The 53,841-nt window shown below is 70.7% G+C and carries 59 protein-coding genes (1 of these 59 only partly in view); 22 read left to right on the top strand and 37 right to left on the bottom strand.

Features of this window, described 5'->3' with window-relative positions:
- A protein-coding gene (locus VLK66_RS05150) for a caspase family protein (protein WP_325308308.1) crosses the window boundary here: on the bottom strand, positions 1-459 show its 5' portion. Its footprint begins 393 nt before the window's first position; the window shows 459 of its 852 coding nt (coding positions 1-459); the start codon lies at positions 457-459; its stop codon lies beyond the left edge, outside the window.
- 187 nt (positions 460-646) lie between these two features.
- On the opposite strand from VLK66_RS05150, the gene VLK66_RS05145 reads away from it, so the two are divergent.
- Together VLK66_RS05145 and VLK66_RS05140 are read left to right on the top strand one after the other, a co-directional pair.
- The gene (locus VLK66_RS05145) at positions 647-1,426 is read left to right on the top strand and encodes an RNA polymerase sigma factor (protein WP_325308307.1); all 780 of its coding nucleotides are present in this window, start codon (positions 647-649) and stop codon (positions 1,424-1,426) included.
- Between the two features lie 72 nt (positions 1,427-1,498).
- The gene (locus VLK66_RS05140) at positions 1,499-2,401 is read left to right on the top strand and encodes a hypothetical protein (protein ID WP_325308306.1); all 903 of its coding nucleotides are present in this window, start codon (positions 1,499-1,501) and stop codon (positions 2,399-2,401) included.
- A gap of 4 nt (positions 2,402-2,405) precedes the next feature.
- On the opposite strand, the gene VLK66_RS05135 is transcribed toward VLK66_RS05140, so the two are convergent.
- The 4 genes from VLK66_RS05135 to rpsO form a co-directional block, all read right to left on the bottom strand.
- Entirely contained in the window at positions 2,406-3,203 is a 798-nt protein-coding gene (locus tag VLK66_RS05135) for a hypothetical protein (RefSeq protein ID WP_325308305.1), read from the bottom strand.
- A gap of 168 nt (positions 3,204-3,371) precedes the next feature.
- Positions 3,372-6,521, bottom strand: coding sequence for a CHAT domain-containing protein (locus VLK66_RS05130; RefSeq protein WP_325308304.1), 3,150 nt, complete (start codon positions 6,519-6,521; stop codon positions 3,372-3,374).
- A gap of 254 nt (positions 6,522-6,775) precedes the next feature.
- The gene (locus VLK66_RS05125; RefSeq protein WP_325308303.1) at positions 6,776-8,884 is read right to left on the bottom strand and encodes a polyribonucleotide nucleotidyltransferase; all 2,109 of its coding nucleotides are present in this window, start codon (positions 8,882-8,884) and stop codon (positions 6,776-6,778) included.
- A gap of 299 nt (positions 8,885-9,183) precedes the next feature.
- Entirely contained in the window at positions 9,184-9,453 is a 270-nt protein-coding gene (gene rpsO / locus VLK66_RS05120; protein ID WP_325308302.1) for a 30S ribosomal protein S15, read from the bottom strand.
- 260 nt (positions 9,454-9,713) lie between these two features.
- Between rpsO and VLK66_RS05115 the strand changes: the two genes are divergently transcribed.
- Both VLK66_RS05115 and VLK66_RS05110 read left to right on the top strand, forming a co-directional pair.
- A complete protein-coding gene (locus VLK66_RS05115; protein ID WP_325308301.1) occupies positions 9,714-10,352 on the top strand; it encodes a hypothetical protein in 639 nt (212 codons plus the stop codon).
- Between the two features lie 134 nt (positions 10,353-10,486).
- The gene (locus VLK66_RS05110) at positions 10,487-10,957 is read left to right on the top strand and encodes an RES family NAD+ phosphorylase (RefSeq protein ID WP_325308300.1); all 471 of its coding nucleotides are present in this window, start codon (positions 10,487-10,489) and stop codon (positions 10,955-10,957) included.
- Between the two features lies 1 nt (position 10,958).
- Here the strand turns inward: VLK66_RS05110 and VLK66_RS05105 are convergent, their stop codons facing one another.
- Both VLK66_RS05105 and VLK66_RS05100 read right to left on the bottom strand, forming a co-directional pair.
- Positions 10,959-11,192, bottom strand: a complete 234-nt coding sequence (locus VLK66_RS05105) for a ribbon-helix-helix protein, CopG family (RefSeq protein WP_325308299.1) — start codon at positions 11,190-11,192, stop codon at positions 10,959-10,961.
- Positions 11,189-11,617, bottom strand: a complete 429-nt coding sequence (locus tag VLK66_RS05100) for a putative toxin-antitoxin system toxin component, PIN family (protein WP_325308298.1) — start codon at positions 11,615-11,617, stop codon at positions 11,189-11,191. Before VLK66_RS05100 ends, VLK66_RS05105 begins: the two co-directional genes overlap by 4 nt.
- 163 nt (positions 11,618-11,780) lie before the next feature.
- Between VLK66_RS05100 and VLK66_RS05095 the strand changes: the two genes are divergently transcribed.
- The 5 genes from VLK66_RS05095 to VLK66_RS05075 all read left to right on the top strand — a co-directional run bounded on the left by VLK66_RS05095 (position 11,781) and on the right by VLK66_RS05075 (position 17,375).
- Positions 11,781-12,473, top strand: coding sequence for a DUF969 domain-containing protein (locus VLK66_RS05095; protein ID WP_325308297.1), 693 nt, complete (start codon positions 11,781-11,783; stop codon positions 12,471-12,473).
- Positions 12,470-13,426 carry a DUF979 domain-containing protein gene (locus VLK66_RS05090; RefSeq protein ID WP_325308296.1) on the top strand — a complete coding sequence of 319 codons (957 nt, stop codon included), beginning with the start codon at positions 12,470-12,472 and terminating at the stop codon, positions 13,424-13,426. The genes VLK66_RS05095 and VLK66_RS05090 overlap by 4 nt, the downstream gene beginning before the upstream one ends.
- A gap of 136 nt (positions 13,427-13,562) precedes the next feature.
- On the top strand, positions 13,563-14,579 hold the full coding sequence (locus tag VLK66_RS05085) for a DUF2891 domain-containing protein (protein WP_325308295.1): 1,017 nt from the start codon (positions 13,563-13,565) through the stop codon (positions 14,577-14,579).
- A gap of 402 nt (positions 14,580-14,981) precedes the next feature.
- Positions 14,982-15,542, top strand: a complete 561-nt coding sequence (locus tag VLK66_RS05080) for an outer membrane beta-barrel protein (RefSeq protein ID WP_325308294.1) — start codon at positions 14,982-14,984, stop codon at positions 15,540-15,542.
- Positions 15,543-15,662: 120 nt separating this feature from the next.
- Positions 15,663-17,375 (top strand): AMP-binding protein, encoded by a 1,713-nt coding sequence (locus VLK66_RS05075; protein WP_325308293.1) that lies wholly within the window; start codon positions 15,663-15,665, stop codon positions 17,373-17,375.
- A 39-nt stretch (positions 17,376-17,414) separates the two neighbouring features.
- Here the strand turns inward: VLK66_RS05075 and VLK66_RS05070 are convergent, their stop codons facing one another.
- The 25 genes from VLK66_RS05070 to murA form a co-directional block, all read right to left on the bottom strand.
- Positions 17,415-17,669: a helix-turn-helix transcriptional regulator gene (locus VLK66_RS05070; RefSeq protein ID WP_325308292.1), complete on the bottom strand. Its 255-nt coding sequence runs from the start codon at positions 17,667-17,669 to the stop codon at positions 17,415-17,417.
- Positions 17,666-18,640: a bifunctional riboflavin kinase/FAD synthetase gene (locus VLK66_RS05065; protein ID WP_325308291.1), complete on the bottom strand. Its 975-nt coding sequence runs from the start codon at positions 18,638-18,640 to the stop codon at positions 17,666-17,668. Before VLK66_RS05065 ends, VLK66_RS05070 begins: the two co-directional genes overlap by 4 nt.
- On the bottom strand, positions 18,640-19,548 hold the full coding sequence (gene truB, locus VLK66_RS05060) for a tRNA pseudouridine(55) synthase TruB (protein WP_325308290.1): 909 nt from the start codon (positions 19,546-19,548) through the stop codon (positions 18,640-18,642). The genes VLK66_RS05065 and truB overlap by 1 nt, the downstream gene beginning before the upstream one ends.
- Positions 19,549-19,551: 3 nt before the next feature.
- On the bottom strand, positions 19,552-20,406 hold the full coding sequence (locus tag VLK66_RS05055; protein ID WP_325308289.1) for a hypothetical protein: 855 nt from the start codon (positions 20,404-20,406) through the stop codon (positions 19,552-19,554).
- A gap of 72 nt (positions 20,407-20,478) precedes the next feature.
- Entirely contained in the window at positions 20,479-20,952 is a 474-nt protein-coding gene (gene rbfA / locus VLK66_RS05050) for a 30S ribosome-binding factor RbfA (protein WP_325308288.1), read from the bottom strand.
- Between the two features lie 189 nt (positions 20,953-21,141).
- Positions 21,142-21,423 (bottom strand): DUF503 domain-containing protein, encoded by a 282-nt coding sequence (locus VLK66_RS05045; protein WP_325308287.1) that lies wholly within the window; start codon positions 21,421-21,423, stop codon positions 21,142-21,144.
- Between the two features lie 99 nt (positions 21,424-21,522).
- A complete protein-coding gene (infB, locus tag VLK66_RS05040) occupies positions 21,523-24,513 on the bottom strand; it encodes a translation initiation factor IF-2 (protein ID WP_325308286.1) in 2,991 nt (996 codons plus the stop codon).
- Between the two features lie 25 nt (positions 24,514-24,538).
- Entirely contained in the window at positions 24,539-24,889 is a 351-nt protein-coding gene (locus tag VLK66_RS05035) for a L7Ae/L30e/S12e/Gadd45 family ribosomal protein (protein ID WP_325308285.1), read from the bottom strand.
- Between the two features lie 29 nt (positions 24,890-24,918).
- Positions 24,919-26,316, bottom strand: coding sequence for a transcription termination factor NusA (gene nusA, locus VLK66_RS05030; RefSeq protein ID WP_325308284.1), 1,398 nt, complete (start codon positions 26,314-26,316; stop codon positions 24,919-24,921).
- Positions 26,317-26,320: 4 nt separating this feature from the next.
- Positions 26,321-26,857 carry a ribosome maturation factor RimP gene (rimP, locus tag VLK66_RS05025; protein WP_325308283.1) on the bottom strand — a complete coding sequence of 179 codons (537 nt, stop codon included), beginning with the start codon at positions 26,855-26,857 and terminating at the stop codon, positions 26,321-26,323.
- A gap of 229 nt (positions 26,858-27,086) precedes the next feature.
- Positions 27,087-27,221, bottom strand: a complete 135-nt coding sequence (locus tag VLK66_RS05020) for a hypothetical protein (RefSeq protein ID WP_325308282.1) — start codon at positions 27,219-27,221, stop codon at positions 27,087-27,089.
- Between the two features lie 311 nt (positions 27,222-27,532).
- Positions 27,533-27,841: a hypothetical protein gene (locus tag VLK66_RS05015; protein WP_325308281.1), complete on the bottom strand. Its 309-nt coding sequence runs from the start codon at positions 27,839-27,841 to the stop codon at positions 27,533-27,535.
- 23 nt (positions 27,842-27,864) lie between these two features.
- Positions 27,865-28,257, bottom strand: coding sequence for a hypothetical protein (locus VLK66_RS05010; protein ID WP_325308280.1), 393 nt, complete (start codon positions 28,255-28,257; stop codon positions 27,865-27,867).
- A 32-nt stretch (positions 28,258-28,289) separates the two neighbouring features.
- Positions 28,290-28,619 (bottom strand): hypothetical protein, encoded by a 330-nt coding sequence (locus tag VLK66_RS05005; RefSeq protein ID WP_325308279.1) that lies wholly within the window; start codon positions 28,617-28,619, stop codon positions 28,290-28,292.
- Positions 28,620-28,661: 42 nt separating this feature from the next.
- Positions 28,662-29,087 (bottom strand): hypothetical protein, encoded by a 426-nt coding sequence (locus VLK66_RS05000; RefSeq protein ID WP_325308278.1) that lies wholly within the window; start codon positions 29,085-29,087, stop codon positions 28,662-28,664.
- A complete protein-coding gene (locus VLK66_RS04995) occupies positions 29,080-29,400 on the bottom strand; it encodes a hypothetical protein (RefSeq protein WP_325308277.1) in 321 nt (106 codons plus the stop codon). Before VLK66_RS04995 ends, VLK66_RS05000 begins: the two co-directional genes overlap by 8 nt.
- 119 nt (positions 29,401-29,519) lie before the next feature.
- Positions 29,520-30,401: an FRG domain-containing protein gene (locus VLK66_RS04990; protein WP_325308276.1), complete on the bottom strand. Its 882-nt coding sequence runs from the start codon at positions 30,399-30,401 to the stop codon at positions 29,520-29,522.
- A gap of 113 nt (positions 30,402-30,514) precedes the next feature.
- Entirely contained in the window at positions 30,515-30,715 is a 201-nt protein-coding gene (locus tag VLK66_RS04985) for a hypothetical protein (RefSeq protein ID WP_325308275.1), read from the bottom strand.
- 13 nt (positions 30,716-30,728) lie between these two features.
- A complete protein-coding gene (locus VLK66_RS04980) occupies positions 30,729-31,010 on the bottom strand; it encodes a BrnT family toxin (RefSeq protein WP_349260481.1) in 282 nt (93 codons plus the stop codon).
- A gap of 51 nt (positions 31,011-31,061) precedes the next feature.
- A complete protein-coding gene (locus VLK66_RS04975) occupies positions 31,062-32,372 on the bottom strand; it encodes a sialidase family protein (protein ID WP_325308273.1) in 1,311 nt (436 codons plus the stop codon).
- Positions 32,373-32,386: 14 nt separating this feature from the next.
- The gene (locus VLK66_RS04970) at positions 32,387-34,672 is read right to left on the bottom strand and encodes a TonB-dependent receptor (RefSeq protein WP_325308272.1); all 2,286 of its coding nucleotides are present in this window, start codon (positions 34,670-34,672) and stop codon (positions 32,387-32,389) included.
- A 134-nt stretch (positions 34,673-34,806) separates the two neighbouring features.
- Positions 34,807-35,220, bottom strand: a complete 414-nt coding sequence (locus VLK66_RS04965) for a hypothetical protein (protein WP_325308271.1) — start codon at positions 35,218-35,220, stop codon at positions 34,807-34,809.
- Between the two features lie 275 nt (positions 35,221-35,495).
- Entirely contained in the window at positions 35,496-36,287 is a 792-nt protein-coding gene (locus tag VLK66_RS04960; protein ID WP_325308270.1) for a polyphenol oxidase family protein, read from the bottom strand.
- A complete protein-coding gene (locus tag VLK66_RS04955; RefSeq protein WP_325308269.1) occupies positions 36,284-36,646 on the bottom strand; it encodes a hypothetical protein in 363 nt (120 codons plus the stop codon). The genes VLK66_RS04960 and VLK66_RS04955 overlap by 4 nt, the downstream gene beginning before the upstream one ends.
- A gap of 275 nt (positions 36,647-36,921) precedes the next feature.
- Positions 36,922-38,211, bottom strand: coding sequence for a UDP-N-acetylglucosamine 1-carboxyvinyltransferase (gene murA, locus VLK66_RS04950; protein ID WP_325308268.1), 1,290 nt, complete (start codon positions 38,209-38,211; stop codon positions 36,922-36,924).
- Positions 38,212-38,616: 405 nt separating this feature from the next.
- Here murA and VLK66_RS04945 point away from each other — a divergent pair, with 405 nt between their 5' ends.
- From VLK66_RS04945 to VLK66_RS04900, 10 genes are all read left to right on the top strand, one after another.
- Positions 38,617-39,489 carry a nitrilase-related carbon-nitrogen hydrolase gene (locus VLK66_RS04945; RefSeq protein WP_325308267.1) on the top strand — a complete coding sequence of 291 codons (873 nt, stop codon included), beginning with the start codon at positions 38,617-38,619 and terminating at the stop codon, positions 39,487-39,489.
- Positions 39,486-40,124, top strand: a complete 639-nt coding sequence (locus VLK66_RS04940; protein ID WP_325308266.1) for a hypothetical protein — start codon at positions 39,486-39,488, stop codon at positions 40,122-40,124. Before VLK66_RS04945 ends, VLK66_RS04940 begins: the two co-directional genes overlap by 4 nt.
- Positions 40,125-40,268: 144 nt before the next feature.
- Positions 40,269-40,928, top strand: a complete 660-nt coding sequence (locus tag VLK66_RS04935; protein ID WP_325308265.1) for a DUF948 domain-containing protein — start codon at positions 40,269-40,271, stop codon at positions 40,926-40,928.
- 31 nt (positions 40,929-40,959) lie between these two features.
- Positions 40,960-41,379: a hypothetical protein gene (locus tag VLK66_RS04930; protein ID WP_325308264.1), complete on the top strand. Its 420-nt coding sequence runs from the start codon at positions 40,960-40,962 to the stop codon at positions 41,377-41,379.
- Positions 41,376-42,311, top strand: a complete 936-nt coding sequence (locus VLK66_RS04925) for a zinc dependent phospholipase C family protein (RefSeq protein WP_325308263.1) — start codon at positions 41,376-41,378, stop codon at positions 42,309-42,311. Before VLK66_RS04930 ends, VLK66_RS04925 begins: the two co-directional genes overlap by 4 nt.
- 222 nt (positions 42,312-42,533) lie before the next feature.
- Positions 42,534-42,710 (top strand): hypothetical protein, encoded by a 177-nt coding sequence (locus VLK66_RS04920; protein ID WP_325308262.1) that lies wholly within the window; start codon positions 42,534-42,536, stop codon positions 42,708-42,710.
- Between the two features lie 281 nt (positions 42,711-42,991).
- Entirely contained in the window at positions 42,992-43,252 is a 261-nt protein-coding gene (locus VLK66_RS04915) for a hypothetical protein (protein WP_325308261.1), read from the top strand.
- Entirely contained in the window at positions 43,249-43,803 is a 555-nt protein-coding gene (locus tag VLK66_RS04910) for a type II toxin-antitoxin system RelE/ParE family toxin (protein ID WP_325308373.1), read from the top strand. Before VLK66_RS04915 ends, VLK66_RS04910 begins: the two co-directional genes overlap by 4 nt.
- A gap of 286 nt (positions 43,804-44,089) precedes the next feature.
- Entirely contained in the window at positions 44,090-44,350 is a 261-nt protein-coding gene (locus VLK66_RS04905; protein ID WP_325308260.1) for a hypothetical protein, read from the top strand.
- Between the two features lie 11 nt (positions 44,351-44,361).
- Complete coding sequence (locus tag VLK66_RS04900; RefSeq protein WP_325308259.1) at positions 44,362-44,913, top strand: type II toxin-antitoxin system RelE/ParE family toxin; 552 nt, start codon at positions 44,362-44,364, stop codon at positions 44,911-44,913.
- Positions 44,914-44,960: 47 nt separating this feature from the next.
- Here VLK66_RS04900 and VLK66_RS04895 read toward each other — a convergent pair whose 3' ends face one another.
- From VLK66_RS04895 to VLK66_RS04875, 5 genes are all read right to left on the bottom strand, one after another.
- Positions 44,961-45,608, bottom strand: a complete 648-nt coding sequence (locus VLK66_RS04895) for an esterase/lipase family protein (RefSeq protein ID WP_325308258.1) — start codon at positions 45,606-45,608, stop codon at positions 44,961-44,963.
- Entirely contained in the window at positions 45,605-47,926 is a 2,322-nt protein-coding gene (locus VLK66_RS04890) for an ATP-dependent helicase (RefSeq protein WP_325308257.1), read from the bottom strand. Before VLK66_RS04890 ends, VLK66_RS04895 begins: the two co-directional genes overlap by 4 nt.
- Positions 47,927-48,395: 469 nt before the next feature.
- Complete coding sequence (locus VLK66_RS04885; protein WP_325308256.1) at positions 48,396-49,745, bottom strand: HAMP domain-containing sensor histidine kinase; 1,350 nt, start codon at positions 49,743-49,745, stop codon at positions 48,396-48,398.
- 73 nt (positions 49,746-49,818) lie between these two features.
- Positions 49,819-51,102, bottom strand: coding sequence for a serine--tRNA ligase (gene serS, locus VLK66_RS04880; RefSeq protein ID WP_325308255.1), 1,284 nt, complete (start codon positions 51,100-51,102; stop codon positions 49,819-49,821).
- Positions 51,102-51,650, bottom strand: coding sequence for a hypothetical protein (locus tag VLK66_RS04875; protein WP_325308254.1), 549 nt, complete (start codon positions 51,648-51,650; stop codon positions 51,102-51,104). Before VLK66_RS04875 ends, serS begins: the two co-directional genes overlap by 1 nt.
- Before the next feature lie 185 nt (positions 51,651-51,835).
- On the opposite strand from VLK66_RS04875, the gene VLK66_RS04870 reads away from it, so the two are divergent.
- Genes VLK66_RS04870 through VLK66_RS04860 form a run of 3 tightly spaced genes read left to right on the top strand, consistent with a single transcriptional unit; the run spans position 51,836 to position 53,765 of the window.
- Positions 51,836-52,189, top strand: a complete 354-nt coding sequence (locus VLK66_RS04870) for a roadblock/LC7 domain-containing protein (RefSeq protein ID WP_325308253.1) — start codon at positions 51,836-51,838, stop codon at positions 52,187-52,189.
- Positions 52,190-52,224: 35 nt separating this feature from the next.
- On the top strand, positions 52,225-52,641 hold the full coding sequence (locus VLK66_RS04865; protein ID WP_325308252.1) for a response regulator transcription factor: 417 nt from the start codon (positions 52,225-52,227) through the stop codon (positions 52,639-52,641).
- A gap of 26 nt (positions 52,642-52,667) precedes the next feature.
- Positions 52,668-53,765 (top strand): mannose-1-phosphate guanylyltransferase, encoded by a 1,098-nt coding sequence (locus VLK66_RS04860; protein ID WP_325308251.1) that lies wholly within the window; start codon positions 52,668-52,670, stop codon positions 53,763-53,765.
- Positions 53,766-53,841: the final 76 nt, after the last annotated feature.

Raw genomic sequence — 53,841 nt, 5'->3', positions numbered from 1 at the left:
CGCGGCCGCCCCGTCCTTCCGTTCGCCCGTCCGGATCACCGTTCCGCTGTGGCAGCTGTCGGAGAGGACGACGATGCGCGCACCACGCGGAAACTCGCCCCAGAGGCGGAACAGGTCGTCGTCCACCAGCTCCCCGTCGAACAGGCACCACGTCTCGTCGTAGCCGTCGCCCTCGTCGCCGTCCTGGTCGGCCACGCGGCTCCCGTGGCCGGAGAAGGTGAGCAGGAAGAGCCCGTCGCTCCCGACCAGACCCGCCGCGTCGCGGATCTTCTCTTTCGCCTGCGGTTCCGTCGCCGCCTCGCCGGTGAGGGTCCACCGTGTGTCGAACCGCTGCTCGCGGGCGAGCGCCTCCATCGCGTGCGCGTCGTTCTCGCACGCGCGCAGCGGGCGGAGTTCGCGGAAGAGCTTCGGGTCGGGGTGGTTCACGCCGATGTGCAGGGAGATGCCTCGAGCGGCCATGGTCCGGATTCCGGTTCGGGAGTTGGCGAATACCGTGCGGCACCGGTTGGACGGCCGTGGGCGCGGAAATTCGCAAACCCGTTGGCTTGATGCCACTTCGACGTGGTGATACGTTACGCGAACTGTCCCGGACAGATCCCCGCGCGCAGAAGTTCACCGCGCTCCCCGCTCCGGCGTGCCCACGACGATGCCCGAACGGCAGGACGACTACTCAGAGCTCCTCGTGAGCCACCTCGCCTGGATCGACCGGGTCACGGCCGCCATCGCCCGGCGGCAGGGGCTGAGCTCCGACGAGGCCGACGAGTTCGCGTCGTGGGTGAAGCTCAAGCTCATCGAGGACGACTACGCCACGCTGCGGAAGTTCCGGGGCGAAAGCCTGATCACCACCTATCTCACGGTCGTCATCAACCGGCTGTATCAGGACTACCGCGTGTCGCAGCTGGGGCGCTGGCGCCCGTCTGCGGCCGCGCGCCGCAAAGGCCCGGTGGCAATCAGCCTGGAACGGCTGGTGCGCCGCGACCGGCTCACACCGTTGCAGGCGGCCGAAACGCTGCGAGCGCGCGGCGAGCCGGACCTCTCCGACCGCGATGCCCTGAAGTTGCTGGGCGAGCTTCCGTCGGCGGAACGGGGCCGTCCCAGGGCCGTGGGCGATGCCCCGCTCGCGACGGCGACTTCGTCCGAGCGGGCCGACGGCACGCTGCTGGAGGCGGAAGCACAACACGAGCGCGACGCGGTCTGGGCGCTGCTCGCCACCGCGATGGAAGGGCTTCCCGAGGAGGACCGGGAGATCGTGAAGATGCGGTACTGGGCAGGCTCCACGGTTGCGGACATCGCGCGAGCGCTGCGCATCGAGCAGAAGCCGCTGTACCGCCGTCTCGACCGGATCCACGCGCACCTGAGACGTTCGCTCGAAGCCTCAGGAATCTCGAAGGACCGGCTTCCCGGGCTCATCGATGACGACGAATGAAAACCGTCCCGGGTGCGACAATCGTCGGACGTGCCCGTCCAACCTCGTAAAGCCCCACGACCGGAGGGATGGATGGAACCCCTGACGAACGATGAGAGGATCGCGGCCCTCCTCGATGGAAAACTCGGCGAGGAGGAGCGTGCCGCGCTGCTGGCGGAGCTGGGACTTTCGCGGGACGATCTCGAGCTCCTCCTGGACTCCGCCGGGATCACCGCCGAGCTGGAGGAGGAGGACCGCGCCGCCGGTGTGATCCCCATCACCACGCCGCGACCGGCCGAGGCCGAGCCGCGGAAGTTCCACCGGCCGCCGGTGTGGCGCCGCCCGGCCGTGCTTTCCGCGGCCGCGGTGGCCGTGCTGGCGATCGGCGGCGGGCTGCTGCTCACGCGCGGGTCGGAAGAGTTTTCACCCGTCGCGGCGCTCTCGCACCCGGAGCGCGGTGTGCCTGTGGGCCTGGTGGCGGCGGGATCGCTCACCCGTGGCGACGAAACCGCGCTCGGGCCCGGGGCGACGTCGGTCCGCTTCGGCGTGTTCGCGGCGGACCTGGAGCTTTCCGCGCGCGCCGGAGATCGCACGCGAATCTCCGCATTCGCCGATAGCGTGGCGGGCGTGCTCGAGGGACCGGACGGCGCCCCCAGTGAGGCAGAGACGTTTCGAACGCTGGCGCGACGACAGGATACGGCGTCGCTCGCGCTGGTGCAGCAGCGCATCGCGCGTGCGGAGGATCTACTTCAGCGGGACAGGGTGGTACTGGGCCGGTGGATCGAGACCGCACGCGTCGCGGCGAAAGAGCAGGACGCGGCATTCTTCTCCAACCGCCGGATGCGGAAGTACCTGGAGGGAGATGCGGGTGACGGGTTGAACGGGCCGGCTCACGATGCGATCGGCCGTGCCCGGGGGGCGCTCCGCGACAAGCGCACCCCGGACTGGCCCGCGCTTCAGAAGGCCCTCGACGATCTCCTGAGCGAGGTGGGGTGAGCGCTCAGGGCTTGAACCCCTCGGCGCTCACGCACGAGTAGGTCACGGAACTCTTCGGCCCGTCGTCGTACTTCCCGGGATTGGTGATGGGAAGGCAGGCATCCGGCTCGTACTCCGGAAGATCGACCGTGCCAGCCTGCAGCAGCTTGCCGTAGCTGGAGAAGTGCTGGGCGCCGCCGCGCGCGGCGGGCGGAGGCGGGATGATGTAGTCCGGCGGCAGCTCGGTATGCGGTGCGTGCCACACCTCGACCTCCACCACGCCGTCGACGGGGTGAAGCGTCGGCACGCTCCCGGCGAACGCGCCGCTCAGCCCCTGCAGCGACAGTGAGAGCGAGTCGCCCGGCACGTCCGTGATGCTCCACTCGATGATGTGGCTCAGGCGCTGGAGCTGCCCCTGCCAAGTCCAGCAGTCGCCCTTCGCGTAGTCGCTCAGGCTGCCGTTGCGCAGCAGCACGCGCGCGGACACGAGGTCGGTGTTCGTGCCGTCGAGTACGTCCGCGCGTACCTCCCCCACCTTCGCGAGCCCCGCCGGGAGCGTGTTGTCGAGCGCGTTCCCCGCCTGCGGAAACTCCAGCGCCTTGTTCAGCATCGAGCAGTGCACCAGCGCGTCATCCAGCCCCGTCTGCTGCGGGCGGAGGTACGCGCTGTCGAAGATCAGCCGCGGCGAGTGCTGCTCCACGCAGCCGCAGCCGTCGCCTTCTTCCGCGCCGCCCGTGGCGGGCATCAGCACGTGCAGCGCCTGCGTTCCGTCGCGTACGAACAGGCACATGCCGTGGAACGACACTCTCAGGGTGAACGACATTGATTCCTCCGCAGTCATGGGGATGATCCGCGATCCGCCGAACTGCCTCCGTCTGGCGTCGCAGTACTTCGACGGACCGGGACTCTGCTTTTCCGTTTCCTCTAGTGGACGCTGAAAGGGGCGATCCGTGCCGGGATCGCCCCTTTTTCGTTTTGAGCCTGCGGGAGGTCAGCGCCCCGCGTACTCGAATCCGCCCCACGACGCCGGCGAGTTCTTCCGCGCGTCGTTGGATCTCAGCATCTCGATCTGCGCCTGGCGCAGTGCCGATGAAGCATCGCGGTTCGTGCGGTACTTCGCATAGAACTCCTGCATCAGCAGGCTGGTCCGATCGTCGTTCACCTGCCACAGACTCCCGATCACTCCACGCGCCCCCGCGCTGAGGAATGCCCCTCCGAGGCCGGTGAACCCGGCCGCTCCGCCCCTCGCGTCGTTCAGCGTGGAGCAGGCGGAGAGCACGACGAGGTCAAGGCCGTCGAGCTTCATCCCGGCGATCTGCGCAGCGGTGAGCCGGCCGGCATCCGGCTCCCCCCGGCCCGACGCGAGCACGAGGAACGAGCTGCCCGGCTCGTCCTCGTTGGAGATGGCGTGCCCCGCGAAGTGCAGCACCGACGCGCGCGGCAGCAGGGCGGAGAGGGCGCTCGCGCTGGCATTGGCCGCCGCCAGCGAGACGAGCGGGCGCCCGGCTGCCCAGCCGCGGACGGCCGCCGATTCCTGCCGCGCACCGGGAAGCAGGCGCAGCCGGGGATACAGCTGCCGGTCGAACGCGGGATCCAGCACGACCACCACGGTGTCGCCGGATGATGAGTCGGGAGCGGCTTCGCCCGCCTGCGCTATCGTTGCGGCGAGGCGGACCGCATGACGTTGGATGAAGTACTCGCCCGTCTGCCGGTCCCTCAACGCCAGGAAAGGCGCTCCGGCCACCGCGCCGTCCGGGATGATGACGAGGGAGGTGTCGGGCGCGGCCAGCCTCGCCTCGATGGGACGGATCAGCCAGTCGTACAGAATCTCCAGATCCGGGCCGGCAGCGTTGTCATCCCGGTGCTGCAGCGCGTCGCGCGCGTGCTTGGCGCGCTGGGCCAGGTCGCGCCCGCGGACCGGTGTCTTCGCGACCTGAAGGCCGCCGCTGGTCAGCGTCCAGGCGAGCAGCGTGTCCCCGATCACTGCGTAACGCACGGCGACCTGTCCGGCAGGCATGCTCGAAGGGAGCGCGCTCGTGCCGTTCGGGCCCAGCGACGCCAGCCCGGTCTCCAGCAGCTTCAGGGCTTCCCCGGGCTTCTGCTTCGCCACGAGGCGGAGGACAACGCTGTTGAGTGTGGATCGCACCCGCTGGCTGAGCTCGCGGTTCATCCGCCAGCCAGTGGGCCCCCCCCGGGCGTCGGTGATCCTCTTCAAAACGTACTCTGTGTCGGCCCGTGCGGAATCGGCTTCACCGAGTGCCGCCCAGGCATCCGCACGAGCAAGCAGGACGTGGATCAGGCGGAGTGGAACGCCGGTGCTCGGCCGGTCGAGATACGCCAGCGCCTTGGTCAGCTTCGAAACGGCGCCGTCAGGATCGTGCTGCAGGCCGATCGCTCCATCCGTGGCTCCGAGTACGGCCGTGAAATACTCACGAGCCCGGCCGTCGAGGCGCTGGACGCGGGGCGCGGCGGCCGCGAGCTCCGCCAACGCCGCTGCGGTATCTCCCTCCTGCGCGAGGGCCTCCGAGTAGAAATCGTGGGCTTCGGCCATCAGCAGGTCCACGCCCGAACGTTGCGCTGCTGCGACATTTTCGGCGCTGACACGAAGCGCCGTCTTCGTGTAGCCGTCCTCCGACAGCCAAGTCGCCAGCAACGGCCAGATGCGGCTGAAGGCCCGAGAATCTCCGTACTCCCCCAACATCGCCACGGCCCGGTTGGCGTCGTTGTACGCGCCCAGCCTGTCGCCCGTCATGTGTTCCGCATCGGCACAGCCCCCCTGCGCGCCCGCGAGATTCTCGATTTCGCGGCTGCGCTGGAACATCGAAACCGCGGCCCGGTTCGGGCTCAACCCCTTTTTCGCGGAGTCCCTCCTTACGTAGAACATGCCAAGGGTCCAGTTCGCCTTCCCGGCAAGCGCCGGGTAGCGCAGGGTATCGATGCTCGCGAGCACCTCACTCAGAACGCGGTCGGCCGGCTCTCGACCACTCGCGACGGGTGCGAGATGAACGGCCGCCCACGCGCGCAACGGAAGCGACACAGCACCCGAATCGCGTGCGATCGCGAACAGGCGCTCGGCGTCTTCGTTCCGCAGGGAGTTGGATGCTTTCCGCGCCTCTCCAAAGGACTGGTGCCCGCGTGCCAGCCGGCGGATCACCGCCGGAGGCCCGGAGCGGATCGCACGCACCGCATCCGCGGTCGATGCGTCCAGGCCCTGCTCCTCCAACTCGCGCCCCACGATCTCGGCTCGGTGCAGCGATCCTTCCGCCGACCTGCCCTCCTGGGCCAGAACGGCGCGGCCCCACTCGCGGAGCAGCGTGTCCCAGGCGAACTCTCGCGCTTCCTGAGGCGACGTCCTGGCCAGGGCCTTCAGCGCCGAGTCGCTTGCCTGCGGATTTGGCGGCGGCGGGGGCGTCCAGCGCAGTGCGGCAACGTGCCGGCGTGCCTCTTCTGCCCACTCGCTTTCCGAGTCGACCGCCAGGTACGCCTTCCAAGCCTCGGCAGCCTCCGTCTCGAACCGGAGCTGCTCGAGTGCGAAAGCGCGATTGAACAGCGCTTCTTCGAGCGTGGAGTCCTGTTCGACGGCCTTCTCGCTCGCTTCGGCGGCCGCGAGCAGGTCGAGGTAGGACTGCTTCCACCCGGCACGCACCAGCAGCATGGCAGACAGGTCCGAGAGCACGTCCGCGGACGCTTCGTCCGCGCTGGCCAGTTCCAGAAGACGCTCGATGGCACGCGAGACGCTGGCCACGCCGGTGTCGGCCCACATCAGGTCCAGCATCGCGTCAGCGTGGATTCCTTCCGGGTCACCGGACTCTGCTTCGGTCCTTGCCCGGACCTGCAGCTCGTGCAGCCGCTCATCCGCGTCGATCCTGACACGCTCGGCGCAGTCGGATACAGGGATCTCCTGTTTCGCGTTTGGAGCGCAGGCGCGGAACCTCTTTGCGATCGAGATCCGCGGGCCGTAGGGTCGGGGCAATCCGCGAGCGGCGATCTGCCGCACCAGCGGCGTCGAGCCGCGGTCGCACGAAACCACCACCACGGCCGCGACTGCGGCGACGGCGACCGCGCCGACGGGCACCAACGCGCGTGCGCGGGTGATCCGCGCAAAAATCCGAGACGAAACGCGAGCGATCAGGTTGTTCATGGAACGGCCGGTTGGCGGGGGGGGAGGCTGCGAGGTGCCAGAGCGGTGGGTGGACTTGCCCCGTCTTCGGGGCCGCGAGTGTCCCGAAAGGCTCTAAACTGATTGAACCCCTTGGGAAACACAAGCTCCTCGTCCACCTTTGTTCACTCCGATAACGACGCTTCATCCACTGCGCAGAAAAGGACGAAGCCCCTCTCCCGCCGAGGCGGGAGAGGGGCTTCGTCGTCGAGCCTCGTACCAGCCGAGCCGAGGGCTCAGCTCGCGGGCTGGCCCTGCTCCGCCAGCTCCTTCAGCGCGGCCTTGCGCGACAGGCGCAGGCGCCCCTTCTCGTCGATGGAAAGGAGCTTCACCTGCACGGTGTCGCCCTTCTTCACCACGTCCTCGGTCTTGTCCACGCGGGCGTCCTGGATCTCGGAGATGTGCAGCAGCCCCTCGGTCCCCGGCGTGATCTCCACGAACGCGCCGAACGCGGTGGTGCTCTTCACCACCCCCTCGTAGATGCGGCCCACCTCGGGCTCCTCCACCATCCCCGCGATCATCCGCCGGGCCCGCTCGCCCCCCTCGCCGTTCACGCTGGCGATGGTGATGGTCCCGTCGTCGTCGATGTTGATGCTGGCGCCCGTGGCCTCCTGCAGCCCGCGGATCGTCTTCCCCTTGGGCCCGATCACCTCGCCGATCTTGGCGGGGTTGATCTTCATGGTGATGATGCGCGGCGCGTACTGACTGAGCTCCTTGCGCGGCTCCGGCAGCGCCTCTTCCATCAGCCCCAGGATGTGCAGCCGCGCGCGGTGCGCCTTCTCCAGCGCCTCGCGCATGATCTCCAGGGTCAGCCCCGCGATCTTGATGTCCATCTGGATCGAGGTCACGCCCTCGCGGGTGCCGGCCACCTTGAAGTCCATATCGCCCAGCGCGTCCTCGGAGCCCAGGATGTCCGTCAGGACGGCGACGCGGTCGCCCTCCTTGATCAGCCCCATGGCCACGCCCGCCACGTGCGCGCGCATCGGCACCGCGGCGTCGAACAGCGCCAGGCTGCCGGCGCACACCGAGGCCATCGACGAGCTGCCGTTGCTCTCCAGCACGTCACTCACCACGCGCAGCGTGTACGGGAACTCCTCGAACGGCGGCAGCATGGGCTCCAGCGCCCGCTCGGCCAGCGCCCCGTGCCCGATCTCGCGGCGGCTGGTGCCGCGCACCGGCCGCACCTCGCCGGTGGAGTACGGCGGGAAGTTGTAGTGCAGCATGAACGACTTGTTCTGCTGCTGCGCGAAGTCGATGGTGTCGTAGTTCTGCACGTCGTCCTGCGTGCCCAGCGTGGCCGTGCCCAGCGCCTGCGTCTGCCCGCGGGTGAAGAGCGCCGAGCCGTGCGTGCGCGGCAGGACGCCCACCTCGATGGTGATGGGGCGCACCGTGTCGGTGTCGCGCCCGTCGCTGCGCACGCCCTCGGCCAGGATCATCTCGCGCATCGCGCGCTTCTCGATGTCCTTGATCACCTCGCCGGTGTCCTTGTCGGCCGTCTCGAACTCCTCGCCCAGCTGGGCGATGACGTCGGCCTTGGCCTGCCGCACGGCGTCGTTGCGCTCCTGCTTGTCGCCGACGCGCAGCGCCTGGCGCACGCGGTCGCCGGCGATCTCCTCCACGCGGGCGCGGAACGCCGGGTCCACCTGCTTGGGCGTCCACTCCATCGGCGCCGGGATCTCGACCTGCGCCATCACGTCGCGCTGGATCTGCACCAGCTCCCTGATCCCCGCGTGGGCAACCGACAGCCCCTCGGCGATGTCGGCCTCGGAAACCTCCAGCGCGCCGCCCTCCACCATCATGATGGCGTCCTCGCTGCCGGCCACGATGATGTCGACCTCGCTGTACTCCAGCTGCTGGAAGGTGGGGTTCAGCACCCACTGCCCCTGGATGCGGCCGATGCGCACGGCCGCGATCGGGCCGGCGAAGGGGATGCGCGACAGCATCAGCGACATGCTGGCGCCGGTGATCCCCAGCACGTCGGCGTCGTTCTCCTGGTCGGCGCTGACGACGGTGACGAAGACCTGCGTCTCGTTGGCGAAGCCGTCGGGGAAGAGCGGCCGCAGCGGCCGGTCCACCAGGCGCGCCGACAGGATCTCCTTGTCCGACGGGCGCCCCTCGCGCTTGATGAAGCCGCCGGGGAACTTGCCCGCGGCGTAGGTGCGCTCGCGGTACTCGACGGTCAGGGGGAAGAAGGGGAGGTGCGTGGGGTTGTCCTGGGCGGTCGCGGCGCAAAGCACCATCGTCTCGCCGAACATCACGGTGCAGCTCCCGTCGGCCTGACGGGCCATCTTCCCCGTCTCGATGGTGAGCGGGCGACCCGCGAACTGCCGAACCAGCTTTGCCATTTCCGAATTCCGTTCTCTTTGGTTGCCGGGGGAGGGCCGCGAAGGGTGTCCGCGCTCCCCCGAGACGCGGACCCCGCGATTGTTTTTCGTCTTTGCTCCTGCCGCTTCCGCGCGCTTTTCGTGCGGGCGCGAAAACGCGCGAAGGGGCCGCACGGTCCATGCCCGTGCGGCCCCGCCGCCGTCCGTCTACATCCGTTCCCGCCGCGGCCGGGTCGTGGCGACGCGAAGGCCCGGCGCGATCCGTCGCGCCGTGGCCGAATTCGCGGCCGAACCGCTTCCCGCCCGCATCCGCTTTCCGATCAGTGGCGCAGCCCCAGGTCGGCGATGAGGGCGCGGTAGCCCTCCAGGTCGTTGCGGCGCAGGTAGTCCAGCAGGCGCCGGCGCTGGCCCACCATCTTCAGCAGGCCGCGGCGCGAGTGATGGTCCTTCTTGTGCGCGCGGAAGTGCCCGGTAAGGCCGTTGATGCGCGCGGTGAGGAGCGCCACCTGCACCTTGGCGGAGCCGCGGTCGCCCTCGTGCATCTGGTACTTCGTGATGATCTCGTTCCGGTTCTCGGCGGTCATCGCCATCGATCGGACCTCCTGAAGAGTCAGTTGCTGGTCAGGGAGTTACCGACCCGTTGAAATCTCGGGAAGAAACTTCATGCGGATCAAACAACTTGCAAGCCGTGGAAAGTAACAGCATGCGGACGATCACACAACCCGGCGAGCGGCTTCCCTGCCCCGGCCCGCCTCGCAATCCTGCGAAATCCCGCGGCTGCCACGGATCGGTTGCTCTCGTGCACAATCCCACCTAGATTGGACACGGTAAACCAGCACGATGGAGATCCATGGCCCGCATCGCACGTTCCCCCGCCCGCCGCGCCGCGGCCCGGCCGCCGGAACCGGACCTGCGGTCGATCTTCCGGCGCCGCACGGAAGCGCTGATCGAACGACTGGCCGACCAGGCGTCCGACGAGACCATCGCGGCCGCGCTCGAGGCTCCGTCCGACGTGGGCGGGCTCGCGCGCCTGCTGTCGGACATGGCCCCGCTCGGGATCGAGCTGCAGAGCGTCGACCCGCTGGCCGAGGCGATCGCGCGCGGAGCCGAGGCCAAGCAGGAGCTGCTTCGCGATGCGGGGGGAGGCTGGAGCAGCACCCGCGTGGCCGCTCACCTGAAGATGACGCGGCAGGGGGTGGACAAGCGGAGGCGGGCCGGCAAGCTGCTCGCGCTGCAGAGCGGCCACGGCGATTACCTGTACCCCGTCTGCCAGTTCACCGACGACGGGGTGATCGCCGGGATCGACCGGTTCCTGGCCGCGTGCCCGCCCAGCGGCGGGTGGACTCGGCTCGACGTGCTGCTCACTCCCGCGGAGGAGATCGGCGGGATCTCCCCGCTCGATGCATTGCGGCGCGGAGACGCGGAGGCGGCGGTTCTCGTCGCCTCCATGTTCGGCGAACAGGGCGGGCCGGCGGACGCGGACGAGTGACACCGGGCGCTCCCGCTGCCCCGTCCGACCTCCACTCCCGCCGGCTGCCGCTCAGGGCGATTCCGGAGGCAACGCCGCTATGGCGCATACACGACGACCGGCGCGACCCGATCTGGTTCGGACCCGCGCCGGGGGTGGCGCCGCGCAGCCGCTTCGACGCGCCGGCGGGCGAGTTCCGCGTCTGCTACGTCGGCCTGTCGCCCGAAGCGGGCTTCGCGGAAACGTTCCTGCGCAATCCCGGCCGCCGGATGGTGGACCGCACCCTGCTCGGTTCGCGTGCACTCACCGTCCTGAAGAATCGCCGGGCGCTTTCCGTCGTGCGCCTCTACGGCCCCGGGCTGGCACGGCCCGGCGCGACGGCCGAGGTAAGCCACGGACCTACCTACGATGTCGCCCGTGCATGGTCGCTCGCCATCTGGTCGCATCCTTCGGCCCCGGACGGCATCCTCTACAAGTCCCGGCATGACGACGACGAGCTCTGCCTCGCTCTCTTCGACCGCGCTTCGAACGCCATCTACCACGAGCGGAGCGAGCGAGTGCTCTCTGGCGTGCTGCTGCCGCGGCTGCTGTGGCGCTACCGCGTGAGCTTCGATCCGCGCAGCTGAACTAGAGCTCGTCGCCCGGGTCGGGCGGCACATGCGGCACGCGGTCTAGAATGCCGTGCAGCTTCTCCATGCTGCCACGTGCCGCACGCCGCTCGAGGTACTCCACCCCGGGCCCGGATGCCAGCCGCTCCGCGGCGGCTGCGAGGAACTGGTCGACGGAAACCCCTTCCCTGTCCGCCAGTTCCTTGATCTTTTCGTGCACCGCATCCGGCAGGTGGACGCTGACCGTACTCATGGCACCTCTCCAAGAATGCGCAGGAACTGCCCAGGCGGGATCGCGCGGACTCCGAACCGTTCGGCGCCGGCGAAGTCTCTCACGTTGTGCGTAAGGATGTACCGGCACCCACCGGCGATCGCAGCTTCCAGCACAAGCTCGTCATCTGGATCGGGCAGCTGCGGCCGCCAAACATAGTAGATCTCGTGGTGGCGCCCAACCGCGCAGAGCGAATCCAGGAAGTCGTCGATTTCCTCGTGCGAGAAGGGCACGCCTATCCACGGGCGTTTCGCGACCTCTTCGTATTCGTACACCAGCGGTACGGAGAGGTGCACGCGCATCCTCGGATCGCCGAGAAGGCGCAGCACCATGAACGAAGCCCCAGCGTCAGACCGCAAACCGGAGATGATCACGTTCGTATCGAGCACGACGTCGAGCGGAGTCATTCGCCACGCTAAAACTGAGACTGCCGCGCCGGAAGCGGTTACCAACGGTGCCTATCCGCCGTGCGCCGCCGGTCGTGCACCGGTAACTTGCGGTGGCGGCTGAGGCCCGCCATCTGGGGAATCGCCGCCTCACATCCACTCCCTTCCTTCCCCGCTACCGCCCATGCACTGGTTCGTTCTCGTCGGCGTGGTGATCGTGATCGTCGGGTTCGTGCTGCGGCTGAACCCGCTGCTGGTGGTGACGGTGGCGGGGATCGCCACCGGGCTGGCGGGGGGACTCGACCTCGTCGCCGTGGTGGAGGCGTTCGGGAAGTCGTTCATCGAGAACCGCTACGTGGCCATCGTCTGGCTGGTGCTGCCGGTGATCGGGCTGCTGGAGCGCTACGGGCTGCAGGAGCGCACCCGCGAGCTCGTCTCCCGCGTCCACGCGGCGACCACCGGGCGCGTGCTCCTCTCCTACCTGGCCGTGCGGCAGATCACGGCGGCGCTGGGGCTTACCTCGCTGGGCGGGCACGCGCAGATGGTGCGGCCGCTGATCGCGCCGATGGCCGAGGCCGCGGCGGAGACGAAGCACGGCGACCTCCCGCTCACCGTGCGCGAGCGCATCCGCGCCTACGCGGCGGCCACCGACAACGTGGGCCTCTTCTTCGGCGAGGACATCTTCATCGCCATCGGCTCCATCCTGCTGATCCGCGGGTTCCTGGAGCAGAACGGCATCACCATCGAGCCCATCCACCTGGCGCTGTGGGCCATCCCCACCGCCATCGCCGCGTTCCTGGTGCACGGCGCGCGGCTGCTCCTGCTCGACCGGCGGCTGGCCGCGCAGGTCGAGGCCGCGCGGGCGGAGGAGCGATGATCACCCTCGAGTTCATCTACGTGCTGATGGGGCTGCTGCTGGCCGGCATCACGCTGGTCTCCGCGCGCGACCGCACGAACCGCAAGCGCTGGAAGAACACGGCGTTCTGGGGGATGTACGCCGTCACCTTCCTCTTCGGCAGCTACCTTCCGCACCTGGCGAGCGGCGCGATGGTGATCGCGATGGCGGCGGTGGCGGGGTTCGGCGGTCTGGGGAAGGGCGATCCGGACACCACCACGCAGGCCGAGCGGGTGGAGAGCGCGGGGCGGCTGCGGAACCGGCTGTACATCCCCGCGCTGCTGATTCCCGGGCTGGCGCTGCTGGGCACGCTGACGCTGAAGAAGGCGACGCTGCGCGGCACGCCGCTGGTCGACCCCAAGCAGGTGACGGTGATCTCGCTCGGCATCGCCACGCTGGTGGCGCTGGCCGCCGCGGTGGCGCTGCTGCGGCCGCGCGCGGCGACGCCGGTCCGCGAGGCGCGGCGGCTGATGGACACCGTGGGCTGGGCGGCGGTGCTGCCGCAGATGCTGGCGGCGCTCGGCGCGCTCTTCGCGCTGGCCGGCGTGGGGAAGGTGGTCAGCGAGGTGACGACGCGGTGGATCCCGCTGACCACGCCGTTCGCGGCCGTGGTCGTCTACGCGCTGGGGATGGCGCTGTTCACCATGCTGATGGGGAACGCCTTCGCCGCGTTCCCGGTGATGGCGGCGGGGATCGGGCTTCCGCTCATCGTCGGGCGCTTCGGCGGCGACCCGGCGGTGGTGTCGGCGATCGGGATGCTGGCGGGGTTCTGCGGCACGCTGATGACGCCGATGGCCGCCAACTTCAACATCGTCCCCGTCGCCCTGCTGGAGCTGCCGGACGAGAAGTCGGTCATCCGCGTGCAGGTGCCGACGGCGCTCATCCTGCTTGCCGTCAACACGCTCCTCATCTACTTCCTCGCCTTCCGCCGATGATGCCGAAGCTCTCCAGCGTCCGCCCATCCACCGTAGCAGACGAAGCGCTCCGGAGCATGCCCAGCAGCCTCGCGCAGTTCGCGAGGCTTCCCGTAGTTGTTGCTGCGACTTCAGTCGCCGGTGCACGCCGGGTCCGATGAGCGGCTTCACCCTCACCCCCGAGATCGCGTCGAAGTTCGCCGGCCTCGCGCTGGCGCACGTCACGCGCGAGTACCCCAACAAGCTCGACCACGTGATGCGCGGACCCGGCGACGTGCGCGGCCCGCGCGAGCTGCATCCCGTCTTCTACGGCAGCTTCGACTGGCATTCGTGCGTGCACGGCTGCTGGCTGCTCGCGCGCCTGCTCCGCCGCTTCCCCGATCTCCCCGAGGCGCCGCGCATCGCCGCGCTGCTGGACGCGCAGCTCACGCCGGAGCTGGTCGCCGCCGAAGTGTCGTATCTCCACGAAGATCCACTGCGGAAGGGCTTCGAGCGCCCGTACGGCTGGGCGTGGCTGCTGATGCTCGCCGCCGAGCTCGCGCGCGACGCAAGCGACGCGGGGCGGCGCAGATCGGAAGCGCTCGCGCCGCTGGCGGAGGCGTTCGCGCAGCGCTTCCGCGACTTCCTGCCGAAGGCGACGTATCCCGTTCGCGTCGGCACGCACTACAACACCGCGTTCGCTGTCGCTCTGGCGCTGGAATATGGGGATGGGACGGGGGATGGGGATCTTCGGGAGATGCTTCGCGACCGCGCGGTGGCCTGGTACGGGGGAGATGAGGATTGCCAGGCGTGGGAGCCCAGCGGCGACGACTTTCTCTCCTCCGCGCTGATGGAGGCGGAGTGCATGCGCCGCATCCTGCCGCCCGGCGAGTTCGCGCCGTGGATGGACCGCTTCCTCCCCCGCATTGCCCGCGACGAGCCGGCGACGCTCTTCCGCCCCGCGACCGTGAGCGACCGCAGCGACGGCAAGATCGCCCATCTGGACGGGGTGAACCTGAGCCGCGCCTGGTGCTGGCGCTCGCTCGCGCGCACCTGGCCCGCGAGCGACCCGCGCCGCGCCCGCGCCGAAGCCGCCGCGGACGCGCACCTCGCCGCCAGCCTGCCCCACGTCGCCGGCGACTACATGGGCGAGCACTGGCTGGCCACCTTCGCGCTGCTGGCCCTGGAGGCGTGAGGAGAGTTCGAGGCGATTACACCGTGCCTCACACCGAAATCGAGATCGATCGTGCGGTCCGGCAGCGCACGTGCGACCTCGCCCATAGATCCTTCGGCCTGCAACCGCTCGTGCGGGGCGATGACGGTGTGGCCGGCCTCAGGATGACGTCTCTCTGTACGTTTGTAATGCACAGGTGATTGCCAGAGCCGGTATCATACACCCCGATGTGTTGCGGCATCCCCACAGGTGGCGACCCGCACGGCGGCGTTGTCTTCGGAATTCCGCGCATCCGCGCGCGGAACGGGCGCGTTCCCTTCTTGCATCTCCATCCCCGAACCGCGGCTCATCTCCCGTCGCCCTGACCCGCGCCATTCACGCCACGGCCGCATCCATCCACCCCCGAAAATTCCGGGAGGAACGATGAACAAGCTCATCGCCGGGCTGTTCGCTGTAGCGGCCACGGCCGTGCTTTCCGGACCCGCGCGGGCGCAGATCCCGCACGTTACGCCCTTCGCGGTCGAGGCTCGCGTCGGGGCCGCGTTTCCCACCGGCGACTTCAACGACGTGGCGAACACGGGCGTCACGCTGAACGGCAACGTCACGGCGTACGTCATCCCGACGCTGGGGATCTACGCCGGATACTACTACACGCGGTTCGGGCGGCCCGGTGCCGGCCACTACACCGAGACCGGGCCCGAGGTCGGGCTGCGCCTGGACATCCCCACGCCGGACGTTCCGCTCGATCCGTACGTGAGGGCTGGACTCGTATGGAACCGGCTGGAGCTGACCGGCGCGGGAGCGCAGGACTTCAGCGATTCCAGCCCCGGGTTCCAGATCAACGCCGGCGTGGCCCTGTCGCTGGGACGCGTCTCGCTCGCGCCCGGCTTCACCTACGTGCGCCACACGTACGACACGAACACGGACGAAGACCAGACCGCGAGCTACATCCGAGCAGACATCGGCGTCCGCATCCGTATCTGAGCCGCGGCGCGAGCCCCGCATCACGGGAACGGCGCCCGCCCCGCTTTCGCATCGGGGCGGGCGCCGTAGCTTTCGTGTCCAGCGCAGCACGCAGTCCATCTCCATCCACCCGAGACGCCCATGACCGCACCCGAGGCGTTCCGCGCCGCGCGCGGCTTCCTCCTCCGCCACCGCGAGGACTACGACACGGCGTACCGCGACTTCCGCTGGCCGGAGCTGGACCGGTTCAACTGGGCGCTGGACTGGTTCGACGCATACGCGGCGGGCAACGGCGCTACGGCGCTGTGGATCGTGGACGACGGCGGCGGCGAGGTGCGGTACACCTTCGCGGAGATGGCGGAGCGCTCCAACCGCGCTGCCAACTTCCTGCGCGATAACGGCGTCCGCCGCGGCGACCGGGTGCTGCTGATGCTGCCGAACGTGGCCCCGCTCTGGGAGGCGATGCTCGCGTGCATCAAGCTGGGCGCCGTCATCATCCCCGCCACCACGCAGCTCACGGCCGACGACCTGCGCGACCGCTTCGACCGCGGCGGCGTGCGCCACGTGATCACCGACGCCGCGGGCGCGCCCAAGTTCGGCGTGGTCGATGGGGATTACACCCGCATCGTCGCGGGCGGCGATGCGCCGGCCGGGTGGACGCGCTTCGAGGATGCGTTCGCCGCATCGCCCGAGTTCGCGCCGGATGGCGAGACGCGGGCGGACGATCCGCTGCTGCTGTACTTCACCTCGGGGACCACGTCGAAGCCCAAGCTGGTGCTGCACACGCACCAGAGCTACCCGGCCGGCCACCTCTCCACGATGTACTGGATCGGCATCCGCGAGGGCGACGTCCACCTCAACATCAGCTCGCCGGGATGGGCCAAGCACGCGTGGAGCAACGTCTTCGCGCCGTGGAACGCGGGCGCCACGATCTTCGTCTACAACTACGCGCGCTTCGACGCGCCGCGGATGCTGGACACCGTCGCGCGCCACGGCGTGACCACCCTCTGCGCCCCGCCGACGGTGTGGCGGATGCTGATCGGCGAGGAGCTGGCGCGCTGGAAGACGGGGCTGCGCGAGGTGGTCAGCGCGGGCGAGCCGCTGAACCCGGAGGTGATCGAACGCGTGCGGCAGGCGTGGGGCCTCACCATCCGCGACGGCTACGGACAGACGGAGACGACCGCGCAGATCGGCAATCCGCCCGGACAGCCGCTGAAGGCCGGGTCGATGGGACGCCCGCTCCCCGGCTACCGGGTGGCGCTGCTGGACGTGGACGGGAACGAGGCGGAGGAGGGGGAGATCGCGCTGCGGCTCGATCCGCCGCCGCTGGCGCTGATGGCCGGCTACCTGAACGACCCCGCGCGCTCGGCCGAGGCCATGCGCGAGGGCTTCTACCGCACGGGAGATGTCGCGCAGCGTGACGCGGACGGCTACATCACCTACGTGGGCCGCGCGGACGACGTGTTCAAGTGCAGCGACTACCGCATCAGCCCGTTCGAGCTGGAGAGCGTGCTGATCGAGCACCCGCTGGTGGCCGAGGCCGCGGTGGTGCCCAGCCCGGACCCGGTGCGCCTGGCCGTCCCCAAGGCCTTCGTCGTCCTCCGCGGCGACGCGCAGCCCTCGCGCGAGCTGGCGCTGGAGATCCTGCGCTTCTGCCGCGAGCGCCTGGCTCCGTACAAGCGCATCCGCCGCCTGGAGTTTGCCCCGCTCCCCAAAACCATCAGCGGCAAGATCCGCCGCGTAGAGCTCCGCGGCGCGGAGACGGCGCGGCAGGGTGAGGCGCGGGGTGAGAGGGAGTGGTGGTACGAGGACTTCGCGGAGTTGCGGTCCGTGTCGGAGCCGCCAGGTGCGTAGCGCTTCGGGAGAGATGGCCCGCGGCTGCCGTGACACACATTATCCGAGCTTTTCGGCAGCTGCAGAAAGCTGCTCGACGGAGAAGCCAGAAAGCCTGCCCCGGATGAGTTCTTGAACCGCAGGCAGCGTCGTGCCGAGAATCTTCTCGACCTCAGCCTCGCTCAGCCGTCGCTCTCGGATCGTGCGAGCGATCACAATCGATAGGAAAGACTTCGCGTAGAGTTCCTCGGCATCGGGAAAACCGAGATCCGCGAAGATGTTTCCGCTGCTTGGGGTGAGATCGATCTGCGTCATGATGCTCCCATCCCCAAAATCTGCCTCCCCCGTCGTGCGTCTTCCTTCATCGCCGCAATCAGCGCGTCTACGCTGGTGAAGGGGAGGATGTCGCGGAGGCGCTGGACGAACTCCACGCGCACGCGGCGGCCGTACAGGTCGCCGCTCCAGTCCATCAGCCACAGCTCCACCGTGGGCGCGAACCCGGCGAAGGTCGGGCGCGGGCCCAGGTGCAGCAGCCCGGGGAGCCGCTGGCCGTCCACCCAGCCGTACACGGCGTAGATGCCTTCCTTCGGCACCATCTTCTCGGGGTCGCCCACCTCGATGTTGGCGGTCGGGAAGCCCAGCTCGCGCCCCTTCCGCTCGCCCTGCACCACGATCCCCTCGACGGAATAGCAGCGCCCCAGCAGCGGCACGGCGCCGGAAACGTCGCCCTCGGCCAGCAGGTGCCGGACGCGGCTGGACGAGACGTTGGCGCCGCCGACCTCGAACGCGTCGACCACGTCCACGCCGAAGCCCAGCTCGCGCCCGATGGCCCGCAGCGTCTGCACCGAGCCCTCGCGGTCGCGCCCGAAGCCGTGGTCGTAGCCGATCACCAGCTCGTCCATGTGCATGCGGCCCAGCAGGATCTCCTCCACGAAGCGCCGCGCCGGGTACCGCTGCAGCGTGCGGGTGAAGGGGAGGAAGACCACGTACTCCAGGCCGCTCTCCGCCAGGATCTCGCGCTTCTCCCCCGGCGTGGTCAGCAGCGGCGGCGCCACGTCGGGCCGCACGATACGGAGCGGATGGGGATGGAAGGTGACCAGGATGCTGCGCCCGCCGGTGCGGTCCGCGCGGCGCCGGATCTCCTGCAGCACCTCCCAGTGCCCGCGGTGCACGCCGTCGAAGGTGCCCACGGTGACGATGGCCGGGCGCCCGTCGTACGGCAGCGCGGGCGGGAGCGCGGGGTCGATGGCGTACGGCGCGGGCCAGAGGTAGCGCGGGGGCTGCATCAAGCGGTGGGGATGAAGACCTTGCGGGGGCGCACGACGTCGCCGTGGCGCTCGCCCACCGCCAGCAGCTCGCCGCCCTCGGAGGCCAGCGCGACCGCGGCGCCGGACGGCGTTTCGGGAGATGCGGGGACGGCGCGGCCGTGGCGCAGCAGCGCGAGCCCGGCCTCGTCCACCACGACGCGCGGCATCTGCGCGACCGCCTCCAGCGGCGCCAGCATCGCCGCGGCCACGCGCTCCGCGTCCCCCAGCTCCGACAGCGGCACGGCGCCGTCGACCGAGTGCGGGCCCACGGCCGTGCGGCGGAGCGTGCGCAGGTGCCCGCCCACCCCCAGCGCGTCGCCCACGTCGCGCGCGATGGCGCGGATGTACGTTCCCGCGCCGCACTCCACCTCGAACTCCACGTCGGGAAGGTCGAACGACGTCAGCCGGATCGTGTAGATCGTCACCGCCGACGGCGTGCGCTCGACCTCCTCGCCGCGCCGCGCCGCGGCGTACATCCGCTCGCCGGCCACCTTCTTGGCGGAGTAGAGCGGCGGAAGCTGCTGGATCGTCCCCACCTGCGTCGCGAGCGCCGCCTCCACCTGCTCGCGGGAGATGGAGCGCCAGTCATCCGACGACGCGATCATATCCCCCGTCAGGTCGTCCGTATCCGTCGCCACGCCCAGGCGCATCGTCGCCAGATACGTCTTCGGCATCCCCGTGAGATACTCCGCCAGGCGCGTCGCCGGGCCCACGCAGACGAGGAGGAGGCCGGACGCGAACGGGTCCAGCGTGCCCGTGTGCCCCACCTGGCGCGTCCGGAGCGCGCGCCGCACCGCCGCGACCGCGTCGTGCGAGGTGGGGCCCGCCGGCTTGTCCACCGGCAGCACCCCGCCGGCCACCGGATCGCCGCTGCTGGTTCGCGCCACGGATCAGGGCGCGGGCTGCGGAGCGGGCGCCGCGGCGGGCGCGCCGCGCCAGAGCGACATCGTGGCGGTCACGTAGCTCACTCCTCCCTGGTTGGCGCGCAGCCAGCGCACGTAGCGCGGCACGGTGTCGGAGAGCGCGGCGGCGGCGCCCGCGTACGGCGACTCGGCCGCGAACACCAGCCGCGGCTCCAGGTCGCCCTCGTCGGTGGTGCGCCAGCGGATCTCCTTCACCTCGTGGACGTCCTTGGCGATAAGGTACTGCACCTGGAGCTGCGCGGCATCGTAGCGGTCGGCGGGGATGTACAGGATCTGCTCCACGCGCTGCTCCTGCTGCGGCTCGAACCAGTACTCCACCTCGCTGTTCACCTTCCCCAGCCCGATCACCTCCACCGCGGTGAACTGCGAGAAGCGCGTGGTGGCGTACGGCAGCTGCGCGTTCTCGCGGTTCTGGCGCAGGTAGGTGCTGTCGTCGGTGGCCACCGGCTCCAGCTTCAGCCCGCGCACCGCGTACCAGATGGCCGGCGCGTAGACCTTGGTGTCGCTGCGGTTCACGATCTGGAAGGTGGCGCGCGCCAGCACCGTGTCGCCGCGCCGCCCGATCGCCTCCAGCGTGGGCGTCACCACCAGCGCCGCCGGCCGCCGCGCAGGGATCACGATCTCGCGGTAGATGAAGGTGTACGCGCCCCACATGGCCGCCACGATCAGCGCGAACGCCTGCACGATGTCGCGCACCACCCGCGCGCTGGACCGGCGCGGCGGCGCGGCGGATGGCGACACCACGATGCGCTGCGGCGGCCTGTCCGCGTACGGCTGCTGCGGAAACGACGGGGGATCGGCGGGAGAGGGCGGCGTCTGCATTGGCGGGAGGGGTCGCGGGGGGGGATGGAGATCGCCCGGCGCGAAAGAGTCGCGCCGGGCGGGAGGGATGGTTCAGTTTTCCGCGCGCGGCGAGTCGGCGGCGCCGGCCCCGGAGGTCTCGTCGTCACCGGACGGCGAATCGGCCGCATCCGCGCCGGCGGTCTCGCCGTCATCCTCGTCGTCCACCGGCGCCGGGACCTCGCGCGGAAGCGCCTCGTGCAGCAGGCGCTCGATGCGCTGGGCCTCCTCGAGCACGCGGTCGATCTCGAAGTGCAGCTCGGGAACGCGGCGGATGTGGATGCGCTTTCCCAGCTCGCGGCGGAGGAAGGGGGCTGCGCTGCGCAGGCCGGCCAGCACCTCCTGGCGCTCGTCCTCCTCGCCCAGCGTGGTGAAGTAGACCTTTGCGTGGTCCAGCTCCGGGCTGGTCTGCACCGCGGTGATCGTGGCCAGCCCCACCCGCGGGTCGCGCACCTCGTCGCGCACCAGCAGGGTGATCTCCTGCCGGAGCTGCTCGTTCAGCCGGTCGGTCCGTCGGTACTGCGGCATCTTCAAACCCCAGGGGACAGGGTACAGGGGACTGGGTACAGGGCGGCAACCAGGCTGCACACGCTGTTCCCGTCATCCCCATCGATCGAAAAAAGAAAGGGGGACAGGGAGATGGGGATCCGGAGTCAGCCACGCCACCAGCAGTTGCAGGCTGTCCCCTGTCCCCTGTTCCCTGTCCCCTCGTTCCGTTCAGTAGAATGTCGTGTACGAGTCGAGGATCCGCGCGCGGCCCTCTTCCTCCACCAGCCGGTCTGCCGACTGGAGCACCGACTGCGCGTGCTTGCGGTCGTTGCTCACCACGCAGACCGCGATCTCCGCGCGGCCGTGCGCGTCCTGGTGCGCCGTCTCGGCCGCGGACACGTTGAAGCGCGCGTGCAGCCGGTCCTTGAGCCCCTTCACCACCTGGCGCTTGTCCTTCAGCGACTCGCACCCGGGAAGCATCAGCTCCCAAACCGCAACGCCAACGACCATGGAAGAGTGCTGAGTGCCGAGTGCTGAGTGCGAAGGTCTGCGTGCCGGGTGCCGAGTGCTGTTGCTCCTTGCACTCAGCACTCGGCACTCAGCACTTCCCTACCGCCCTTCCCGCTCCGCGTCGGCGGCGGCCCCGGCCAGCGTCCGCGCCACTTCCTCCACGCGATAGCACTCCAGCACGTCGCCCACCTTCACGTCGTTGAAGTTGCGGATGTTCAGGCCGCACTCGAAGCCCTCGCGGACCTCGCGCGCGTCGTCCTTGAAGCGCTTCAGGCTCTCCAGCTCGCCCTCGTACACCTGCACCGCGTCGCGGATGACGCGGATGCGGCCGCGGCGGTCCAGCACGCCGCTGGTGACCATGCAGCCGGCCACCGTGCCCACGCGCGGCACCTTGAAGAGCTGGCGGACCTGCGCCGTGCCCAGCAGCACCTCGCGCTGCTCGGGCGCCAGCAGCCCCTCCATGGCGCTCTTCACCTCTTCCACCGCCTCGTAGATGATGTTGTACAGGCGGATGTCCACGTCCTCGCGCTCGGCCACCGCCCGCGCCTCGCCCGTGGGGCGCACGTGGAAGCCGACCACGATGGCGTTGGAGGTCGACGCCAGCAGCACGTCGCTCTCGTTGATGGCGCCCACGCCGCGGTGGATCACCTGCACGCGCACCTCGTTGGTCGACAGCTGCTCCAGCGAGTCCGAAAGCGCCTGCACCGAGCCGTCCACGTCGCCCTTGATCACCAGGTTCAGCGTGGCGTTGTCGCCGCGGGCCAGCAGCTTGCCGATGTCGGTCAGCTTCACGCCGCCGCTGCGCAGCCGCATCCGCTTCTCGCGGTCCAGCCGCTGGCGCGTCTGCGCCACGTCGGTCGCGCGCTCGGCGTCCATCACCAGCATCTGGTCGCCCGCCCCGGGCACGCCCGAGAGCCCCAGGATCTGCACGGGGATGGCCGGGCCCGCCGCCTTCACCGGGCGCCCGCGCTCGTCGAGCATGGCGCGCACGCGGCCGTGCTGCAGCCCCACCACCACGTGGTCGCCCACGTGCAGCGTGCCGTTGGTCACCAGCACCGTGGCCACGGGGCCCTTCCCCACGTCCAGCTGCGCCTCGATCACCGTGCCCACCGCCTCGCGGGCCGGGTTGGCGCGCAGCCCGCGGAACTCGGCCTGCAGCAGCACCTTCTCCAGCAGGTCGTCGATCCCGTCGCCCTTCTTGGCCGACACCTCGGCGCTCTGCACGTCGCCGCCGAAGTCCTCGAGCACCACCCCGTGCTGCAGCAGGTCCTGCTTCACCCGCATGGGGTTGGCGTCGGGCAGATCCACCTTGTTGACCGCAACGACGAGCGGCACGCCCGCGTTCCGGGCGTGGCTGATGGCCTCCACCGTCTGCGGCATCACCGAGTCGTCGGCGGCCACGACGAGGATGACCACGTCGGTCACCTCGGCGCCGCGCGCACGCATGGCGGTGAAGGCCGCGTGGCCGGGGGTGTCGAGGAAGGAGATCGCCCGCCCGTCGGGCAGCGCCACGTGGTACGCGCCGATGTGCTGGGTGATGCCGCCCGCCTCGCCCGCGATGACGTTGGTCTTGCGGATGTAGTCCAGCAGCGAGGTCTTGCCGTGGTCCACGTGGCCCATCACCGTGACCACCGGCGGGCGCGGGCGCAGGTCCTCCTCGGCGTCGGGCTCGAGCTCCTCCTCGGTCTCGCCGCCGTACTCCTCCTCGCGGACCGCCTTGAAGCCGAACTCGTCCAGCAGCAGCTCGATCTGGTCGAAGTCCAGCCGCTGGTTGATGGTGACCATCAGCCCCAGGTTCTTGAACGCGGAGCCGATGATCTGCGTGGCCGGCACGTCGATGAGCTCGGCCAGCTCGGCCACGGTCAGGAACTCGTTCACGCGGACGGTGCTGGCCTCCTCGGCGCGGCGCGCCCGCTCGGCCTGCGCCCGCTCCTCGCGGATGGCGCCCATGTCGCGCTGGGGCCCGCGGCGCTTCTTGCGCCCGCCGGACTCCATCGCCGCCATGGTCTTGCGGAAGGTCTGGTCCACCGCCTCCTGGTCGACCCACCCCTTCCCCTTCTTTCCCTTCTTCTTGTCCTTGCGCCCGGCGCCGCCCGCACTGGCGCCGGCACCGGCCGCGGGACGCTGCCCGCCGCCCTGGCCCTGGCCACCGGCGGGGCGGGGCGCGCCGCCCTGCCCGCCCGCGGCCGGGAAGCCGGCGCGCGCCGGCGCCGGCGGCCCGAAGGAGCGCGCCGGGAAGCCATCGGCCCGCGCGGGGCGCGGCGGCTCGCCGGTGCGTGCGGGGCGCGGGGGCTCGCCGCCGCCGCTGCCTTCGCGGCGCGGCTCGCCGGGCGCGCCGGGGCGCGCGGGGCGCACCGACGGCGGCGGCGTGGGGCCGCGGTCGCGCGGGGGCGCGCCGGGCGTGGCCGACGCGGCCGGGCGGAAATCCTCGCCGCGGCGCTCGGGGCGCTTGAACTCGGGGCGCAGCTGCCGCCCGCCGTCGGGGCGCGCAGAGATGGGACCCGCACGCGGCGGCTCGGGGCGCGCGGGCTCCGGACGGGCCGGCTCGGGATGCGCCTCGGCCACCGGCGCGGGGGCCTCGGGCTCGGCGGCCACCGGCTCGGGGGCGGCCGCGGGCTCCGGCGCCGCTTCCTCGGCGGCGGGGGCTGCGGGCGCGGCCTCGGCCACCGGCTCCAGGTCGGCCGGGGGCTCGGAGGTGTCGACGATCACGGTGCCGCCGGTGGGCTCGTGCCCGCCGGTGGTCACCAGCTCGGCGCCGCGCTCGGCCGCGGCCCCGGCGGCCTCGGCCTCCAGCGCCTCGGCCGCGTCGGCGGTGGGCGACGCAGTGCTGTCGCCCTCGGCGCCCGCCTCGGCCTTGCGGCGGCGGCGGCGCGGGGCGCTGGCCACCTCGCCGATCGCCGCTTCCACCGCCTCGCCCACGTCGCGGTGGCCCAGGCGGATCTCGCGCTCGATCCGGGTACGCACGCGCGCCGCATGCTCGTCGGTGATCTCCGACATGTGGCTGCGTACGGGAATGTCCATCTCCCGCAGGAGGTGCACCAAGGCCTCAGCCGGAACGCTCAGCTCCTTGGCGACTTCGAATACACGCATCAGTGAAGCTTTCCTCCGTGACTCGTCAAACCGGATCCCGCGGGTTGTCCAGCGCGGCGGCGAGCTCCAGGGCCCGCCGCGCGAAATTCCTGTCCGTGAAGCCCAGCGCCGAGATGGCGCCCAGCCCCGCCGCCGCGCCGATCTGGGCGCGGGTCAGGCAGGCGGCGTACGGAACGCCGCGCGCCTGGAGAAGCGGGACCAGCTTCTTGCTCTGGGTGGGAGATGTGTCCGTGGCGAGGAGGACGCCCGCGACCTCGCCGTCGCGGACCCCGTGCCGGGTGGCGTCGGTGCCGTGCACGAACGCCCGCGCGCGGGCCGCCAGACCCAGCAGGTCCAGCAGCGCGCGCTCCGGCGTGGGGGCTCCGGCGGGCTCCATGCGGCGAATCAGTCCGGGTACGCCAAGTTCTAGGCCGCGCCGCCGGGTGTCAACCCCTCCGCGCCCGCATCTCCCTCTTCCACACCGCCTTCCACCGCCTCGCCGCCACCCTCGGGTACGGGCTGCGGCTCCGCCTCTTCCTCTTCCACCGTCATCTCCTCGATCAGCTGGGCGATGCGCTCCGCCTCGGCCTGGCCGATCGCCGGGATGCGCATCAGGTCCTCGCGCTCCAGGTCGATGATGTCGTAGAAGGTGTTGTAGCCTGCCGCCTGCAGCGCCGCCAGCGTGGCCGGGGGCAGGTCCAGCTCGCTCACGGGGAAGTCGGCCGACTCCTCGGCGTCGCCGCTGCCGCCGAACAGCGCGCGTTCGGCGCCGTGCTCCAGCCACTCGCGCGAGCCGTACAGGTCCAGCTGCCAGCCGATGAGCTGGCTGGCCAGGCGCACGTTCTGCCCGTTGCGGCCGATGGCCAGCGACAGCTGGTCCTCGTCCACGATGGCCGTCATGGTGCGCGCGTCGTAGTCGCTGATCACCTTGGCCACCTTGGCCGGGGCCAGCGCGCGCTTGGCGAACACCTCGGGGTCCGGGTGCCAGGGCACGATGTCGATGCGCTCGCCGCCCAGCTCCTGCACCACCGCGCGGACGCGCGAGCCCTTGAGGCCCACGCAGGCGCCCACGGGGTCGATCGACTCGTCGCGGCTGCTGACCGCCAGCTTGGTCCGACCGCCCACCTCGCGGGAAACGGCGCGGATGTCCACGATCCCCTGCTGGATCTCGGGAACCTCGAGCTTGAAGAGCGCGGCCACGAAGAGCGGGTCGGCGCGCGAAAGGATGAGGCGCGGGCCCTTGGGCGTCTCCTCCACCTTCTTCAGCACGGCGCGGATGGTCTCGCCCTGGCGGAAGCGCTCGCGCGGGTTCTGCTCCTTCCACGGCACGATGGCGTCGGCCTCGCGGGCGCGGTTGAGGAGGACGACCAGCTTGCCCCGCTCCACCTGCTGCACCTCGCCCGACAGGAGCTCGCCCACGCGGTGCTCGTACTCGTCGCGGATCTTCTGGCGCTCGCCCTCGCGCACGCGCTGCAAAATGCGCTGCTTGGCGGCCATCACCGCGTTGCGCCCGAACTGCGCGAACTCGACCGGCACCTCCATGATGTCGCCGACCTCGAAGTCCGGGTCGTCCCAGCGCGCCTCTTCCAGCGAGATCTGCCGCGACGGGTCCTCGACCTCGGCCACCACCTCGCGCAGCACGGTGATGTTGATGCCGCCGGTGGCCTCGTCGATCTCGATCTCGGCTTCCACGTTGGGGCCGTAGCGCTTGGCCAGCGCGGCCAGGATGCCGTCCTTGATCAGATCGTGCAGCTCGTCGCGGGAGATGGCCTTGTTGGCGGTCATCTCGCGGAACGCCGCCAGGATCTGCGTCGCGTTGTTCATGGCCTCAATCGGGTTTTGATGATCCGCGCGATTGCTCCTGCTTCGCGCCCCACCGGAACACCAGGTTGGCCTTCTCGACCTCGGCCAGCGGGAACTCCACCTCCTCGCCGCCGGCCAGCCTGAGGCCCACCGTTTCCTCGCCTTCGCCGCCCTTCACCCCCAGCAGCTCGCCGTCCAGGCGCCGCGCCTTGCCCGCCAGCGTGCCCCTGCCGCGCACCGACACCGGCTGGCCGGCGAAGCGGGCCCAGTCGCGCGGGCGCACCAGCGGGCGCTCCACGCCGGGCGAGCTGACCTCCAGCACGTAGCGGTCGGACAGGTCCTCGCGGGCGTCGAGCATGGGCTCCAGCGCCCGCGACACGCCGGTGCAGTCGTCCAACGTCACCGAGGGCTGCCCGGGAACCGAGTCGGGCCGGTCGATGTAGACGCGGAGGATGGGCCGGGCGCGGTGCCCCGCCACCTCCAGCTCCACCAGCTCGAAGCCCAGCTCGTCCACCCTGCGCTCGATGTCGGCGGCCAGGCCGCCGTTCAGTGGCTCCGCCATCCGCGCGCGCCGCGAGGTCCGGGGTGAATACGGCAACAAAAAAAGCGGGGGCAACCGCTCCCCACTTCAGAACGACGGTCCGCCCAGGGCGCCCGTCAACCTCCGAACGAAGCCCAAATATAGGCGGATGCACGCGCGGGGGCAACCCTGCGCCCCGCCCGCGCACCCTTGGAGCGTCCGTGGAGGGTAATGCAAGTCTCCGTCCGGCTATGCGGCCGCGGCGGCGGAGCTACCGGAAGAGGTGGACAACGGGGGTGAAGTCCAGGGCGGGGATGGTGTTGGCGAAGCGCCGCGCCTCCGCGACCGTCATGGTGGCGAGCGCCGAATCGGCGAGCTTCTCCTCCCATACGCCGCGAGGCTCCATCTCGTAATCCCGCTTGCCTGCGAAGTTCGTACAGATGCTGGAGATGACGCCCAAGCGCCCGCGCATCCACCCGCAGTTTCGAGCTCTGGAGATGCGTGTAGATGTCGCCGTGCCGGAGCCTGCGCATCGGGATGCCGTGCCGTGCCGGGCCGCGATCGCGGCCCGGACCAGAAGGTAGAGCCCGTAGTATGTGCGCCCGAACGCAGTCCGCACTCGCGCGTTCCGCAGCCGACTCGTCACCGGATTCTGCCCGGTCGACGAGAGCTCATGGGCAAGGTCGAAGAAGTCCGTTGGCGCGAACATCTCTGTGGCTAGGCTTTGGAGAGGAAGTCGATCCAGATCGACATGAATGCCTCGACTCCGATGCACCTTTCGACTTCGCAGTAGAACTCCAGCGTCGTGCTCCCGACGAGCTCCGCGCGCTCGCGTGGGAATCGCACCAGCGCGTGCTGCCGCTCGGGCGTCAGCACGATGTCGGCGTCCCAGCCGACCTTCTCGCTGGCGGCCTGGAAGGCACGGGCAACGCACTCCCAGTCCATCTCCATCCACCGCCCGCCGGCGGGGATGCGGACCTCGTCTTCGGTCAGCTCGTCGATGTCGGCGTGCGTGATTGATACCATTGAGTCCTCGTCCGGATTGAACGTCAGAGGAGGGAGACTACTTCGGTGAAGTCCAGCGCGGGTACTTTCCGCGCCAGGTCGGCCACTCGGGTTGCGTGTACCCGCGCAAGAGCGGGGGTTTCGATCTCCTCCAGCCACGCGGAACCCGGGTCCAATTCGTAATCGGCCTTCTGCCGGAGCGAGTACAGACGCTCCATGTCACGCCCGAGGTTCCGGAGCGCGCCGTGAACGGAAGAGTGCTGCAGCCGGTTGTACAGCGGTCCATGCCGCAGCTGCCTTGACGACAGGCCGTGGCGCTCCATCAGGATGCGCCGGACGATCAGGTACAGTCCGTAGTACATCCGGCCACAGGCGGTCCGCGCGCGCACCGCCGGGCTCACGGCACGGAGTTCTCCACGCGCAAGCTCGTGCGCCATCTCCATGAACTCGGACGGTTCGAACATGAAGATCAGCCTTTGAAGCCGTAGTCAATCCAGATCGACATGAACCTCTCGACGCCGATCTGCTCCTCTACCGCATCGTAGAACGCGTCCATCGTAAGTGCGACCTGATCGCCATGCTCGCGCGGAAACAGGACCAGCGCGTGCTGCCGCTCGGGCGTCAGCACGATGTCGGCGTCCCAGCCGGCCTTCTCGCTGGCGGCCTGGAAGGCACGGGCGACGCAGTCCCAGTCCATCTCCATCCACCGGCCGCCGGCGGGGATGCGGACCTCGTCCTCCGTCAGCTCATCGATGTCCGCGTGCGTGATCGATACCATCGCGTCCTCGTCCAGGAACACTGAAAAGCCGCTCGGATCCGTTGCGACCGCTGATGCGGTGCCTCAGAACAGATGGACCACGGGAGTGAGGTCGAGGTGCGGAATCCTCGGCACCCACGCGAGAGCACGAGCCGCAAGGATCTGCGCATTCTCGAAGTCTTCGAGCTGCTTCAGAACCGCGGGAGGTGGCGCAAGGTCGTAGTCCGCCGTCCGGCGCAGATTGTAGAGCCGCTGCATCTCGCGCCCCAGAACCCGAGCCTCGTTCGCGAGACGGGAGTTCTGGAGGTGCGTGTAAATCTTGCCGTGGTCGATCCTGCGGCTCGGCAGGCGATGGCGGCGGAGGAGCACCTCCCGCACGGAGAGGAACAGCCCGTAGTACAGCCGGCCATACGCGTTCCGAATCCGCGCCTCTCGCGCTTGCGCCTGCAATCCGGCGGCATCGCGAGCGAGCTCCTGCCCGAGCTGAACGAAGCGGAGAGGCTCAAACATCGTAGAGCCGCTTCGAACCGAAATCGATCCAGATCGACATGAAGCGCTCGGCTCCGATCTGCTCCTCCACAAGGCGGTAGAACGCGTCCGTCGTTGCGGCGAGAAGGTCGACCTGCCCGGACGGGAACAGCACCAGCGCGTGCTGCCGCTCAGGCGTCAACCGGATCTCCACGTCCCAACCCAGCTGCTCTGCCGCGCCGTCGAACGCACGGGCGACGCACTCCCAGTCCATCCCCATCCACCGCCCGCCGGCGGGGATGCGGACTTCGTCGTCGGTGAGCTCGTCGATGTCGGCGTGCGTGATCGATACCATGTCACCCCTCGTGGGAACGGTGCGTGGCTGATCCCTGAATCTAACCCGTCTCCGGACGTGCCCTACAGAGTTCCGTACAAAGCGGCCACCGGCGGGACACATTGCCGCAACGTGTCGCGTCAATCCTCCACCGAGGCGCGGCGGAGGCTGGGGTCGGAGGATTCGGCGTCTTCGCCGGAGGGGGAGTAGTAGCGGCGGAGCTGGGCGGCCACGCCGTCGAGGTCGGGGAAGAGCTTGCGCTCGTCCAGCGCGCACAGGTCCAGCTGGTCGCGCAGGTAGTTCACCCGCTCCTTCGGGATCAGGTAGCGCGTGAGGGCGCAGGCCAGCCCCTCGTCGCGCAGCGTCTGCTCGAACGAGCGGGTCTTGTCGGTGCAGATGGTGAAGGTGGCCGCCTGCGCGATGATGCGGTCGTCCAGCGCGGGCGGGTCGAGCATGCAGATGAACCGCGCCCGGTCGTCCACGTGCGGCCGCCCCATCAGCTCGCCGAGCGAGCGGATGCCGCGGGCGTGCAGCATGGCGTCCAGGTCCTGCACCAGGAACGCGAACGGCGGCAGCTCGAAGTGCTCGTGCACGTGCCGCCAGTTCAGCCGCCACACCACCTTGTCGGTGTCCGCCGGCCCCGCCAGCGTGGCGAAGTGCGCGGCGATGAGCGGCGAGTAGCTCCAGTCCAGCAGCCGCGTGGGCACGCCGTGGTGCTGCGCGGCCACCAGCAGCTCCCACTCGTTGGCCGGCTGCGTGGCCAGGAACGGGCGCGAATAGCGGATGAAGTTGCGGAGGATGTGCTCCTCCAGGTGCGCCTTGGTATGCGGCGGGTTCGTGCCGCCCAGCCGGTCCAGGCTGGTGAGCAGCGGCCACTCGGCGTGCCCGGAGCCGCGGTACACCGAGGTGTCGCGGATCCGGCCGCTCGCCGGGTCGTGCTCGTCGGGCGTCACCAGGTCCAGCAGCTGCCCCAGGCTCTCGACCCGGATCTCCTCGATATCGTCGAATCCCTTCGTCGCCATGCTCCGTCCATCGGTGCGGGAAGGAGATGGGGAATCGAAAGATCCGTTCCGGCGGAGAAGCAAAAAAGCGTGCGGCCCCGGGAAGGGCCGCACGCGATGTGGCGAGGGAAGGATTACGCCGCGTCCTTGCGGCGTGCCTCAATCACGCTCGCGAGCGCGCGCAGTGCCTGATTCACGGCGATAGAATCGGGAAAGATCTTCGCGAGATCCGCATCGATCTTCACGATGTTCACACCCTCGGCGTACCGGGCCGCGTACTTCCCGCGCTCCGCCTTTCTGAAGTCCTCCGCCGTGAAATCGTATTCGTCACGCATCGTAGCTCCAGTGTCAGAGACTGTTTTCGTACTCCCGTGCTTCCCGCCGAGTCAGTTTGCGTGCGGTGATGATCTGCATCGCGTCGGCGGTTTCCGTAAAGCACACCGTGAGCAGCCGGCCGGCATTGGAACGCCCGAACAGCAGAAGCCGGATCTCGTACGTCGAGTGGTCCGGGTCGTCGATAACCCGAGAGAGAGGATCGCCAAATACACTCGTGGCCTCCTCGAAAGAGACGCCGTGCTTCGCAAGGTTCTCCTGGGCCTTCTCCGGATCCCATTCGAATGTCAATGGCATCCGCCAAAACTACGCCGGGGATGCGACACTTCCAAGGCCCCTGATCGGCGGTCACCGCAAGCTACTGGCGCGGACGGACTGGCCCTGGTGCCAGGCGACGAGCAGGCCGCGCGGCCCCGCCGCCAGCGCGGGGGAGCGGCCGGCAGGCTCGCGCGCGACCACGTGCGGCGTGCCATCGTCCAGGCGGGCGAGGGTGACGCGGCCCTCCTGCTCGCGGCGGTCGTCCCACATCGCCCAGAGGTGATCGCCATCCGCGGCGAGCGCGACCTGCGAGGGGGGGACCCACGCGCCGGTGAGCAGCGCGGCGGCGGCGCCGAAGGTGCGGCCGCCGTCCGCCGACGAGGCGTACCACAGCCCCTGCCGGCCCTCCTTCCCCGTGTACCAGGCCACATGCAGACGGCCGCGCGCGTCCACGGCGACGGACGGGCCGGCGTGCGGGCAGCCGGGGAACACCCAGCCGTCCGCGTGCACCCGCACCGGCGCCGCGAAGGCCGACGCGCCGGGGGCAAGGCGGGCGACCACCACGTCGCGCACGTCGCCCGCGTACACCTTGCGCCAGGCCACGTAGACGGAGCCGTCCGGCGCGGTGGCGAGCGAGGTCCGGCAGCAGGGGCAGACGTTGCCGTCCACCACCATGCTCGGCCCGAACGTCTTCCCGCCGTCCGTGGACTTCGCCACGCGGATCTCGGAGCCGGGGAGCGTGGGGTCCTCGGCCATGCCGCCGTGGCCGTGCATCCCCATCGTCGAATCGCCCTGCGGCTTCGCGGCGGCGGGCGCGGGATGCGGGTGGCGGCGGGCGCGCTCGGCGTCGCGGACGCGCGAGTCCAGCCACGCGACCCACACCGTGCCGTCCTTCCCGACGACGATGTTGTGGAAGGTGTGGGACGACGGCGGGCCGGCCGCATCGTCGTTCACCGTCACCGCGGGCGCGAAGGTGCGGCCGCCGTCCGAGGAGCGGGCGAAGCGCAGGTCGCTCGCGGGGAAGCGGCGGCCGGGGATGGCGCGGTTGTTTTGCCAGACCACATAGACGCCGCCGTCCGGCGCCACGGCCACCTGCGCCGGCGCCTGCTCGTGCGGCGCCGCGTCGCCCAGGCGGTCGTTCACGCGCACGGGCGCGGCGAACGCATCGCCGTCCGCGCGGGCGAGCCAGACGTCGGACGCGCCTCCCGACGTCGCGATCCAGGCGACGTAGCGGGCGCCGCGCGCGTCCGCCGCGGCGGTGGGGTTCGACGCGTTCGCCGCCGCGAGCGTGGCCGCGGGGGCCAGCGCGGAGCCGGAGCGGGCCATCGTCGTGGCGGCCGCGGCGGCCACGGCGGCGGCGAGCGCCGCCACTCCGCCCATCATCGCGCGATTCTTCTTCATCCCCATTCTCCCTTTCAGCGCTGGCCCACGCGGTACTGCACGCCCAGGTACATCGACCGCGGCATCCCCGGCGCGAACTCGTCGCCGCGGGCGGCGGTGTACTGCGCGGCCTCGGCATAGCGCCGGTCCAGCACGTTGTTCATCCGCCCCACCAGCTCCACCTGGCGCGCGACGGGTACGGTGGCGTGCAGGTTCAGCAGCGCGTGCCCGGGGTAGCGGTGGGTGTTGTCCGCGTCCATCCAGTAGCCGCCGATGCGCTGCCACTCGGCCGAGAAGCGCGCGTCCGCCAGCGAGTACCCCAGCCGCGCGTCGAAGATGGTGCGCGGCGCGCTCTCCATCTCCTTCCCCGCGTAGTCCAGCCCCGCGCGGGGCGACCACTCCTCGTAGCGGTGCAGCGCGCGGCTCCAGCTCACGTCCGCCCGGAAGCCGGCGGGAAGGCGGATGCCGAGCCCCGCCTCGACGCCGCGGTGCAGCGTCTTTCCGGCGTTCACCGTCTCGCGCGTGCCGTCGGGGTTCACGAGCGTGAGGATGTCGTCGGTCATCGTCATCGTGTACGCGCTCAGCTGGTAGCCCACGCGCCCCAGCACCTCGCCGCGCGCGCCGCCCTCCCAGCTCACCGCCTCGACCGGCTTCAGGCCCACCGTGTTGTCGGCCTGCCCCTGCCGGAAGAGCTGCCCCTCGCTGGGCGAGCGGAAGCCCGTGGTGTAGCTGGCGAAGACGGCCAGGCCGCGGCCGGCTTCGTACGTCGCCCCGAGCTTGGGGGAGAGATGCGTGTAGTCGACGGAGGCGTCGGCCGGGCGGCGGTACTTGCCGGTGGCGACGGCGTCGAGGTGGTTGTCGTAGCGGAAGCCGATCCGGTCCAGCCGCACGCCGCCGGTGAAGTGCAGCCGCTCGGTGGCCGCCGCCTCGGCCTGCAGGTACGGACTGACGCCGCGGAAAGTCACGTCGTAGTCGTAGACGCGCGCCACCTTCTCGTAGGTGGTGAACACCTGCCCGTTGCGGGTGGGCTGGATCAGGTCCTCCACCCGGCCGCCCGGGCTGTAGTCCACGTCCACGCCGCCGATCAGCCGCGTGCGCAGCGCGTCGACGTCCACACGGTACTTGGCCAGCACGCCGAAGGAGTGGTGGCCGGTGGAGTACACGGTGGGGTCGTACGTCAGGCTCCAGTTGGGGAGCAGGTCCATCGAGTTGTCGCGGAAGAAGGGGATGATGCTCAGCAGCGTCCCCCGCCCCGGCCGCTCGTAGTCTGCCGACAGCCGCAGCGCGCTCACGCGGCGGAAGGAGATCGGCGTGTAGTTCAGCGTGGGGTTCGCCGCGTAGTCGGCCGACAGCAGCGTGGACGCGCCCGCGGTCTGCTGGTCGATGTGGCTCACCGCCAGCACCGTCTTCAGCGACGCGCCGCCGGCCAGCTGCCGGTCCCACCGCAGCGTCCCGCTCTGCCGCGTGTAGTCGGTCCCCTCGCGCCAGCCGCTGGTGCGCGTGACGTTCACGTCGGCGCGGAAGCCGTCGTGGCCGCGCGTTCCCGTCGCGCCCAGCAGAAGCCGGCCCCACCCGTACGCGCCGCCCTCGCCGTACGCCTCGAAGCCGGAGTGCTGGCCCGGCGCGCGCGTCTCCACGTTCACCACCCCGCCGATCGCGTCGCTGCCGTAGAGAGCGCTGGACGGCCCCTTCAGCACCTCGATGCGGTCCGCCGCGGGAATGTTCACCTCGTACAGCGCGTTGTGGTTGAAGAAGCCCGTCGAGCGCGTGGGGACGCCGTCTTCCAGGTAGAGGTAGACGGGGTTCGTGGTGTTCGGCTGGCGGATGGAGGTGGTGTGCCCCTCGCCGCCGGTGACGCTCACCCACACGCCGGGAACCTGGCTCATCACCTCGGACGGGTGCGTGGGGCGCTGCTCGCGAAGCTGCGCGGAAGAGACGACGCCCACCGTGGCCGGCGTCTCGCCCAGCCGCTGGACCTCGCGCGTGGTGCTGACCACGATGGAGGGGAGGACGGTGCTCTCGTCGCGCATCGCCAGGTCGGCGCGCGCGGTCTGCCCCTCGGCGATGGAGATGGGCTGCGTCGCGGCCGCCAGCCCCAGCCGGGTGGCGACCAGCGTGTGCGACCCGGCGGCGACGCGGGCGATGCGGAAGTGCCCCGCCCCGTCGGTCACGACCGGCGCCGCGCCGTCCACGGCGATGCGCACGCCGGCCAGCGGCGCGCCGCCCGCATGCGCGGTCACGGTGCCCTCGACGGAGCCGGCGCCCTGCGCGAGCGCGGGACGGGCGAGCAGGGAGATGGCGAGCGCGGCGAGTGCGGCCACCGCGCGGCGGAAACGGAGTACGGACGAAGCTGGGACGGACACGCTTCACCTCGGCTGATCCAGGTGTGTACGTGCACGCGGCGCCCCGGGCGATGGTACCCGTGGCCTTCCCGCGTGCCGCGATGTCTGGGGGTTCAGCCGAGCAGGGGAGGACCCTGGCCGTACGGAAGGAAGAAGGGGACGAGCCGGGGGATGATGGTGCCCGCGTCCGGCACCATCTCCGCCGCGACCGACGCCGGGGCGACGCGGACGGCCGCCTCGGCGGTGGCGGGGAGCGCGCCGCCGGTAGCGGACGGGCAGGTGCCCTGGCAGGTGCACGCGTGTCGGTCGCCGTGCTCGGGCGCGGGGGCGTCGTGCTGGGCCGCGTGGTGGCCCGCGTGCGCTGCTCCGTGCGCCACCGCTCCGTGCGCCACCGCGTCGTGGTGCGGACACGCGTGCATGCCCAGCGCTTCCCCTGTCCACGTGAACAGGAAGAGCGCCACGGCCAGCAGGGCCGTAAGGCGTTGCGCGAAGGTGCGCTGCACGGGCGGGAACACGGTCGCTTTCACGCGGCGGAAGATGGCCCTCGTGAGGTCCGGACGAAATCAGGCAACAGGAGATGCGCGTCGCGGGGAGATTCCCCACGCCAGCGTCGATGGCAGTACGCATGCCGCGCGGCGATGGTTCCGCATCACCGCGCGCGACGGATTGAAGATGTCCGAAAACACGAGCGCGCGCCAGCGTTTCTGCCGCGGTGCGCGCATCTGGGGACGATCTCCGTCGCACCGGGAGATGACCGGATCCTGTGCATCCTTACCTCGATGTGCACCGATCCGCTCCACCTCTACCCGTCTTCCCTGATCCCCATCACCCCCATCTGCCGCCCCGCCGAGCCGCCGCGGTGCGAGAAGAAGTCCGGCGGCCCGCAGCGCGTGCAGTGCGTGGAAACGGTGATCCGCTCCGCCCGCACCCCCGCGGCCAGCGCGCGCTCCGCGATGGCCGCGCGCACGTCGATGTTCGCGCGCCCCGGCGGCGGCTCGCGATGGGGGTGAATGGCGGCGTGCACCTCCGGCCCCACCTCGTAGCACGCGCCGCAGATCGCCGGGCCGCAGTGCAGCCACAAATCGGTGGGGGATGATGAGCCGAGGCGCGCGAGCAGCTCGATCGCGCGCTCGCCGATCCCCTGCGCGGTGCCGCGCCAGCCGCTGTGCACCATCGCGATGCGGCGATGCTGGGGATCGACGACGAAGACGGGGACGCAGTCCGCCACGCCGGCGCTCAGCAGCAGCCCGGCGCGCTCCGTGGCGTGCCCATCGTAGCCGTGCATCACCGAGATCCCCGGCGCGCCACGCTCGGCGTGGACGTAGATCTCCGCGCCGTGCACCTGCCGCGAATGCACGGCGGTCGCCATCCCGGTCGCGGCGGCCATCGCGCGCCAGCGGTCCAGCACCTTCCCCACCGGCTGCGCGCCGGAGAGGCCCAGGTCGAACGGCTCGTCGCCGCTCCCCCGCCCCGTGGTCCCCTGCACCAGCCAGGGGAAGCGCTCCGCCCACTCGGGCTGGATCCAGAGCGGGATGTCACCCGGGCGCAGCGTCTCCGCGACCCCGCGCGCGGCGGCGTGCACGGCCTCCGTCACGCGCCCGCCCCCTCGTCCGGCGGGCCGGAGCCGGCCTCCAGGAAGCGGACGTGCCCGCCGCCGCCGTCCAGCCGGTCCAGGCGGCGGCGCAGCTCCTCGACCTCGGCGCGGAGCGCGTCGAACTCGCGGCGCGGAACCACGTCCAGCCGCTCGCGCACGTCGCCGATCACGCCCTGCGCCCGGTCCAGCGCGCCGCTCAGGGCGCCCTTCGCGCGCTCGGGGCTCAGGTCGTTGGATTCGACGGCCTCGTTGATCGTCTCCTCGATGGCCTCCTTGAAGGCCGTCAGGATCCCGATCCCCGCGCGGATCCCCTCGCCGATGCCGGCGGGGCGCGGCGCCCTGGGCTGTTCGTCGCTCATTGGATGCTCGGCGATGGAGATGATCGGCGGTCGGAGATGACCGATGCGAAAGCGGCGGCGGTGCGTCACCGCCGCATCCAGCCCTCACCCGGCTCGCCCAGGCTCGCCACCCTCTCCCCATAACCGGAGAGGGTTGGGTGCGAGAATGTCCGTGCGCCGCGGCGATGCCGGACAGCGAGTCCGCGAAGGCGGACTTCGGGCCGTTGTTGCCGCGGTTTCAACCGCCGGGAGAATGCCGGGTGAGAGCCGGGGAGCGCCGGGTGGCCCCCCCGACCTCAGGTCCGCGAATCCATCTTCTGGATGTCGGCCCCCAGCGCGCGCAGGCGCTCGTCGATGCGCTCGTAGCCGCGCTCGATCTGGCCGATGTTGAAGATCTCGCTCTGCCCCTCGGCGCCCAGCGCGGCGATCAGCAGCGCCATCCCCGCGCGGATGTCGGGGCTCTCCACCAGGCCGCCGCGCAGCTTGCTCGGGCCGATCACCAGCACCCGGTGCGGATCGCAGAGCACCAGCCGCGCGCCCATGGCGATGAGCTTGTCGGCGAAGAACATCCGCGACTCGAACATCTTCTCGTGGATCAGGATGTTCCCCTCGCACTGGGTGGCCGTCACCAGCGCGATGGAGGTGCAGTCCGCGGGAAACGCCGGCCACGGCCCGTCGTCGACCTTGGGGATGTGCCCGCCGATGTCGGCGTGGACCCTCATTTCCTGGTTGCCGGGGATGTACAGGTCCTGCCCGCGGATCTCCACCGTCACCCCCAGCCGCTCGAAGCCGATCAGCGTGCTGTCCAGGTGCTCCGGCGCCGCGTCCAGGATGGTCAGCTCCGAGCGCGTGACCGCCGCCAGCCCGATGAAGCTGCCCACCTCGATGTGGTCCGAGGTGATGCGGAAGCGGCCGCCGCGCAGCTTCTCGGCGCCCTGGATGTGCAGCGTGCCGGTGCCGATCCCCTCGATGGGCGCGCCCATCCCCACCAGCATGTGGCACAGGTCCTGGACGTGCGGCTCGGCGGCGGCGTTGCGGATGCGCGTGGTGCCGCGCGCCAGCGCCGCGGCCATCACCGCGTTCTCGGTTCCCGTCACGCTGGGCTCGTCCAGGAACATGTCGCCGCCCACCAGCCCGTCGCTCTTCACGCGGAAGCTCTTCGCGTCGTGCTCGAAGCGCGCGCCCAGCTTCTGGAAGGCCAGGAAGTGCGTGTCCACGCGGCGGCGGCCGATCACGTCGCCACCCGGCGGGGGCAGGTTCATCCCCCCGGTGCGCGCCAGCATGGGCCCGGCCAGCAGGATCGAGGCGCGGATGCGCGCGGCGGCCTCGGCGTCGAGCTGCGTGTGCCCCACGTCGGCGGCGCGCACGCGCACCTCGTTGTCGCCCACCCACTCGGTCTCGGCGCCCAGCGCCTCCAGCAGGTCCAGCAGCGTCAGCACGTCGCGGATCCGCGGGACGTTCTCCAGGAACACGTCCTCTTCGGTCAGCAGCGTGGCGGCCAGCATGGGCAGGGCCGCGTTCTTGTTCCCGGCCGGGCGAATCGACCCTTTCAGGCGCTTCCCCCCCTGGACTACGAACTTGGGCAACTCGGGTCTCCGGACCTGAACGTGGGAGCGCACGGCGTCTCCGGGGGGTCCGGAGTCGGCGTGCGCCGGGCTTTCGTGGAGCGGGCGGGCAGGGCGCAAGAGTCGTGCGCGGCACCCTTCCCGGGCTCCCCGTCCCGCGCGGGGGACGGGCAACCTAGCGTGGCGGCCGGGCGGACGCAAAAGCGCACGGGAACGCAGGCGGCGCCTTGACTTTGCTTGACACGCCGCTCGCGCCGGGCGTAAGATGGCTCGTCTCCCGCACCCCGGACATCGAGGCCGCTCCAGGCCTCCCGAACCGCGCCGCGCCTTGCGTTTACGCGACCTCTCCAACTCTCCCGGAGCAGCGTCTGGAGATTCGAAGCGGGAGATGGAGATCGGTCCGGCGCGGGGGATCGGGAGAGGGTGATGGACGGCTTCCGGGCGGAGCGGCTGCGGCTGCGGATCGAGCAGTTCGCGCCAGCGCTGGGGGATGCGGAGGCGAACCTCGCGCGCATCGCCCGCGCGCAGGCGGACGCGGCGGCGGAGGGCGTCGACCTCGTCGTCACCCCCGAGCTTTCGGTGACTGGATACGACGTGCGCGACCGGGTGCACGCGCTCGCCGTCCCCGAGGGCGACGTGCCGTATCCCGGTCTCGCCGACGGGCCGGACGTGATCGTCGGCGGGATCGAGCGCGACGCGGCGTTCGTGCCCTTCAACGCGGCCCTGCACCTGCGCGGCGGGCGCGTGCTCCATCGCCACCGCAAGGTGTATCTCCCCACGTACGGGATGTTCGACGAGGGGCGATGGTTCGGCCGCGGCGACCGCGCGCGGGCCTACGACGCGGGCGGCGGATGGCGCATGGGTGTGCTGGTCTGCGAGGACCTGTGGCACCCCGCGCTGATGTACCTCCTCGCGGCGGACGGCGCGCACCTCGTCGTCGTGCAGGCCGCTGCGGCCGGGCGCGGAAGCTGGGCCGGCGGCGAGGGCGGCGGGCGGTTCGCGAGCTGGCCCGCGTGGGAGCACCTGGCGCGCGCCGCGGCGGTCGCGTACGGCATCTACGTGGTCGTCGCCAACCGCGTGGGGACGGAGGGCCCGTGCGTCTACGCCGGCGGCTCGATGGTCGCCGGCCCCGGCGGCGACATCCTGGCGCGCGGCGACGACCTGGCCGAGGACCGCGTCACGGCCGACCTCTCGCTCGACGCGGTCGCCCGCGCGCGGCGGCCGTACGCCCACGCCCGCGACGACGACCCGCGCCTCGTCCACGCGGAGCTGGCGCGCATCATCGGGGAGCGGGGATGACGGACCTGCGCGAGCCCCGCATCGCCGCGATCGCCGGCGCGGTCGCGCGGCAGGCGCTGGCGGACCGCGGCGCCAGCCGCATCGCCCTGCTGGACGACGGCGGGCCGGAGGCGGAGCTGGCCGCGCGGATGCTCGTCTCCACCCTCGGCGCGGACGCCGTGCTCCGCATCACGGTGGCGGACGGGGAGATGGAATCCGTCTTGCACCTCGCGCCGGAGGTTTCCCGCGAGCAGTGGGCGGAGGAGATGCGGCGGATGCGGGCGCGGCTGGCGGTGGACGCCATCGCCGCGCACCCGGCGAACAAGACGGCGCTTCTGCTGGGCGGAGAGCTGCCGCCCGAGCCGCTCCTCCCGCTGGGCGACCTGTGGGCCAGCGAGGTCGCGGCGCTCGCGGGGCGCTGGTCCGCGCCGGAGCCCGTCCGCCGCATCGCGGAAGCCGCCGGAGGAATCGAAGCGCTGGACGCCGCGCTCCGCGGATCCATCGACACGCGTGATCCCGCGGCGCTGGACGCCCTATCATCCGACGCCGCCAGCGCGGTGCGGCGCGCGCTAGCGGCGGGGCGGCCGTCGCGGCTCCATCCGCGCATCGTGCCCAAGATCGGCGCACGCACGCTGGGCGTGGATCTGTTCGACTGAGAAAGAAAGTCCTGAGTCCTGAGTCCTGAGTCCCAAGTCCTAAGTGAAAAAGGGACGGGTGACCGATGGCCGCGGACTCAGCACTCGGCACTCAGCACTTAGGACTTAGCACTTAGGACTTACAACCTGACCCGGGACCACGGTTTGACGATCCTCCTCTTCCAGGCCCAGGCCGTGCACGACACGGTGTTCGTGGTCCAGCAGAAGCCCGGCTGGCAGCACTGGGTCGAGGCCTTCGCGGCCATCGCCCAGATCGTGCTGGCCATCGCCCTGCTCGCCGTGGGCCTCGGCGTTCTCTTCGCCGCCATGAAGGTGAAGGCGCTGATGAAGAAGGTGGAGGAGCAGGGGCAGAAGCTGCGCGTGGACCTGGCCCCCGCCATCCACAACGTGACCGCGGTGACGGAGAACGTGAACTTCGTCAGCAAGACGGTGCGCAAGGACGCGGAAAAGCTGTCGCGGAGCGTCACCGCCGCGACCGACAAATTGAAGACCGCGGCGGAGATGGCGCAGCAGCGCGTGGGCGAGTTCAACGCGCTGATCGGCGTGGTGCAGGAAGAGGCCGAGGCGCTGTTCATCGGCGGCGCGTCGGCCATCCGCGGCATGCAGGCGGGCGCCGACACCTTCCGCCGCTTCCAGACCGGCGAGCTGGAGTACCTGGGCGACGTCTACCTGGACGAGGACGACGAGTACGGCGCGGAGGAGGACGACGACGGGTTCAGCCTGGACGGCGCCGAAGGGGAGGACGGGGACGACGAGGGGGACGAGATCCGGAGCGGGCCCGGGCGCCCCGGCCGGCGCGGCTAGAGGACGAGCGCGGAGACACCGAGGAGCATACATGGCACGACGCGACACCACCGAGTTCCTGGCCGCCTTCGCCGTGGGCACGGCGCTGGGGATCGGCGCCACGCTGCTGCTGCGGCCGTCGCGGCCGACGACGGCCAAGGAGCGGCTGCTGCGCGAGCTGAAGCCGTACCGCAGGAAGATGCGGCGCGGCGCGGGGCAGATGGCGCGCGGGCTGCGCCAGACCCGCCGCGCCACCGGCGAGGTGGCCGACGACGCCATCGACGCCGGCCGCGAGCTGCTGGGCGAGTTCCGCGATGAGGTGCGCCGCATCCTCTCCGAGGCGCGCGAGGAGATGGAGCAGGCGCTGGAGGAGCGGCGCAAGGGCGAGCGGCGGTCCACCGAGCGCCGCAAGCACGAGCGGCGGCACCGCGCGGGCGGGCTGCGCTTCGGGCGGAGCGCGGACGAGCAATGAAGCGCACCGCGGGCGGCCTGCTGGTGGTCGCCGGAGTCGCGCTGCTGCTGGTGGCGCTCACCCCGGGGCACGCGTACGCCTGGGGCCCGGCCACGCACGCCTACCTCAGCTGGCAGATGCTGCAGCAGCTGGAGCTGCTCCCCCAGGCCATCCGCACCATCCTGGCGGCGTATCCGTACGACTTCGTGTACGGCTCGCTGGCGGCCGACATCTCGCTGGCCAAGAAGTACGTGCCCGAGGGGCGCCACTGCCACCACTGGCACGTGGGCGAGGAGATCGAGCAGGCCGCCGCCAGCGAGCGGCTGAAGGCGGTGGGGATCGGGTATCTCACGCACCTGGCCGCCGACACCATCGCGCACAACTTCTACGTCCCCCGGCAGCTGCTGCTGACCTCGTCCACCAAGGGGCTGGGCCACTCGTACTGGGAAGCGCGCATGGACCGCCACGTGGGCGAGTTCTACATGCGCCTGGCGCGCGAGGCCGTCACCCAGCACGACCACTCGCAGGCCGACGCGCTGTTCGACGAGGTGCTGAGCGGCACGCTGTTCTCGTTCCGCACCAACCGCCGCATCTTCCGCGGGCTGATCCGGTTCCAGGACAACGACCGCTGGCAGAACATCTTCGGCACGCTCATCACCATGAGCCGGTGGGACCTGACGGACGACACGGTGCACCAGTACGTGGTCCGCTCGTTCGACTACATCGTGGACTACCTGCAGCGCCGCGGCGAGGCGCTGCCGCGCGCGCTGGATCCCATCGGCGAGCGCAACCTGGAGCTCAGCAAGAAGGTGCGGCGGATGGCGCTGCAGGACGGCGCGTCGGAGCGGCCGGAGCTGCTGCACGAGATGGCCGACGAGTTCTTCCCCCTCCCCGACATCCCCTTCGGCCACCTGCTCGAAACGCCGCACACGAACGGCGACGGCAAGCCGTAGCGAGGGCCACGTCCGCAACCGTCGGGGCATGAAAACCGGCCGCGTGAGCGATCACGCGGCCGGTTCTTCTTTCACCGTATCGCGACCCGTTTGCGGCACCTGCGGGACAAGTGTACGACCGCTGGCCGCTATCGCTCGGAAGCTTGATCGATACAAAGTCGGCATTGAGATTTCGTCGCCCGATGCTCGCGACTTGCACACAGAGTGGCTTGGAGGATTCTAATGAGCGCCGTTGCACCTGTCGTAGAGGAAGACGTCGAGACTGCAAAGCTCGAAGCGCTTCGCCGCGATGTGCAGGTTGCGATCGATCAATACGAGCGCGGCGAGTACTCACATGCCGAGGAGGTGTTCGCGCGGCTCCATGCGAAGCTCGCGCGAAGTTCCGCCTCCAAGATCTGAACGTGATCCATCCCAAACGAGCCGGCCGCGTGAGCGATCACGCGGCCGGTTCATTTTGCATCCGCCTCGCGACCCGTTCGCGGCACCCACGGGACAAGTGTACGACCGCTGGCCGCTATCGCTCGGAAGCTTGATCGGTACGAAGTCGACAATGAGATTTCGTCGCCCGAGGCGCGCGACTGGCCCGGCTTCCACACCGATGTGGTTGGCGACTTGCACACAGAGTAGCTTGGAGGATTCTGATGAGCGCCGTTGCACCCGTGGTAGAGCCGAGGCCCCCGATGAGCCTGAACATCCCCCCCGAGTTCGAGCGCGCCGTGCTGGAGCGCGTCGCCTCGGGCGCCTACGAGAGCACGGAGGACGTGCTGAAGGCGTGCCTGGAGGCGCTCGAACTGCTGGAAGCGGATATGGCGGAGGAGAATGAATGGCTGCGGCGCGAAGTCCAGATCGGGATCGATGAAGCGGACCGCGGCGAGCTCATTCCTCGCGACGAAGCGATCGCCTCGATGCGCGCGGAGTTGAAGCGGAGGATCGCCCGCTGAGTGGCTACTCCCTCACCCGGACCGCTCGGCGGGAGGCGCTCGACGCTGCGGCCTTCATCGAGAAGAATACCGGAGATGCCGCCGCTGCGGAGTCCCTGCTGGAGCAGTTTCTCACCACCTTCGATCTGATCGCTTCGATGCCCGGAATGGGCACTCCGAGGCCGGGTTTCGGTCGAGGGATGAGAAGCCACCTGATGGGCAGCTACATCATCTTCCATCGCCCGCACCGCCATTACGTGGAGGTGATGCGCGTTCTCCACCAGCGTCAGAGTGCCCAGCGCGCATTCTCCAGGAAACGCCGGAAGATCACGCTGACGCCGGAGTTTGAAGACGCGGTTTGGGATCGGATGGATTCTGGCGACTACGCCACCACCGACGAGGTGTTGCAAGCCTGCCTGGGGGCGCTCGAACTGGTCGAAACAGGGAATGATTACGAATGGCTGGAGCGTGCAACCCGGGCTGGGCTGGAAAGGGACCGCGGGCAAGAAATACCCGGCGAGCAGGCGATCGAGATGACTCGTGCGGAGTTGCGCCGAAAGTTCCGTCGCTGACATGAGCCGCCGCAGGGCAAGTGAAACCGGCCGCGTGAGCGATCATGCGGCCGGCTCGTTTTGCGCCGCATCGCGGCCCGTTCGCGGCACCGATGGGACAAGTGTGCGACCGCTGGCCGCTATCGGACGGAAGCTTGATCGATACACAGTCGACAGTGAGATTCCGTCGCCCGAGGTTCGCGGCTGCCCCCGCTTTCGTGCCCGATGTGGTTGGCGACTTGCACACAGAGTAGCTTGGAGGATTCTGATGAGCGCCGTTGCACCCGTCGTAGAACCGAGGCCCCCGATGAGCCTGAACATTCCCCCCGAATTCGAGCGCGCCGTGCTGGAGCGCGTCGCCTCGGGCGCCTACGAGAGCACGGAGGACGTGCTGAAGGCGTGCCTGGAAGCGCTGACTCTGCTCGAAGCGGACCTCGCGGAGGACCACGAATGGCTCAAGCGCGAGATCCAGGTCGGAATCGACGAGGCGGAGCGAGGTGAGTTGATCCCCGGCGAGCAGGCGTTTGCCATGGCCCGCGCGGAACTGCGGCGGAGGATGGGCCTCTGAGCCGGTACATCGTGGCGGCGTCCGCGCAGCATGAAGTCGTCGAGGCGGCCCGATATGTATCTCAGAGATCCAACAACGTCGCGGTCGGCGACGCCCTGCTGGAGCGTTTCTACGACTCCTTCGCCCTGATCGCCGCGACGCCACGCCTTGGAACGCGGCGACCGGAGTTCGGGCGCGGGCTCAGGAGTCATTCGGTGGGAAACCACCTCGTGTTCTATCGTCCTCATCGGGATCACGTCGAGATCACCCGCGTCATCCACCAGCGCCAGGATCTCCGCCGGGCATTCGCGAGGAAGCAGCGCAGGGTCGCCCTCACGCCAGACTTCGAGCAGTTCGTCTGGGCACGCGTCGACGCGGGCCAGTACGCCACGGCGGAAGCCGTTCTGACTGCTTGCATGGAAGCGCTGGTCGAGCGGGAGGTCGTGGCCCACGACTTCGAGTTGTGGCGAGCGCAGGTGAAGCTCGCCGAGGAGCAGTTCGAGCGGGCCGGGGATTCGGACAGGGACGGTGCGTCTGCACGCGTGCGCGAACGGTTCCGCAGCCGCAAACAGCCGCCCGGGTGAAGACCGGCTCGTCCGGCATCCAGTGCGCAAACCGGCCGCGTGAGCGATCACGCGGCCGGCTCGTTTCCACTGGTCACGCGCGGGATTATGCCGCCGAACGTGCCCGTGGCGAGGAAGCCGTGCACCAGGCGGCGCACGTCGTTGCGGAGCATGATGAAGGTGTGGCCGCAGGGGACCAGCACGTGGCCCGCCGCGCCCTCCAGGTGAGTCTCGGGGATGCGGACGGTGCGGTCCCGCGCGCCGGCGATGATGCCGACCTCCACGCCCGCCGGCGCGGCGAGCGCGCGGGCCGTCGCCTCGGCGGCGGTGCGCAGGTCGGCGAGCGGGGGGAGGATCCAGCCGACGTAGGGCGCCACGCGGTCGGCCTTGCTGGCGCCGCGGTTGGGCGGCGCCAGCATCACCACGCGGCCGGTGCGCGGCGGCGGACGGTGCGCCAGCACCCAGCGGATCAGCACCGTCCCCAGGCTGTGCCCCACGAAGTGCACCCGCGGCGCATCTCCCGATGCCGCGGCAACGTCGCGCGCCAGCCGCTCGCCGAGCGCGGAGACGGGGAGCGTGTGGCTGGGGTAGCCCCAGTTCAGCACGCGGTAGCCGCGCGCCCGCAGCGACCGCGCCAGCCACCACATCGACGCCGGCGTGCGACCCAGACCGTGGGCAAGGACGACAAGCTCGCGCGTGTCCCGCAAGCCGCTCATTCGTACTCCCGCTCCAGGTTCGCGTACTTCAGGACCACCACCTTCCGGCCCACGTCGGCCGCGTCGAAGTCGATGGCCACCTTCACGTCGCCGCCGAAGCCGGAGAGCTCGCGCACCGTTCCGGCGCCGAAGCGCGGATGGCGCACCCGGGCGCCCTTCGTGAGGCTCGGCGCGTCCTGGCTGTCGCTGTAGTCCACCTGGTACGACGGATCCTCGGGCTCCGCGCGGCGCGGCGCGGGCGCGGACAGGCCCATCCGCTCGCGGCGGGTGCCGAAGCCGCGCGCGAAGCTCTTCCACGGCTGCGCGTAGCTGCTGGTGCGCTCCAGCGTCCGCTCGCTGTGGCGCACGTCCAGCGTGTTCTTCGGCAGCGACTCCAGGAACGAGCTGGGAATGGTGTCCATCCAGTCCCGTCCCCGCCTCCGCCTGTGCGCGTAGGCCAGGTACAGCTTCCGCTCCGCGCGGGTGATCCCCACGTAGAACAGCCGCCGCTCCTCCTCCAGCTGCTCCGGCTCGTCCATCGCGCGGACCAGGGGAAAGAGCCCCTCCTCCAGCCCGGTGATGAAGACCACCGGGAACTCCAGCCCCTTGGCGTTGTGCAGCGTCATCATGCTCACCGCGTCTGCGCCGGGGTCGTGCTGGTCGATGTCGGCGATCAGCGCCACGTGCTCCAGGAAGCGGTCCAGCGCGCGAGGGGGCACGTCGCCGCTCTCCTCCAGCTCGCGCAGCAGCTCGGGGTCCTGCTCCAGCAGCCGCTCCTGCAGGTCGGCCGCGCCGGCGATCAGCGACTCCACGTTGGCGATGCGGTCCTCGCCCTCCTGCCCCTCCTCCTTCAGCGACTCGATCAGCCCGCTCTCGGTCACGATCCCCCGCAGCACCTCGTCCAGCGGCAGCCGGTCGGCCACCGCGGCGTGCTTGGCGACGAGCGAGGCCAGCTCGGGGAGCGCGCGCGACGCCGGCCCGCGGATCTCCTCGATCTGCCCCGCGCGCTCGGCTGCGGCGAGGAGGGAGAGCCCGTTGGCCGTCGCGTACTCGCCCAGCCGCGCGATCGATGCGTCGCCGATGCCGCGGCGGGGGACGTTCACGATGCGCAGGAACGCCTCGTCCGCGGCGGGGTTGGCGACCAGGCGCAGGTACGCCAGCGAGTCCTTTACCTCGCGCCGCTCGTAGAAGCGGATCCCGCCGATCACCCGGTACGCCATCCCCTCGCGGCGCAGCGCCTCTTCCAGCGAGCGCGACTGGCTGTTGGTACGGTACAGGATGACGAAGTGCTTCAGCTTCAGCCGCGCGTCGTCGGCCATGCGCGCGTTGATCTCGGCCGCCACCCACTCCGACTCGTCCTTCTCGTCCGCGCACTCCACCAGCGTCAGCGCCTCGCCGCCCACGTGTTCGGTGCGCAGCGTCTTCCCCTTGCGCTTCCTGTTCTCGCTGATGACGCGGTTGGCGGCGTCCAGGATCGTCTGAGTGGAGCGGTAGTTCTGCTCCAGCCGCACGGTACGCGCGCCGGGGAAGTCCTTCTCGAAGTCCAGGATGTTGCGGATGTCGGCGCCGCGCCAGCCGTAGATCGACTGGTCGTCGTCGCCCACCACGAACAGGTTCTGGTGCTCCTCGGCCAGCAGGCGGAGAAAGACGTACTGCGCGCGGTTGGTGTCCTGGTACTCGTCGACGAGGACGAAGCGGAAGCGCTCGCGGTAGCGCTGCAGCACCCGCTCGTTGGTGCGGAAGAGTTCCACCGGCTTGACGAGAAGGTCGTCGAAGTCGAAGGCGTTCGCGTCGCGCAGCGCCTTCTGGTAGATGGGGTAGGCGTCGGCCACGGTGAGCTCGAACACGTCCTGCGCGGCCTGCGCGTAGGCTTCCGGCGAGGTCAGCTCGTTCTTGGCGGCGCTGATGGCGTGGTGGATGGCGCGCGGCGGCCAGCGCTTCAGGTCCAGCTTCAGGTGGTCGCGCACGATGCGCTTGGTCAGCGCCTCGGTGTCTTCCGCGTCGTACACCATGAACCCGGGCGTCCACCCCAGCCGCGGCGCGTCGCGCCGCAGGATGCGCGCGCCGATGGCGTGGAAGGTCCCCATCCACATCCCCTGCGGCTCCCGGCCCAGCAGGGTGCGGATGCGGTCGCGCATCTCGCCCGCCGCCTTGTTGGTGAAGGTCAGCGCCAGGATCGCCGCCGGGTCCACCCCCATCTCGTCGATCAGCCAGGCGATGCGGTTCACCAGCACGCGCGTCTTGCCGGAGCCGGCGCCCGCCAGCACCAGCAGCGGCCCCTCGAAGTGCGTGGCCGCGTCGCGCTGCTCGGGGTTCAGATGCGAAAGATCGACCGCCATTCAGAATTCCGGGTGATTTCGAGTCATCGGAAACGGCAAGGACAACAGCTGGGTTTGGGCGTGTTTGGCGCTCAGGCGCCAAAACGGGCTGCGCGCGCGGTAGGCAACGATACTACTGTTGCCAACCGCGCCGGGCCCCCGCCGCGCCGGACTGCGATGCGATTCCTCAACTTCGATGCGGGCGCGGCGGTGTCCCGGCCCTTCGGGCGCGCATCCCTCGCGCAGGTGCGCGTCCGCAGCCTCGCGCCGCCCTCCCCCCGCGCCGGAGGGCGCCACCTCCTCCCTTCCTGGGAGGAGGTGGCAAGGCAGCACCGGCGCCAAACCCAAGCATGGCCGCAGAAGAACATCCCATCGGCCCAGATGCCGGACAGCTACCTCTCCCGGTACGGGAGAGGTGGACGGCCTAAGCCGGCCGGAGAGGGCGCCGCGCGGAGGACACGCACCGCATCCCGTCCCGCGCTCGAAGCGCTCAATCCCCCGCCGCCGACCCTGCCGAGCCTCGCGGCTGCTCCCCCGCCCCGGCCCCATCCGCTCCAGCGGCGCCCTGCGGCTTGGCTCCCCACGGCAGCCCGATGCGCGCGGCGATCCCCAGCCCGGGGCCGGTCTTCTCCGCCTCGGATGCGGGGGGGCGCTCGGCGGCGGGGAGGACCATCACGAAGGTCGCGCCCTTCTCCACGGGCGCCAGGTAGAGCCGCCCGCCGTGCACGTCCTCCACGATCCGCCGGGCGAGGGAGAGGCCCACCCCCCATCCCCCCTTCTTGGTGCTCACGCCGGGGTCGAAGATGGTGTTGCGCACCGCGGGCGCCACCCCCGGCCCGTTGTCCACCACCCGCACCTCCACGGTGCGCTCCGACGGCGCCTGCGCCTCGATGGTGATGCTGCCGCCCGAGCCGGCCAGCGCGTCCAGCGCGTTCTTGATCAGGTTCTCCAGCGCCCACTCCAGCAGGATGGCGTTGCCGTCGATGGGCGGCACCCCCTCGGGCACGTCCAGGCGCAGGTCCACGCTGCGGCGCAGCTGCGGCAGGCGCACGCGCACGTAGCGCTCCAGCACGCGCAGCAGCGGCCGCACCTCCACCGGCTGCTTCTGCACGGGCCGCCCGATCCACTCGAAGCGCCGCGCCACCTTCTCCAGCCGGTCCAGGTCGGCCTCCATCTCCGCCGCCACCGCGGGAAGGGTGGCCATGTCCTCGCGCTCCTCCTCGGGCAGGCGCAGGATCTCCACCCACCCCGCGAGCGACGACAGCGGCGTGGCCATCTGGTGCGCGCTCTCGCGCGCCATTGCCGCCCAGATGCGCTCGCGCTCGGTGCGGGCGTTGTGGCGGATCATCCACCCCGCCGCGATCAGCAGGCACGCCATGGCGCTCACCTGCAGCCAGGGAATCCAGCGCAGGCGGCGGATCGTCGGCGTGTCGCCGTAGTAGATCGTCCCCAGCCCCGGCTCCACGATGGGCGGGTTGTGGCGCCGGAGCTCCGCGGCGTACTCCAGCACCCGCACCGCCCCCGCCGAGTCGTTCACGTCGGCCTTGAAGGGAAGGTTCGTGGCGAAGGCGGGAAAGCCGTCGTTGTCGGTGTAGACGATGGGAAAGTCCAGGTCCTGCACCTCGGTGGACAGCTCCAGCAGGGTGCGCATGGGCGCGGCCTCGCTGGGGTCGTTCAGCGCGGTCAGGATGCGGACGACGATCCGCGAGTGCACCACGCTCTCGTGGCGCATCTCGCGGACCAGGAACTGGCTGTAGAGGAGGTACCACGCCAGCGTGGCCGCGGCCAGCAGCCCCAGCGCGGTGGGCAGGTGCCGTCGGTTCAGGCGGAAGGCCGGCACGGCAGGCTGCGGGAGTGGCGGAAGCGCGCTTCCGCGTTCACGGGTGCGCGCGTCCCCACGGCGGGCGCGCGGGTCAGGCGATCCGGTCCGCGCCCATCCAGGGGCGCAGCACCTCGGGCACCGTCACCGAGCCGTCTTCGTTCTGGTACGTCTCCAGGATGGCCACCACGGTGCGCGGCAGCGCCAGCCCCGAGGCGTTCAGCGTGTGCACGAACTCCGGCTTCGCCCCCGGCTCCGGGCGAAAGCGGATGTTGGCGCGGCGCGCCTGGAAGTCGGTGCAGTTGGACGCGCTGCTCACCTCCAGCCACTTCCCCACCCCCGGCGCCCACACCTCCAGGTCGTACGTCTTCGCCGCGCTGAACCCCGTGTCGCCCGCCGCCAGCAGCAGCACGCGGTAGGGGAGGCCGAGCAGCCGCAGCGCCTCCTCCGCGTGGGCGGTGATGGTCTCCAGCGCGTCCCACGAGGCATCGGGACGCTCGAAGCGCACCATCTCCACCTTGTCGAACTGGTGCAGCCGCAGCAGCCCGCGGGTGTCCTTTCCCGCCGCCCCGGCTTCGCGCCGGAAGCAGGGCGAGTACGCGGTGAAGGCGATCGGCAGCCGGTCCGCCTCCAGCAGGTCGTCGCGGTGCAGGTTCACCAGCGGCACTTCGCTCGTGGGGACCAGGAAGAGCCCGTCCTCGGGCAGCTCGTACGCGTCCCCGTCTTCCACGAACTTGGGGTACTGCCCCGTCCCCTGCATCGACTCGCGGGTCACCAGGAAGGGCGGCTCCACCTCGGTGTAGCCGTGCTTCCCGGTATGGAGATCGAGGAAGAAGTTGATCAGCGCGCGCTGCAGCCGCGCCCCCATCCCCCGGTACGCGGGAAAGCCGCTCCCCGCCACGCGCGCCCCGCCGGGAAGGTCCAGCATTCCCAGCGCCTGCGCGATCTCCCAGTGCGGCCTGGGCTCGAACGCGGGCTTCGCGGGCTCGCCCCAGCTGCGCACCACGGTGTTCGCCTCTTCCCCACCCCCGGGCACGGAGTCGTGCACGAGGTTGGGAACGCGGAGGAGGATGGATTCGATCTCCCCCTCCACCTCGCGCAGCCGCGCGTCGATGGCCCTGATGCGGTCGCCGATCCCCCGCGTCTCGGCGATCAGGTCGGCGGCGTCCTCCTTCGCGCGCTTGCGCTCGGCCACCTGCGCGGATACGGCGTTGCGGCGCGACTTCAGCTCGTCGCCCTCGGCGATCAGGGCGCGGCGCTCGGTGTCGAGCTCCACCACGCGGGCGATCGCCGCGTCGGTCTCGGCGGGCTTGCCGCGGCGGGCCAGCGCGGCGCGGAAGGCGTCGGGGTCCTGGCGGACCTGGCGCAGCTCCAGCATCAGTCCAGCCGCTCGTCGTCGCAGTTCTGGTTGCTCTTCACCACCAGGTGCACGATGCCGGAGTCGGCGCGGACCGACAGCACCTTCAGGATGCCGAACTTGGTGAGCGTGCCGCAGATGTTGTTGCGCTGGCGGCTCTGCACGAAGTAGGTCTGCCCGGCGGTGATGGCCACGTCGGTGCGGGTGTAGGCGTCGCTGCTGCGCGGCGCGGGGCCCGGGTCGTCGAAGTCGCGCGTGGTCAGCGCCAGCCCCGCCGCGCGGTACGGCGCGATCCCCGGGTTGGGGTGCAGCACGAAGCCGGCGCCGCTGGTGCGCACCTGGAAGTCCCAGTCGCCCGCCTCGGTGGGCAGCTCGGGCTGCGCCGGGGCGTTGTTGGTGACCAGGTCGAGGGCCGTGGGCAGGTCGAAGGGCGACGAGACCGCCGCCAGCGTCACGCTGTCGGTGCGCAGGGCAACGTCCAGGCCGCCGAAGGGGTCGCCGCACGCGGCGAGCGCGCCGGCGGCCGCAATCGCGATCAGGGCGCCAAACGCGGGGAAGACTGCACGCAAGGGAAAGCTCTTTCGCCAGTGTCCAAAAGTGAAGCGCCCGGCACGCCGGACGCGGGGTTAACCTTATCCGCCCCAACGCGGTTGCGTCAAGCGGCGGCGGGCTTTTCAGGGTTGACACGCCGCCCGCGCGGCGGGTACGTTGCTGCGGCCACAGGCCCGCCCCGACCCGCACGCCGGAGACCCGAATGTCCGAGCTCGACCAGGCGCTGGACCGCATCCGCAGCCACGACGGCGTGGAGCACGTGCTGGTGCTGGGGCGCGACGGGCTGCTGATCCAGCACGCGGGGCTCCGTCCGCTGGATGCCGACACGGTTTCGGCCATGGTCCCCGGCGTGGCGCAGGCCGCGGCCTCGCTGGGCGGCGCGGCGGGCCTCGGCGACGCCTCCACCGTGGTCGTCCGGCTGGACGAGGGGGTGGCCGTGGTGCAGGGGCTGTCGCCCGAGGTGCTGCTGGCCGTGCTGGTGCGCGGCAACGTGGGCTTCGCGCCCCTGCTGCGCGACCTGGGCCGCAGCCGCGACGAGCTGGCCGCGCTGGTCTGACCCGCCCCCTGACGGATTCCGACGAACTCCCGCCGATGACCGACGCCCATGCGGCCGACCCGCAGCTCCGCCGTGTGCTGGTGGCCGACGACGAGCCGCACATCGGCCACATCATCCGCCTGAAGCTGGAGCAGGGCCCCTACACCGTGGTGCTGGTGTCCGACGGCGAGGAGGCGCTGGAGCAGCTGCGCGGCGACGAGCCCATCGACGTGGTGCTGCTCGACATCATGATGCCGCGCGCCACCGGGCTCGAGGTGCTGGAGCAGCTGCGGGCCATGCCGCACCGGAGCGACACGCCGGTCATCATCCTGACCGCCAAGGGGCAGGACGCCGACCGGCGGCAGGCGCTGGAGCTGGGCGCCACCGACTTCTTCACCAAGCCGTTCAGCCCCAAGAAGCTGCTGGCGCGCGTCGACGAGCTGTTCGGCGCCCCCGCGCCCGACGGCGCGTAGCACCCCCTCCCGCAGGCGATCTCCTCTTGCAGACTCCGAGTACACCCGCCACCCCGCCGCCGGTTCCCCATCTCTGGACGGTGATCCTGGCGGGCGGGGTCGGCTCGCGCTTCTGGCCGGTTTCCACCCCCGCGCGCCCCAAGCAGCTCCTGCCGCTCGCCTCCGAGCGCGCGCTGATCCGCGACACGGTGGACCGCATCGTCCCGCTCGTTCCCCAGGAGCGGCTGCGGATCCTCACCGGCGCCCACCTCGCCGAGCCGATCCTGGCGACGTTGCCCGAGCTGGGGCCGGGGAACCTGCTGCTGGAGCCCGCCGCGCGGGGAACGGCGCCGGTCCTGGCCTGGGCCGCGGCCGAGCTGGAGCGGCGCGACCCCGACGCGGTGATGGTGTCGCTGCACTCCGACCACGTGATCCACCCGCCCGAGGCCTTCCGCGCGCTGATCACCCGCGCGGCGGAGCTGGCCGCCGGGCACCGCCGCCTGTTCACCATCGGCGCCGTGCCCACGCGCCCCGAGACGGGGTACGGCTACATCCGCGTGGGTGCCGGGCTCGCCGCTCTCGAGGAGGCGCCGCACGGCGAGGCGGGGTGCGAGGTGGCGCGGTTCGTGGAGAAGCCGGACCGCGCGACGGCGGAAGGATACCTGGCCTCGGGCGACTACCTGTGGAACACGGGGCTCTTCGTCTGGCGCGCGGGCGACCTGCTGGACGAGATCGAGCGCGTGTCCCCCGAGCTGGCGGAGCTCGTCCCCATCGTCCGCGAGGGGGGAACGGAGGAGTTCTTCGCGCGGGCGCCCAACATCTCCGTCGACAACGCGGTGCTGGAGCGCTCGTCGCGGGTGGGCGTGGTGCGCGCCACCTTCGCGTGGGACGACGTGGGCGCGTGGGACGCGGTGGCGCGCACGCGGGGGATCGAATCGCCCGGCAACTGCCTGGTGGGCGAGGCGTACGCGGTGGCCTCGGAGGGAACCACGATCTATGCCGAGGACGGCCCGGTGGTTGCGTTCGGCGTGGAGGACCTGGTGATCGTCCGCACCAACGGGATCACCTTCGTGGCGCACCGCGACCGCTCGCCGGACCTGAAGGCGCTGCTGGCCGAGCTTCCGGAGCGGCTGCGAAATCCGTGAACCGCGGTGCGTGAGTGCGGAAGTGCGGAAGTGCGTTCGATTTCCGGCGCGATGACGGGCCTCGCGCGGATCCCTC

Origin of the sequence: Longimicrobium sp. (genome assembly GCF_035474595.1) — a bacterium.
In the GTDB taxonomy this organism is placed as follows: Bacteria; Gemmatimonadota; Gemmatimonadetes; order Longimicrobiales; family Longimicrobiaceae; genus Longimicrobium.
The sequence above is the reverse complement of the archived record's forward strand: the minus strand, read 5'-3'. Positions and strand labels throughout refer to the sequence as shown.

What these genes read in the sequence shown, in the direction of transcription:
- VLK66_RS04945 (WP_325308267.1), top strand. Translation starts at nt 38,617, where the DNA reads ATGGACGGCTTCCGGGCGGAGCGGCTGCGGCTGCGGATCGAGCAGTTC.
- VLK66_RS04930 (WP_325308264.1), top strand. Translation starts at nt 40,960, where the DNA reads ATGGCACGACGCGACACCACCGAGTTCCTGGCCGCCTTCGCCGTGGGC.
- rbfA (WP_325308288.1), bottom strand. Translation starts at nt 20,952, where the DNA reads ATGCCGCAGTACCGACGGACCGACCGGCTGAACGAGCAGCTCCGGCAG.
- VLK66_RS04940 (WP_325308266.1), top strand. Translation starts at nt 39,486, where the DNA reads ATGACGGACCTGCGCGAGCCCCGCATCGCCGCGATCGCCGGCGCGGTC.
- VLK66_RS05100 (WP_325308298.1), bottom strand. Translation starts at nt 11,617, where the DNA reads ATGACTCCGCTCGACGTCGTGCTCGATACGAACGTGATCATCTCCGGT.
- nusA (WP_325308284.1), bottom strand. Translation starts at nt 26,316, where the DNA reads ATGAACAACGCGACGCAGATCCTGGCGGCGTTCCGCGAGATGACCGCC.
- serS (WP_325308255.1), bottom strand. Translation starts at nt 51,102, where the DNA reads ATGCTGGAGCTGCGCCAGGTCCGCCAGGACCCCGACGCCTTCCGCGCC.
- VLK66_RS05045 (WP_325308287.1), bottom strand. Translation starts at nt 21,423, where the DNA reads ATGGTCGTTGGCGTTGCGGTTTGGGAGCTGATGCTTCCCGGGTGCGAG.
- VLK66_RS04925 (WP_325308263.1), top strand. Translation starts at nt 41,376, where the DNA reads ATGAAGCGCACCGCGGGCGGCCTGCTGGTGGTCGCCGGAGTCGCGCTG.
- VLK66_RS04980 (WP_349260481.1), bottom strand. Translation starts at nt 31,010, where the DNA reads ATGCCATTGACATTCGAATGGGATCCGGAGAAGGCCCAGGAGAACCTT.
- VLK66_RS05080 (WP_325308294.1), top strand. Translation starts at nt 14,982, where the DNA reads ATGAACAAGCTCATCGCCGGGCTGTTCGCTGTAGCGGCCACGGCCGTG.
- VLK66_RS04920 (WP_325308262.1), top strand. Translation starts at nt 42,534, where the DNA reads ATGAGCGCCGTTGCACCTGTCGTAGAGGAAGACGTCGAGACTGCAAAG.
- VLK66_RS05055 (WP_325308289.1), bottom strand. Translation starts at nt 20,406, where the DNA reads ATGCAGACGCCGCCCTCTCCCGCCGATCCCCCGTCGTTTCCGCAGCAG.
- VLK66_RS04975 (WP_325308273.1), bottom strand. Translation starts at nt 32,372, where the DNA reads ATGAAGAAGAATCGCGCGATGATGGGCGGAGTGGCGGCGCTCGCCGCC.
- rimP (WP_325308283.1), bottom strand. Translation starts at nt 26,857, where the DNA reads ATGGCGGAGCCACTGAACGGCGGCCTGGCCGCCGACATCGAGCGCAGG.
- VLK66_RS05010 (WP_325308280.1), bottom strand. Translation starts at nt 28,257, where the DNA reads ATGGCGCACGAGCTTGCGCGTGGAGAACTCCGTGCCGTGAGCCCGGCG.
- VLK66_RS04995 (WP_325308277.1), bottom strand. Translation starts at nt 29,400, where the DNA reads ATGGTATCGATCACGCACGCCGACATCGACGAGCTCACCGACGACGAA.
- VLK66_RS04895 (WP_325308258.1), bottom strand. Translation starts at nt 45,608, where the DNA reads ATGAGCGGCTTGCGGGACACGCGCGAGCTTGTCGTCCTTGCCCACGGT.
- rpsO (WP_325308302.1), bottom strand. Translation starts at nt 9,453, where the DNA reads ATGGCGATGACCGCCGAGAACCGGAACGAGATCATCACGAAGTACCAG.
- VLK66_RS05090 (WP_325308296.1), top strand. Translation starts at nt 12,470, where the DNA reads ATGATCACCCTCGAGTTCATCTACGTGCTGATGGGGCTGCTGCTGGCC.
- VLK66_RS05135 (WP_325308305.1), bottom strand. Translation starts at nt 3,203, where the DNA reads ATGTCGTTCACCCTGAGAGTGTCGTTCCACGGCATGTGCCTGTTCGTA.
- VLK66_RS05105 (WP_325308299.1), bottom strand. Translation starts at nt 11,192, where the DNA reads ATGAGTACGGTCAGCGTCCACCTGCCGGATGCGGTGCACGAAAAGATC.
- VLK66_RS05095 (WP_325308297.1), top strand. Translation starts at nt 11,781, where the DNA reads ATGCACTGGTTCGTTCTCGTCGGCGTGGTGATCGTGATCGTCGGGTTC.
- VLK66_RS05085 (WP_325308295.1), top strand. Translation starts at nt 13,563, where the DNA reads ATGAGCGGCTTCACCCTCACCCCCGAGATCGCGTCGAAGTTCGCCGGC.
- VLK66_RS05140 (WP_325308306.1), top strand. Translation starts at nt 1,499, where the DNA reads ATGGAACCCCTGACGAACGATGAGAGGATCGCGGCCCTCCTCGATGGA.
- VLK66_RS05115 (WP_325308301.1), top strand. Translation starts at nt 9,714, where the DNA reads ATGGCCCGCATCGCACGTTCCCCCGCCCGCCGCGCCGCGGCCCGGCCG.
- VLK66_RS04865 (WP_325308252.1), top strand. Translation starts at nt 52,225, where the DNA reads ATGACCGACGCCCATGCGGCCGACCCGCAGCTCCGCCGTGTGCTGGTG.
- VLK66_RS04915 (WP_325308261.1), top strand. Translation starts at nt 42,992, where the DNA reads ATGAGCCTGAACATCCCCCCCGAGTTCGAGCGCGCCGTGCTGGAGCGC.
- VLK66_RS05145 (WP_325308307.1), top strand. Translation starts at nt 647, where the DNA reads ATGCCCGAACGGCAGGACGACTACTCAGAGCTCCTCGTGAGCCACCTC.
- VLK66_RS05130 (WP_325308304.1), bottom strand. Translation starts at nt 6,521, where the DNA reads ATGAACAACCTGATCGCTCGCGTTTCGTCTCGGATTTTTGCGCGGATC.
- VLK66_RS05035 (WP_325308285.1), bottom strand. Translation starts at nt 24,889, where the DNA reads ATGGAGCCCGCCGGAGCCCCCACGCCGGAGCGCGCGCTGCTGGACCTG.
- VLK66_RS05125 (WP_325308303.1), bottom strand. Translation starts at nt 8,884, where the DNA reads ATGGCAAAGCTGGTTCGGCAGTTCGCGGGTCGCCCGCTCACCATCGAG.
- VLK66_RS05070 (WP_325308292.1), bottom strand. Translation starts at nt 17,669, where the DNA reads ATGACGCAGATCGATCTCACCCCAAGCAGCGGAAACATCTTCGCGGAT.
- VLK66_RS04890 (WP_325308257.1), bottom strand. Translation starts at nt 47,926, where the DNA reads ATGGCGGTCGATCTTTCGCATCTGAACCCCGAGCAGCGCGACGCGGCC.
- VLK66_RS04990 (WP_325308276.1), bottom strand. Translation starts at nt 30,401, where the DNA reads ATGGCGACGAAGGGATTCGACGATATCGAGGAGATCCGGGTCGAGAGC.
- VLK66_RS04905 (WP_325308260.1), top strand. Translation starts at nt 44,090, where the DNA reads ATGAGCCTGAACATTCCCCCCGAATTCGAGCGCGCCGTGCTGGAGCGC.
- VLK66_RS05075 (WP_325308293.1), top strand. Translation starts at nt 15,663, where the DNA reads ATGACCGCACCCGAGGCGTTCCGCGCCGCGCGCGGCTTCCTCCTCCGC.
- VLK66_RS04985 (WP_325308275.1), bottom strand. Translation starts at nt 30,715, where the DNA reads ATGCGTGACGAATACGATTTCACGGCGGAGGACTTCAGAAAGGCGGAG.
- VLK66_RS05065 (WP_325308291.1), bottom strand. Translation starts at nt 18,640, where the DNA reads ATGCAGCCCCCGCGCTACCTCTGGCCCGCGCCGTACGCCATCGACCCC.
- VLK66_RS05015 (WP_325308281.1), bottom strand. Translation starts at nt 27,841, where the DNA reads ATGGTATCAATCACGCACGCCGACATCGACGAGCTGACCGAAGACGAG.
- VLK66_RS05020 (WP_325308282.1), bottom strand. Translation starts at nt 27,221, where the DNA reads ATGGAGCCTCGCGGCGTATGGGAGGAGAAGCTCGCCGATTCGGCGCTC.
- VLK66_RS05000 (WP_325308278.1), bottom strand. Translation starts at nt 29,087, where the DNA reads ATGTTTGAGCCTCTCCGCTTCGTTCAGCTCGGGCAGGAGCTCGCTCGC.
- VLK66_RS04955 (WP_325308269.1), bottom strand. Translation starts at nt 36,646, where the DNA reads ATGAGCGACGAACAGCCCAGGGCGCCGCGCCCCGCCGGCATCGGCGAG.
- infB (WP_325308286.1), bottom strand. Translation starts at nt 24,513, where the DNA reads ATGCGTGTATTCGAAGTCGCCAAGGAGCTGAGCGTTCCGGCTGAGGCC.
- VLK66_RS04870 (WP_325308253.1), top strand. Translation starts at nt 51,836, where the DNA reads ATGTCCGAGCTCGACCAGGCGCTGGACCGCATCCGCAGCCACGACGGC.